The sequence below is a fragment of the Caldimonas sp. genome (assembly GCF_046291045.1).
GTDB lineage: Bacteria > Pseudomonadota > Gammaproteobacteria > Burkholderiales > Burkholderiaceae_C > Caldimonas.
Window position 1 is genome coordinate 55,487 of sequence record NZ_JBKBSL010000008.1, and the last position, 44,934, is coordinate 100,420.

Here is a 44,934-nt window from a genome sequence, read left to right on the forward strand (position 1 = left end):
TCCAGGCCTCGGGCGAAGTGGAAAGCCTGGCCGACACCGTGCCCGACTCCGGCGGCGTGATGTTCGTGCCCGCCTTCACCGGCCTGGGCGCCCCCTACTGGAAACCCAAGGCCACCGGCGCGATCGTCGGCCTCACCCGCGGCAGCACCGCCGCCCACATCGCCCGCGCCGCATTGGAATCGATCGCCTTCCAGAGTGCCGCACTCCTCCAGGCCATGAGCCGGGACCTGTCTGCCCCTCGTCCGGCGGGTACGCCGGACGGTCCCCCGGGGGGACGCGGGCCGGCTTCGGAGCGGCCGGGCGCTCGGCCCGCTGCGCTAACGGCCAGCCTCTCGCAAGTCACCGAGTTGCGCGTAGACGGCGGCGCCTGCGTCAACAACCTGCTCATGCAGTTCCAGGCCGACCTGCTGGGCATCCCCGTCGTGCGCCCCAAGGTCATCGAAACCACCGCCTTGGGCGCGGCCTACCTGGCCGGCCTGCAATGCGGCGTGTACAAGAACCTCGACGAACTCGCCGCCCTCTGGCAAGTGGACCGCCGCTTCCTCCCCACCATGCCGCGCAGCCGCGCCGAAGAGCTCATGGCGCGCTGGGAGCATGCGGTGAGGCAGGCGACGTTGGAGTGAGCGCGGCACCCACAGGCACCAGCCGTCGCGGGGGCACTCAGGCACTCAGAATCCCACTTCCTTCTGGTGCCGCACAGCGAGGATCGTGACGGCCTCCGGGCCAATGCGGTAGCGGGCCACGTAGCCGCTGTCGCCGAAATCGATGACCCAGTCGCGGAACTCGTCGGGCAGGTCTTCGATGGGGCGGCCGATCTGAGGCTGCAGGCCGAGCACCTGCACGGCATGGAGGATGGCCTCACCCGCGCGCTGGGCAGCGACGGGATTTTTGGGCCGGAGAAATTCTCGCAGGCGCTCCAGGTCTCGGATGGCGGCCGGCGCAAACCTCACTTGCGGCAACTCGGGGCAGGCAACTCGTTGTCGGTGCCCCAGCTCGCCAGCCAGGCCTCGACCTCTTCAGCCGTCGCATGCAGCCCGGTGGTGCGGTACTCTTCCCAGGCCTGGAGCGTGTCCTGGCGGAAGGCCTCACGCCGCTCCTCTCGTTCGACGTATTGGGTGATCGCCTCGCGCATCAGCCAGTGCGACGTGCGATGGCGAGCCTCGGCGAGGCGCTTCACGCGGGCCTTGGTGTTCTCGTCGAGCTTGATGGCCACGGGGCGGACGGCAGCAGCAGGCATGGCAGGCTTCCAGCTAAGTATCTTTAGGTATTACCTTAACATACCGCTATCGTGATCCAGCCCCATCTTGTCGCGTTGGTCCACCGCCGTGAGCCTGCACCTTCTGGACGAGCATGAAGCGCGGATGCAGGCCTATTCTGCTTTACAGAATCTCAGGGAAAGCGATCACGCATTCGGGCTGATGTGCCATTGAAGCCCCGTCGGCTGCTTCGCAGAATCGGGTGACGCGCTCGCGTTCCGATATCGACGATATCGTTCCGCAGAGCGGTTCCCCTACCCGATCTTGAGGAGACTTGCCGATGCTTCGCCGCCGCCAGTTCGTCCACTCCCTTGGCGCCGCCGCCACGGCCCTGGCTGTCCCCGCGTGGGCGCAGAGCGCCTGGCCCAGCCGGCCCATCCGGTTGATCGTGCCTTACCCGCCCGGTGGCTTCACCGATGTGACGGCGCGCCTGGTCGCCCAGGGGCTGCAGGCCCGGCTGGGCCAGCCGGTGATGGTGGACAACAAGCCCGGCGCCAACAGCATCATCGGTGTGGACCTGCTGGCCAAGTCGCCTGCCGACGGCTACACCTTCGCGATGGTGATCGCGGCCTACGCGGCCAACACCACGCTCTACCCCAAGCTGCCCTACGACCCGCGCAAGGATCTGACAGGCGTGAGCCTCGTGGGCTTGTCGCCGCTGGTGGCCGCGGTGAGCAACGACGCCCCCTACAAGACGGCCGCCGAACTGGTGGCTTACGCCAAAGCAAACCCTGGCAAGATCAGCTTCGGTTCCTCGGGCAACGGCTCGGCCGCGCACCTCACCACCGAACTGCTGAAGGCGCAGACGGGGACCTACATGGTGCACATCCCCTACCGCGGCGCAGCGGCGGCGCTCACCGACCTGATCGGTGGGCAGATCCAGCTCTTCTTCGATGCGGCGTCCGGCCTCATCCAGCCCGGCCGCTCGGGCCGCGTGCGGCTCATCGGCGTGGCCAGCGACCAGCGCCTGCCCACCCTGCCGGACGTGCCCACCTTCATCGAACAGGGCCTGCCGAAGTTCACTGGCAGCACCTGGGCCGGCGTGCTGGCGCCGGCGGGCACACCGCGCGACATCGTGCAACGCGTGTCCACCGAGATCGCCTCGCTGGTGAAGACCGACGAACTGCGCCAGCGCTTCGAGGGCATGGGCACCATCCCGGTGGGCAGCACGCCGGAGGCTTTCGAGCGGTTCATCGCAGAGGAAACCGCCAAATGGGGTGAGGTGATCCGGCGTGCCAAGGTGACGCCGGATTGACCCGGGATCCGGCTGTCAAGAGCCCCCAGGGCCGGACAGCCGAACGCGGGGTTCCAGCGCAGGTGTTCGCGGGCCTGCGTGAGTGAGGCCCGCAAGGCCTCGTACCGCGCGTCGGCCGTGGTGTCATCCTGCTCGCGCAGAAAGGTGTGGATGGGCATGTCGGTTCAGTCCTTCGCGACAGGGGCGGATGGGGGCGCGGCCAGGGCTTGATCCAGCGCCGCTTCGTCCAGCACGCGGCCGGCAGCGAGGTCTTCCAGACCCTCGAGGGCCGCCTGGACCAGCACCAGGCCGGCGTGCTCGGCCTCCAGCGCCGCGTCCACGCCAGCCCAACCCGCTCACCTCACCGCCACCGGCAACGGCTTTTCCCACTGATCGGCCCCACGCGCGCGGGCGATCTGGGTGCTCAGGGCCGTGGCGAAGCGGCGCAGCCATTGGGTTTCGGCAGCCGTCCAGGTGCGGGTGTGGCCCATCTGTTCGCAGCAGATCACCCCATAGACGTGGCCGTTGACGGCAAAGCTCACATCCAGCAGGGCGCGCACGTCGCGCTCGACGAGGCTGTCGCGGAAACCTGCCAGGCGTGGATCGGCCCAGGCGTCGTCGGAGCGCACGATGCGGGTGCGCGAGATCTCTTCGAAGTACTGGCTGAACTGGGCTTCGAGCAGTGCGTCGTAAGGCCGACGGTGCCAGCCCTCGGCCCGGCTGTTGGCCGCGACGCACACCAGGCGGCGCTGGCCCACTGGGCCGGTGAAGTGCCAGATGCTGACCTCACTGCAGCGGATGTGGGACAGGACATGCCCGGTCACGGCTTCGCGGAAGCCCGCCGGGCTGAGCCGGCCGCTCACCAGGTCGTCGCGCCAGCCTCGCAACAGACTGTCGGTGGCAGTTTGCACGATGCGCCTCCCCCCATTCTCCTGGCACCCACCTGTGCAATATCGGCACAGGGTTCGCGCGGCCCGAGCTGGGGGCAACCCGCAGCCTCAGCCCAAAGGTTGAATCAGATGCTGGCGCTTACTCAACGCAGATCACTGGCCGGCATGTAAATCACCCGCCCGCCGCTGGTGCGCTGCTCGGCCTCGATGCGGCGGCAGTCGCCAGGCGCGGGCTGCTGCCCGTCGGGGCGGCCGGGCAGCCACAGGCGGCAGCGCCCCGGCGGGGGCAACATCCCGGGCGGCACGCCGTGGAGGCGATGGTTGCCGTAGCGCACATAGGCCACTTCGCCGCTGCGCCGTGCCGCGGCCGTTTCGGCCCAGATGACCACGCCCCCCCAGGTCTCGGCATCGGCGTGAGCCTTGTTGCACGACATGGGCGGCGGCTGGTGGGCCGGGGGGAGGCCGGGGTACCAGATGGCGCACTGCCCCACCGGCGGCACGTTGCCCGGCGGGACACGGAAGGTGGACACGCCGCGAATGTCGGGCGCGGCGCAGCCGGCCAGCAAGGTGGCCCAGGCCAGCGCTGCCGACCAGCGCGACGATGGGGGCAGGTTCGGGAACATGGGCATGGCCCTCCACTCTAGCCGCTCGGGGCAGCGACAGCGTAAGGGAATCTTTCGGAATCTTTCACGGGCCGCCAGGCCGGCCACCTGCGCCTTGCTGCCACCACGTTGTCAGGAGCCTGGGCGCAGCATGCGGACTTCATGCAGCACGAGGAGGAATGATGGAGAACACGCTGCCCCCCACCCCTTTGCACTGGTTCGAGATCCCGGTGCGCGACATGGCCCGGGCCCAAGCCTTCTACGAAGCCGTTTACCAAGCCCCGCTGCGACGCGAACGCCTGGGCGCCTACGAACTGGCGATCTTCCCGCATGCTGAAGGCCAGGTCGGCGGCTGGCTGATCCAGGGCGGAGAGGCCCCTGCGCCGGCCAATGTCGGCACCGTGGTCTACCTGGCCGCACGGCCGACGGTGGATGCGGCCCTGGCGCGAGCCCGGCGTGCGGGTGGCCAGGTGGCCGCGCCGCGCGTGACCCTGCCCGGCGAGCGCGGCTGTATTGCCCAGGTGTTCGACCCGGAAGGCAACCGGGTCGGTTTGCACGCACCGGCGTAGGATCGACCCATGCGACGTGCCGATCGTCTGTTCGAGCTGGTGCAACTGATCCGCGGCCGCCGCCTGTCCACGGCGGCGTGGCTGGCGCAGCGCCTGGAGGTGTCCGAGCGCACCATCTATCGCGACGTGGCCGACCTGCAGGCCCAGGGCGTGCCCATCGAGGGCGAGGCCGGCGTGGGCTACCGCCTGGGCTCAGGCTTCGACCTGCCCCCGCTGATGTTCACCGCCACCGAGGCCCAGGCCTTGGTGGCGTCGGTGCGCATGGCCCAGGGCTGGATGGGGCCGCAGCTGGCGCGCGGCGCCGAGGGCGCCCTGAGCAAGATCCTGGCGGTGCTGCCCGGGCTGGAGCGGGCCGCCGCCGAGAGCGTGCCGCTCTATGCCCCCGAGGTGGCCATCGACGCCACCACGCGCGCGCATCTCGAATCGGCCCAGCATGCGGCCGAGCAGCGCCACAAGCTGCACATCCGCTACCGCGACCTGAAGGATCAGACGAGCGAACGCGTGGTGCGCCCGCTGGCCTGCACCTACTGGGGCCGGCTGTGGACGCTCACGGCCTGGTGCGAGTCGCGGGAGGACTTCCGCACCTTCCGCGTGGACCGCATCGAGCACCTGGAGCCCCTGAACGAACGCTTCCGCGACGAGCCCGGCAAGACCCTGGCCGACCTGCTGCGCCGCATCGAGGCCGAGATGAGCGAGCGCGGCGCCGCGGTGGATGCCTAGGGCCGTGCCCTGTTCAGGCCGGGCAACTCGTCGAGGCTGTCCAGCCCCAGGGTGATCTGCTGGCGAAACTGCGAGAAGGAGCGGCAACGCCGCCCCGGCTCGCCGAACAGCGCGGGCGGCACCCGCAGCCGCCAGGGCACGCCGCCCAGGTGAGGATCGGCCCAGCCGTCCACCCGTCGGGCCCCGGCCAGTGCCCGGGCCAGTTCGGCCGCGTCCGTCCACCACACGGCCTGGCAGGCCGCACGCAGGCGCTCGCCGACGAAGCGCCAGCGCCGCTCGCGCCAGGGCCAGCGGGCATGGAACGAGGCCGGCCACCAGCCCAGGCACAGTGTGTCGGACGGCAGGTCGTCGGGCACCGGCCCCAGGGCTCAGGGATGCATGAGCCACACCGAGCGGCCTTGCGCGCGCGCGGGGTCGAGGGGGTCGAACAAAGCGTCGGGTGGCTGGATCCGACAGGGTGGCTCCACCACGCCTTCACCGTCGGAGGCGGGAACCGGCTCCATCCGGCGGGCCAGCCGGTCCAGGGCTTCGTAGCCCGTGCCGATGACGCTGCCCGGGCTGAGCCAGGGCGAGCCCGGTGGGGCATACCGGGCCACGTTCTCGGCGTTGAAGAGGTAGGGCTTGTGGCTGCCGGTGCCCGCCACCCATTGCCAGCTCAGGTGGTTGCTGGCGAGATCGTCGTCGATCAGGTGGGCGTACGGCATGCGCACCGCCGTGTCGATCACCGGCACGCCCGTGGCACCCTCGCGGATGTCGCGCGGCAGCACCGGGGCATGGGCGGCCTCGGGCAGCACGCCGTCATGCAGGCTGGTCAGGATGCGGTCGCCTTCGTGGTGCCACACGTGATGGAAATAGGCTCGCCAGCCCAGTTCCTGCACAAGCTTGTGATTCAGGTCGAGCCGATGGCGCACGGCAACGGCCGCGACCACCTCGGGCAGGCGCAGGAAGCCGTGGGTGATGTAGGGCGACAGCCGGATCACGGCGCCGCCGAGGTGGTTGCAGGTGCGGGCGTACTCGACCGGACGCATGGCCGCCAGCCGCGCGCGCGCAGTTCGCGCCTGAATCCGACGAGGTCGGTCATGCACGCATTGTGGGAAGGGTCGTGAGCCCCCAGAGCCTGCGCCTGCGATGCACCCTGGAGGCCCAGGGTCAAGCGTCCTAGGACAAGCCCTTCCGCGGGTTTTGCCCGGTGGAAGCGAGCCGACGTCCTTTCTATAGTCGTGCACCAATAAACGAACGGCCGTTCGTTTTTCTTCCCCAACCGTTTTTGCGCTCCCACGCTTGAAAGAACCGTCATGACCCTCAAGAGACCTCTGGGCGCCCTGGCGGCGACCTGCCTTTTGTTCCTGGCTGCCTGCGGAGGTGGTGATGCTCCGCGAGGCACCGTGGTGTCGGCCGCCGTCGTCGGCAGTTTGAGCACGGCGCAAATCGATGCCGCCACGCAGGCATCCGGCCTGCAGCCCTTGTCCGGCGAAGCCCGGTGTGGCGTGGTCTCGCATCAGGTGCGTTACGTCACACGCGACCCGCGCGGCCGTGAAGCCGAGGCCACCACCGGCGTGCTGGTGCCCAGCGGCGCCTCGGCAGCCTGCTCCGGCGCGCGTCCGGTGGTGCTGTATGCGCACGGCACCAGCACCGACCGGAACAAAAACATGGCCAATCTCAACGACCCCGAAACCCAGCTCGTGCTGGCGATGTTCGCGGCCCAGGGTTACATCGTGGTGGCGCCCAACTACCTGGGCTACGCCGGCTCCAGCCTGGACTGGCACCCCTACCTGAACGCCGAGGCCCAGGCGGTGGACATGATCGACGGCCTGCGGGCCGCACGCCGTGCGCTGCAGGCGGCCGGCGGGCCTCAAGCGACTGGGGCGCTGTTCATCACGGGCTACTCGCAAGGTGGGCACGTGGCCATGGCCACGCACCGCACGCTGCAGCGCGACCACGCCGGCGAATTCACCGTGGCGGCCTCGGGCCCGATGGCTGGCCCGTACAACCTGGCCGAGTTCGGGCGCTTGATCAATGAGGCCCAGCAGATCAACGCCGGCGCCGTGCTCTTCACGCCGCTGCTGCTCACCAGCTACCAGCGCTCCTACGGCGACGTCTACACCAGCACCGCCCAGGCCTACAACGCGGCTTACGCATCCACCATCGAATCACTCCTGCCCAGCACGTCCAGCGTCAACGAGCTGATCGGCCTGGGCCGGCTGCCGGCGGACCCGACATTGACGGTCAAGCTCTTCCAGAACAGCGCCCACCCCGATGGGCTGATCCTCGACAGCTACCGCCTCGACTACGTGAACAACCCCAACAACGGCTTCCGCCGCGCGATGGAGCGCAACACGCTGCTGGGCTGGACGCCCACCAGCCCCGTGGCGATGTGCTCTGGCGCCCAAGACCCGACTGTGTTCTTCCACATCAACCAGCCGGTGATGCAGGCCGACCTGAACAGCCGCCTGCCCGCGCAGATGCAGGCCCTCGGCTTCGACCTGGAAGACCGCGACACCCTGCCCGCCGGTGCCGTCGGCGATGCCATCTACGCCGGTTTCCAGAACGCCAAGACAAACGCCGGCGGCAATGTGGTGGCGCAATACCACGGCGAGTTGGTCCCACCCTTCTGCACCGCCCTGATCCGCGGTTTCTTCCAGCAAGTGCAGGCCTTGCAGTGAACCTCGGCGGCTCCTTCGCATCACAATGCGCACGACGCTTTCGCGAAGGACCCGCCCATGCTGCACCTGCACTACTACCCCAGCACCGCCGCGATGGCGCCCCACATCCTCCTGGAGGAGCTGGAGGTGCCCTACGAACTGGTGCTGGTGGACCGCACGAAAAACGCGCACAAGTCGCCCGAATACCTGAAGCTCAATCCCAACGGGCTGATCCCGGTGCTGGTCGATGGCGATCTGGTGCTGTACGAAACCGCCGCCATCTGCCTGCACCTGTGCGACACCCACCCGCAGGCCGGCCTGGCACCCGCGCTGGGCACGCCCGAGCGGGCACACTTCTACAAGTGGCTGGTGTGGCTGACCAACACGCTGCAGGCCACGCTCATCGTCTATTTCTACCCCGAGCGCTGGGCCAGCACGCCGGGTGCGGTGGCCGAGGTGAAGCTGGCGGCCGAGGTCAAGGTGGGCACGCTGATCGATCAGTTGGATGCCGAGCTGGCACGGCACGGAAAGCCCTGGCTGCTGGGTGACACCTACACCGCCGTGGATGCCTATGCGCTGATGCTGTGCCGCTGGACGCGCAACTTCAAGCGCCCGGCACGCACGCTGCCGCATCTGGCGCCCTATCTGCAGCGAGGCCTCGCGCGGCCGGCGATTCAAAGGGTGTTCGAGCAGCAGGCCTTGCCCCAGCCCTGGGTCTAACCCCACCGAGAGCGCCAATACGCCACTTGCGGCGTGGTGCCCTTGGCCAGCACCCGTTCGTTCAGCAGCGCACGGCCAAGCGTGCGGTGGGCGCCGCGTGCGCAAGCGCTCATCAGCGTGAGGTCGATGAGATCGCGCTGCGCGTGGCTGCCGCCCAAGCGATGGGCCACGGCACGCAGGGGTGCAAGATGCGTCACCGCCGCATCCCAGTCTTGCCGAGCAAAGGCGATCAGCCCGCGCATCAGCGGCAGGCCCACCTCCTGGGCCATGGTGCGGTTGAGCCCCGGCTGGGTCTGGGCCTGGTCGATCGCCCGCGCCAGCAGGGCTTCGGCACCGCCCACGTTCCCGGCGCCGAGGCCGGCCATGAGGGCATGCGCATCGTTGAAGGCGTAGTGCCCGATGGCCTCGGTTTCCCGCGCCCAGCGTGCGGCGAGCACCTGCCATCGAGGGCCCACATCCGCTCCCAGCAGTTGCAGACGCCACAACAGGGCCGCCGCGTCCAGGCGCTGCAGCGTGAGGCCCTCTTCGATCAGCGGCGCCACTTCGCTATCGTAGACCCGCAGCGCACCGTCCAGATCCATCGCTTCCAGATGGAACAGCGCGAGGTGCCAGGCGTTGTGGCCGCGCAAACCGTTGTTGTCTTCCGACCAGTTGCGCCGCTGCGACTGCAGCCAGGCCCGGCCCTCGTCGTGGCGGCCCTGCATCTCCATCACATGGGTCACGGCATGCACGGCCCAGGGCACGCGGGCCCCGCCGTCCAGGGCCTCGCGGCCCACGGCCTCGGCCTGCGGGTAGAGATGGTTCTCCTCCAGGCCGAAGGCGTACATCCCCAGCACATAGGGGTAGAGCGCATCGTCGCGCGGCCACTGCGGCAGCACGCGGGCCACACGCAGGCGCAGCTCGCGGGCATCGCCGCGATAGAAGTCGAAGAGATGGGCGAGTTGCAGCGCGAGGGCGTCGCAGGGGTGGTCGAGCAGCAGGCGTTCCCAGAGGTCGCAGGCCCCCTGCCAGTCGCCGGTCAGCGCCCGCTGCGCGGCGGCCAGGTGGGCCTGCTCGCGTTCATTGCCTTGGCAACGTGCCGCCGCGTCCAGCGCCTCGGCCGCGGCCGCCAGCAAGTGGCGTTCAGTGAGCGTGAGCAGGAAGCCCGCCCGCATCACCTGCGGCAGCATCCAGCCGGGGTCGGCCGCGCTGGCGGCGTCCAGGTCGCCCAGCGGGTCGCCGTAGAAGGACGACAGGCGCCACAACGCCTGCTCGAGGTGATCCAGCGCCGCGTTGCTGGCGGTGCTCACTGGGCAGCTGCGGCGGTCCTGCATGGCCTCAAGCCGGCGGCGCAGGCCAGGGCCGCTGGGCCGGGCGCAAGCGTTCCCAGGCGCGGGCCATTCTCAGCACCCCCAAGTCGTCGAAGCGGCGGCCGGCGATCTGCAGGCCGATGGGCAGGCCGTCGGCGGTGTAGCCGGCGTTGATCGAGACGGCCGGCTGCTCGCTCATGTTGTAGGCCAGCGTGAAGGCGATGTGGTCGAAGGGCCGCGTCACATCGTTCGTCGGGCAGGGCAGTTCGGCATCGAAGGCCACCATGGGCGCCGTGGGCGAGAGCACGTAGTCGTAGGGCTGGGTGGCGTCGACCGTGGCCTTGCGGATGGCCAGGGTCTGGCTGTAGGCCTCGAAGAGGTCTTCGCCGCTCCAGCCCGCCCCGCCCTCGGCCCAGGCGCGGATGAAGGGCAGGATGCGCCCGCGGCGTTCGGCGCTCAGCTTGCGCAACTCGACCCAGAAGCGTGTGCGCCAGAAGCGGTCCACGCCTTCGATCATGGCGCGATCACACCAGGGAGCCAGCGGTTCGACGATGGCCCCGGCGGCCTCGAAAGCCCGCGCGGCGGCTTCGATGGCCTCGCGCACCTCGGGCGCCACGGGTGTGCCCCAGCCGGCGTCCAGGTGCAGACCGATGCGCAGGCCCTTCAGGTCGCAGTCGAGGTCGCGCCAGGCGATGTCCTGCCAGGGCAGGCTCATGTGGTCGCGCGCATCGGGGCGGCTCAGCGGACCCATCATCAGCGCCGCATCGGCCACGGTGCGGGTCATGGGCCCCGCCACGCGCGCGGGGTACGGCGGGTCGATGGGGATGCGCCCCAGGCTGGGCTTGAGTGCGACGATGCCGCACCAGCTCGCGGGCAGGCGCACCGAGCCGCCGATGTCAGTGCCCAGGTGCAGCGGGCCGTAGCCGGCGGCCACGCCGGCCCCCGCGCCGGCGCTGGAGCCGCCGGGGTTCTTGCGCAGGTTCCAGGGGTTGCGGGTGAGCGGGTGGAAGCTCGACAGGCCCGAGGACAGCATGCCGTAGTCGGGCATGGTGGTCTTGCCCAGGAAGACCGCGCCGGCCTCGCGCAGCCGCGCGGCGGGTGGGCTGTCCTCCTCGGCCGGCACCAGCTCGGTGGCCGCCGTGCCCAGGGGCGTGGGCACGCCGCGCGTGGCAATGTTCTCTTTGATCATCACCGGCACACCGTCGAGCGCCAGGGCCTCGCCACGGCGCCAGCGCGCCTGCGAGGCCCGCGCCATCGCCAGCGCCCCGTCGGGATCGAAGGCGTAAGTGGCCTTCAGGTGCGGCTCCCAGCGCTCGATGTGGGCGATGATGGCGCGGGTCACCTCGACGGGCGAGAGCGTGCCGCGGGCATACTGGGCCAGCAGCTCGGTGGCCGAAAGCTCGTGCAGGGCCGTAGGGGTGTCGGACTTCATTGCCAGCGCACCGCTCCCATGTCGTTGGCGAAGATGGGCGAACTGCTCCAGATGCCCTGCAGGCCGCGGCGGCTCACCGCGATGTGGGGCAACTGGAAGAGGAAGGCGTTCACCGCATCGGTGGCCAGCAGGCGCTGCATCTCGCCGAGCACGGCCAGGCGGCCGGCCTCGCTGACGGTTTCGTTGAACTTGGCCAGCAGATCGCGGAAGGCCTTGGAGTCGTAGCCGAAGTAGTACTCGGGGTTGGCGTAGATGGCGATATCCAGCGGCTCGACGTGGCTGACGATGGTGAGGTCGAAGTTGCCTTTGAAGGCGCCTGAGAGCCACTGCGCCCACTCGACGTTCTCGATCTTGGCGTTGATGCCCACCTGGGCGAGCTGGGCCGCGATGATCTCGCCGCCGCGCCGCGCATAGGCCGGCGGCGGCAGCGTGAGCGTGACGTTGATCGGCCCGGTCACGCCGGCTTCCTTGAGCAGCGCACGCGCGCGCTCGGGGTTGTAGGGGTACATGCCGGTGAGGTCCACATAGCCGGCATCGCTGGGCACCATGTGGCTGCCGATGGGCGTGCCGAAACCGTCCATCGCGCCGGTGATCAGCGCCTTGCGGTCGATGGCATGGGCCACGGCGCGGCGCACACGCACGTCGTCGAAGGGCTTGCGGCGGTTGTTGATGCTCAGGAGGGTCTTGCCCTCGGTGCCGCCCACCTCCACATTGAAGCGCTTGTCGTTGCGGAACTGGCCCACACTCTGCGTGGCCTGGAAGCGCGGGATGGCATCCACATCGCCGGCCAGCAGCGCGGCCACCTGGGCAGCGGGGTCGTTGATGAAACGGAAGGTCACGCGGTTCAGACGCACATTGGCCGCATCGCGGTAGCCCGGCCACTTGCTCATCGTGACGGCCGAGCCCTTGGCCCAGGTGTCGAACTTGAAGGGGCCGGTGCCGATGGGGCGGGTGCTGGTGGTGGCTGCGCTCTTGGGGTCGAGGATCACCGCGGTGTTCTCGCCCAGGCGGAAAAGCATCGTGCCATCGGCCTTGTCCAGCGTGAGGATGACGGTGTGGGCATCGGGGGTGTCGATGCGCGTGATGTTGTCGAACACCGCCTTCTTGGCCTTGTTGGTGCTGCCCTCGGCCTTGGCGCGCTCGAAGCTGAATTTCACGTCCGAGGCGTCGAAGTCCTCGCCATCGTGGAACTTCACGCCGCGCCGCAGCTTGAAGACATAGCTGCGCCCGTCGGGCGAGATCGTCCAGCTCTCGGCCAGCAGCGGGCCCACGCTGCCGTCCATGCGCACCTTGGTGAGGCCTTCGAGGATGTTGTAGTGGACGATCTCGCCGATGGCCGCGGCCGGCGCGGTCGTGGGGTCCAGGCCCGGCGGTTCCAGCGTCATGCCGATCACGACGCTGTCCTTGCGCGACTGCGCAGCGGCGCCCAGCGCCAGGGCACTCAGGGCCAGGGCGGCCACGAGGCGAAGATGCCACTTCATGGAGACACTCCTCGAACGACGGGGAAGGAAAAGCAGCGCTGCCATTCCACCATGAATGGTGCGGCCGGGCAATCGCCAGCGCACCTCACAGCGTCGGCACCGCCGCCAGCAGCGTGCGGGTGTAGGCCGCCTGCGGCGCATGGAAGACGGCGGCCGTGTCGCCCCGCTCCACGATGCGGCCGTGCTGCATCACCACCACATCGTCACAGAGGTACTCCACCACCGCGAGGTCGTGGCTGATGAAGAGGTAGGTGACGCCGAAGTCGCGCTGCAGATCGCGCATCAGATTGAGCACCTGGGCCTGCACCGACACGTCCAGCGCGCTGACCGGCTCGTCGGCCACGATGAGCTGGGGCCGCGTCACCAGGGCGCGGGCAATGGCGATGCGCTGGCGTTGCCCCCCCGAGAACTCGTGCGGGTACTTGGCCATGTCGCCCGCGCGCAGGCCCACGGCCTCCAACGACTGCGCCACCCGTGCGCGGCGCTCGTCGGCGCCCACCTCGTCCATCACCGACAGCGGCTCGGCCACGATGCGGCCCACCGTCTGGCGCGGGTCGAGCGAGCCGTAAGGATCCTGAAACACCATCTGGAAGTCGCGCCGCGCCCGGCGCAGTTCGGCAGGGGGCAGGCGGTGCAGATCCCGCCCCAGCAGGGTCACCGTGCCCGCCGTGGGACGCTCCAAGGCCATCACCAGCCGCGCCAGCGTGGACTTGCCCGAGCCCGATTCGCCCACCACCCCCAGGCTGCGGCCCGCCTCGATGCGCAGGCTCACGTCGTCGAGCGCCCGCACCTCCTCGGCCGGCTGCCACAGCGAATGGCGCGGCAGGCGGTAGCGCTGGGTGAGGTGGGCGACGTCAAGCAGGGGCATGGGCATCCTCACGAGCTCAGGTCGGCCCAGCGTACGCAGGCCACCCCGTGTTGCGCGGACACGGTCCGGTCGGTGGGAGGCGCCTCGCAGACGGCCTCGCGATGCGCACAGCGGTCGGCGAAGGGGCAGCCGCGCGGCAGATCCACCAGTTCGGGCACCCGGCCGGGGATGGTCTGCAGGCGTTCGCCGCGCGCCGCGCCCAGTCTCGGGCGGGCGGCGAGCAGGCCGCGGGTGTAGGGATGCATCGGGCGCTGCAGAACCTCGCCCACCGGGCCCTGCTCCACGCCCAGGCCGCCGTACATCACCATCACGCGGCGCACGTTGCGGGCGATCACGGCCAGGTCGTGCGAGATCAGCATCAGGGCCATGTGGCGCTCGGCCACGAGGTCGGCGATGAGTTGCAGGATCTCCCGCTGCAGCGTCACGTCCAGTGCGGTGGTGGGTTCGTCGGCGATCAGCAGGTCGGGCTGGCAGGCCAGGGCCATGGCGATCACCACACGCTGGCGCTGGCCCCCCGAAAGCTGGTGGGGGTAGGCGTCGAGCCGGCGCGCGGCCTGGGGCAGTCGCACCTGCTCCAGCAGGCGCTGCGCCTCGGCGCGAGCGGCTGCCGCGTCCAGGCCGCGGTGCAGGCGCAGCGGCTCGGCCACCTGGCGGCCGATCGTGTGCAGGGGATTGAGCGCCGTCATGGGCTCCTGGAAGACCATCGCGATGCGGTCGCCGCGCAGCCGGCACCAGGCGGCTTCGTCCTGCGCCAGCAGCTCGCGGCCCTCGAAGCGCAATGAACCCGACACCCGGGCGCCGTCGGGCAGGAGGCCCATCAGCGTGAGCGCCAGCAGGCTCTTGCCGCAGCCCGACTCACCGACCACCCCCAGCGTTTCGCCGCGGTCGAGCGAAAAGCTCAGGCCCCGCAGGGCATCGGCCGGCCCGCGTGAGGTGTTGAGCGTCACGCGCAGGTCGCGCACTTCCAGCAGGACGGCGCTCATCGTTGCCTCGCCAGGCGGGGATCGAGCAGGTCGCGCAGCCCGTCACCCAGCAGGTTCAACCCCAGCACCGACAGCGCGATGGCGATGCCGGGGTACAGCGCGAGCTGCGGCGCCTGGAACATCTGCGTCTGCGCCTCGTTGAGCATGCGCCCCCACGAGGGCTGCGGCGGCTGGGTGCCCAGGCCCAGGTAGGACAGCGCCGCCTCGGCCAGGATGGCGGTGGCGAACTGGATGGTGGCCTGCACGATGATCACCGAGGCGATGTTGGGCAGCACGTGTTCGAGCGTGATGCGCACCGCCCCCTTGCCGCAGGCGCGCGCGGCCAGGATGAAGTCGCGCGCCCACACGGCGTTGGCCGCGGCCCGCGTGAGCCGCGCAAACACCGGGATGTTGAAGATGCCGATCGCGACGATGGAGGTGAAGAGCCCAGGGCCATACACCGCGGTGAGCATGATGGCCGTGAGCAGCGCGGGGAAGGCGAAGGTGAAGTCGGACAGGCGCATCACGAACTCTTCCACCCCCCCGCGCCGCGCCGAGGCCAGCAGCCCCAGGCCCACACCCAGCACCAGGCCCATGCCCACCGCCACCACCCCCACGAGGATGGAGTTCTGCGCGCCCACCAGCAGCAGGGTGGCGATGTCGCGGCCCAGGCTGTCGGTGCCCAGCCAGTGCGCGGCCGAGGGCGGCTGGAAGCGGTGGGGCACGTCGATGGCGTGGGGTGGGTGGGGCGTCCACACCAGCGACAGCCCGGCGGCGAGCAGCAGGGCCAGCGAGAGCATGGCGCCGAGCACAAAGCTCCTGTGTCTGAGGGCGGCCCTCATGCATCGCCCCCTTTCAGCCGCGGATCGATCCAGGCATACAGCAGGTCCACGATGAAATTGATGAGGATGACCGCGCCGGCCAGCAGCATGATGACGTCACGCACCACGGCAAGGTCGCGGTTGGCGATGGCCTGGAACACCAGGCGGCCGATGCCCGGCAGCACGAAGACGTTTTCCACCACGATGGCGCTGGTGAGCAGATTGCCGAACTGCAGGCCCATGATGGTGATGACCGGGATCATCGCGTTGCGCAGCACATGGCGCCACAGCGTGGCGCGCCGGCTCAGGCCCTTGGCGCGGGCCGTGCGCACATAGTCTTCGCGCAGGGTGTCGAGCACGGCCGAACGCGTGAAGCGCGCGAGGATGGCCGCCTGCACCGCCGCCAGCGCCACGGCCGGCAGCACCAGGGCCTGCAGGCCGTCCCACAGGCCACCGCCCTCGTCTTCGTTCCAGCCCGGAAAGCCGCCGGCCGGGAACCACTGCAGGTGCACCGCAAAGACCAGGATCAGCACGATGGCCAGCCAGAAGTTGGGGATGGCCAGGCCCAGCTGGCTGAGCGTCATCACGCCCACGTCGCCCAGGCGGTTGTGGCGTGCCGCGGCATACACGCCCAGGCTCAGCGCCACGACGACCGTCAGCCCCATGGCCAGCAGCGCCAGCGGCAGGCTCACCCGCAAGCGCTCGGCGATGAGGCTCCACACCGGCGTGTCGTAGGCGACGCTCACGCCCAGGTCGCCGCGCAGGTAGCCGCCCACCCACTCGATGTAGCGGGTGAAAGCCGGGCGGTCGAGCCCCAGCTGGGCCGACAGGGCGGCCACCTGCTCCGGCGTGGCCGTGGGCCCCAGGCGCACTTCGGCGGCGTTGCCGGGCAGAATCTCCAACACGGCGAACACCACCACCGACGCCGCCAGCAAGGTGGCAACGAAACTGACGAAGCGCTTGAGCAGGAAGACGCTCAAGGCCGTGGCATCACTGCGCGAGCACGGCGGCCATGGCTTGGGCCACGGCGTCGACGTTGTGCTGGTTCAGCCCCGCCACGCACATGCGGCCGGTGCGCACGAGGTAGACGCCATGCTCGTCCTTGAGCCGGTCCACCTGCTCGGGGCTCAGGCCCGTGTAGCTGAACATGCCGCGCTGGGTGATGAAGTAGTCCACATTGCGCCCCGGCAGCTTGGCCGACAGCACGGCGTGCAGGCGACGGCGCATCTCCTGGATGCGTGCGCGCATGGCGTCGAGTTCGTCGGCCCAGGCCTGACGCAGCGCCGGAGTCTGCAGCACACGCGCGACGATCTGGCCGCCATGGGTGGGCGGGCTGGAGTAGTTGCGCCGGATGGTGGCCTTGAGCTGGCCCAGCACCAGTGCGGCTTCGTCGGCCGTGGGGCAGACCACGCTGAGTGCGCCGCAGCGCTCGCCATAGAGCGAAAAGCTCTTCGAGAACGAGCTGGCGCAGAAGAAGCTCACGCCCGCATCGGCCAGCGCGCGGATGGCAAAGGCGTCTTCCTCGATGCCGTCGCCGAAGCCCTGGTAGGCGATGTCCACATAGGGGATGAGCCGGCGCGACTGAATCACCGGGATGAGCTGCGCCCACTGTTCGCGCGTGAGGTCCACGCCCGTGGGGTTGTGGCAGCAGGCGTGCAGCAGCACGATGCTGCGCTCGGGCATGTCGCGCAAGGCCGCCAGCATGGCCTCGAAGCGCAGGCCGCCGGTGGCCGCGTCGTAGTAGGGGTAGGTGTGGACAGTGAAGCCCGCACCTTCGAACATCGCGCGGTGGTTGTCCCAGGTAGGGTCGCTCACCCACACCTCGGACTGCGGAAAGTAGCGCTTGAGGAAGTCACCCCCCACCTTCAGGCCGCCCGAGCCGCCCAGGGTCTGGATGGTGGCGATGCGAGCGCTCTTCACCGCTTCGTGGTCGGCACCGAAGATCAGGTGCTGCACGGCCTGGCGGTAGTTGGCCGCCCCTTCCATCGGCTGGTAGGGCCGCGGCCCGATGGTTTGCAGCAGGGCCGACTCGGCCTGCCGCACCGCGCTCATCACCGGCAGGCGACCGGCGTCGTCGAAGTACACCCCGATGCTCAGGTTGATCTTGCCCGGCCGGGGATCCTTCTGGAAGTTCTCGTTCAGGGTGAGGATGGGGTCGCCAGCGTAGGGGTCGACGTGCTGGAACATGGAGTCTCCTTCGATGCGGGATCCCCGGATTATCGGCGCCCCTGTCAGTGCGCCGCCAGCGCGGCCTCGATGTCGCGCTCGAGGGCCTCGGGCCGGTCGGTGGGAGCGTAGCGCTTGAGCACCTTGCCGTGGCGGTCGACGAGGAACTTGGTGAAATTCCACTTGATCGCCTTGGTGCCCAGCAGACCCGGAGCCTCGGCGGTGAGCCACTGGTACAGCGGATGGGCATCCGCTCCGTTGACCTTGATTTTGCTCATCATGGGGAAGCTCACGCCGTAGTTCACCTGGCAGAAGCTGGCGATCTCCTCGTTGCTGCCCGGATCCTGGCCGCCGAACTCGTTGCTCGGGAACCCGAGCACCACCAGACCCCGGGCCGCGTGCTTGCGCCACAGCGTCTCCAGCCCGGCGAACTGGGGGGTGAAGCCGCACTGGCTGGCGGTGTTGACGATGAGCAAGACCTTGCCGCGGTAGTCGGCCAGCTTCACCGGCCGGCCGTCGATGGATCGGGCGTCGAAGTCGTAGAGGGTGCGTTCGTCGTGTCGGGCGTTCATGGCTGGCCATGCATGCGGGCAAGAAGGCCATGGTAGCCCGCCGCCGCGCCGCCCGGAAGGTCGTCGCCTTTGTCCACCGATGGCGCCCCCCTTTCTCGGGCTTGACGCCCGGGCAGGCCGGGCCCGAACATAGGCGCACCGCTTTGCTGGGCCCGGCGCACCGACGGTCGGCGTCCGTTCCCGGCCGCAGGAGCCTTCCCCCCATGAGCATGCGTTACCGGGTGGCCGTCCAGGGTTTCAGCGCCTTCGAACGCTCGACCTTCCAGTCCTTCTTCCGCTTGGCGGCTCGGCGCCAGCCCGCCTACGACCTCGTCGAGGATTTGCGCAGCGCCGATCTGGTGATCGCCGACGCCGACCACGCCGCGGCCGTGTCGGCCGTGCGCGAGGCGGGCCGGCTGCAGCGCTGCCTGTTCATCGGCGCGCAAGACGTGGGCGCCGGGCTGGGCCGGCTGCCGCGCCCGATCAACCTGATGAACGTGCTGCGCCTGCTCGACGAGATGAGCCAGCCCAGCGCCGCCGCTCAGCGCTCAGCCTCCCCGGGCCTGTCCGCCCTACCGCCGCGCCCGGCCCCGGCGCCGAGTCTGGCCTTGGAGTCCATGCCGGCCGCCGCCTCGGGCCGCCGCCTCGCGACGGCGACGCCCCACGCCGAACCGTCCGGCAGCAGCGACTTTTCCAACTCCGTCACCGTCGACGGCGACGAACGCTTCGATCACATCCTCGTGGTCGACGACTCCGACATCGCGCTGCGCTTCATGCAGACACGCCTGAAGCGTTTCGGCTTCAAGGTGCACCTAGCGCGCAGCGGCGAGGAGGCGCTCGAACGCATCGCGCACCAGCAGTTCGAGTTCGTTTTTCTCGACGTGATGATGGTCGGCATGGACGGCTACCAGACCTGCAAGGCCATCAAGCGCAAGGCCCCGCCGCCGGGCCGCCGGGTGCCGGTGGTGGTGATGCTCACCAGCCGGGCCGGGCCGGTCGACCGCATCCGCGGCACCCTGGCCGGCTGCGACGCCTACTTGACCAAACCCCTGTCGGAGGACGAGTTGGTGCGCGTCATCAGCACCTACGATGCCGCCTTCCAGCGTGGCTTCGAGAACACCGCCGCCAACTGATCCGGTTCGGGCCGCCGCCGGCGGGCTTCCTGGAGCCACCCGAGGGCCCCTACACTGTGGCGCTGATTGCCCCGACTGCCCGACCCGTCCGACGTGAGCCTGCCCCCCGACGCCCCACCCCTCAGCGCGGCCGCGCCCCCCCAGGCCCAGGGCCTGCGCTGCGGCCCTTGGGCGTTGGCCTTCCCGTTCACCTGGGCGCGCAACCTGGTCGAAGACGTGGAGCTGTCGGACGTGCCCCACGCGCCGGCTTGGCTGTTGGGAGCGGCCAACGTGAACGGCACGGTCGTTGCGGTGTTCGACCTGCTGCGCTGGCTGGATCCGACGCAGGGCACGCCGCCGGGTCCAGGCAGCCATGTCCTGATCGGCGGCGACGGCGACCAGGCCGCCGGCCTGATCTTCCGCGGCTTGCCCACGCGGGTGCGCCCGGTGGGTGGTGCCGCCCCCGGGGTGCCGCCGGCCTTGGCCGAGTTCGTGCGTGGTGCGGCCGTCGATGCCCAGGGCCACCCCTGGGCCCTGATCGACGCTGCGGCCCTGCTCGAAGCCTGGGCCGCCGAACTGAGCCTGGCCTGAACCACCATGCCTGCGACCGTCCCCTCCAGGAGCCCCGCATGAACCTGAGCCAGAAGCTGCTGCTGGGCGGGGCCGGGGCTGCGGTGCTCGGCGGGGTGTCGGCCCTGGCGGCCCTGCGCTGGGCGCCGGCCGCAGCCGAGCAGGCCGTGCCCTGGCCCGCCGTGGCCGCCATCGGGCTGGCCATGGTGCTGGGCGCGCTGGTGCTGGCGCACCTGGGCCGACGCTGGCAAGCCCCGCTGCACCAGTTGCGCGACACCCTGGAGCGTGCCGCCCGGGGCGACACCCAGGTTCGCGCTCGCCTCGAACGCCGCGACGAGTGGGGCGCACTGGGCGCCGCGCTCGACCGCGTGCTCGACGAACGCGGCCAACGCCTGGAACGTATCGCGCACGAGAACGAAAGCCTCAACCGCTCGGTCGTGGGCCTGCTGCACACGGTGTTCCAGATGTCGAACAAGGATCTCACCGCACGCGCGGAGGTGACCGAGGACATCATCGGCACGCTGTCGGCCTCGATCAACCAGCTCGGCGAAGAGACCAGCCGCACCTTGCACGAGGTGCAGGACATCGCCGACCAGGTGCGCAGCGCCTGCGAATTCGTGGGCGAGCAGGCGTTGCGCGTGGACGAGACCGCGCAGGAGGAGCGCGCCGCATTGGAGGGCATGGCCGCCCACCTCGGCCAGGCCACCTACCAGCTCGCCCAGATGGCCGCGCTGTCTACCAACTCCAGCGAGGCCGCCGAGCTGGCCAGCGCCGCCACCGACGCCGCCTTGCGCGCCGTGGACGCCACGGTGCGCGGCATGGAGGCGCTGCGCGGCACCATCGCCGAGACCGAGAAGCGCTTCAAGCGCCTGGGCGAGCGCAGCCAGGAGATCTCCACCGTCGTCAACCTCATCAACGCGATCGCCGAGCGCACCCACGTGCTCTCGCTCAATGCCTCGATGCAGGCGAGCAACGCCGGCGAGGCCGGACGCAGCTTCGTGGTGGTGGCCGAGGAGGTGCAGCGCCTGTCCGAATCCGCGCGGGCGGCCACCGCGCAGATCGCCCAGCTCGTGCAGAGCATCCAGGTGGAGACCGGCGACACCCTGCTGACGATGAACCGCCTCATCGTCGAGGTGGTGCGGCAGTCCGAACAGGCCCGCCAGGCCGGCGCGCAGATGGCCGAGACCCGCGACACCACGGCCCAGCTCGTGAGTCTGGTGCAGCAGATCGCCGCCTTCTCGCAGGCCCAGAGCACGCTGGCGCACGAGCTGCGCCTGTCGGTCGAGCAGCTCAACCGCGGATCGGCCCAGACCATTCTGGCCATCGAGCAGCAGACCGAATCCACCGCCACCCTGGTCGACTATGCCCGTCGCCTGTCCGAGGCCGTCGGGCAGTTCCGTCTGCCTGCGCAGCAGGTGCAGTGAGTCAGGCATGAAGGTCGAGGCCCTGCTCCAGGTGCTGCGCGAGGAGTTCACGCTGACCGTGCCCGAGGTCGACGGCGCGCTGATGCAGTGGCTCAGCAGTCCCGACGACCCGACCCCGGCTGCCGAGGCGGCCACGCTCTTCGACCGCCTGGGCCAGGCCTGCCGCGTCGTCGGCCTGGACGGCCTGGGCCTCGTGCTGGACCTGCTGCGCGACGGCATCAGCGTCCTCGCGACCTTCGAGGCCCCCGACCGCCAAGCGGCCCTGGGCTGGCTGGCGCAGTGGCAGCCACCGGTGCAGGCCTACCTCGACGACCCCGCCTCGGCGGCGGCCACGCAGGCGCTGACCGACTTCCTGCGCAGCGGCCCGCTGGCTCCGCCCCCCGGGTCGCTGCAGGTCCTGTGCGAGCGGCTGCGCCAACCGCCCGCGGCGTCCGACACCCTGGCGGCCGACACCCCGGCCGCGGCGCACGGCGCGGCCGCCGCCGACGTCTCGCTCGACGTGCCCGAGGACGTGGACGCCGCGCTCTACGAGGTCTTCCTCGACGACGCCCCAGGCCAGGTGGCCACGCTGGCCGAGGCCGTGCGCGCGCTGGCGGCCGGCCGCGCCGACGCGCCGGCGCTGCACGAGGCGCGCCGCGTGGCCCACACGCTCAAGGGCAGCGGCCACATCATCGGCATCCGCGGCATCGGGCGGCTGGCCCACCGCATCGAGGACGTGCTGGACCATGCCGTCGAGCGCGAAGGCCGCCTGCCGAGCGCCCTGGCGCGCGACCTCGAGCAGGCCGTGGCCTGCCTGGACCAGATGATCTATGCGTTGCGCGGCGAGGAGGACGCCCCGCGCGACGCCCAGGCCTGGCTGGACCGGTTGGAGCGGTGGGTGCAGGCCATCCACGACGGCCGTGTCGAGGCCCTGGCGCTGGAGACCGTGCCCGCGGCCCTGGAGGCCACCCCCTCCTCGCGCGAGGACACTGCGGCCGCGAGCTCCATGCCGTCTGCGCCCGACGAGACGGCGCGCGCCACGCTGCGCATCGCCGTCGAACGGCTGGACCGCCTGGTGCGGCGCGCCGGCCAGGCTCTCGTGCATCAGGGCCGAGCCGAAGAAATGGTGCGCCAGGTCGAGGATCGGCTGGCGCAGATCGAGCGGGCCCAGCGTTCGCTGCAAGACCGCCTGCGCGACCTCGAACTGGCCATCGATCGCCAAGGCCATGCGCTGACGCCCTCAGCGCCGGCCGATGGCGCCCTCTTCGACAGCCTGGAGCTCGACCGCTACAACGAACTCCAATCGCTCGTGCGCTTCACCGCCGAGACACTGGCCGACGAGGCCGAACACATCCGTGCCGCACGCGCCCAGGTGCAGGTGGCCGTGCAGGCCCTGCGCAAGCAGGGGCAGGAGCTCGTCGAGCAGCACCGCGAGCTGATCGGCGCTCGTTTGGTGAGCGTGCGCCAAATCGTCCCGCGCCTGAAGCGCAACGTGGCGCAGACCGCGCGGGCCACGGGCAAGGAGGTCGAGCTGCACATCGAGGGCGAACACATGCCGCTGGACACCGAGGTGCTGGACCGGCTGACCGAGCCCCTGCTGCACCTGCTGCGCAATGCGGTGGACCACGGCATCGAGCCGCCGGCCGAGCGTGCCGCCGCCGGCAAGCCGCCGCGCGGCAGGGTGGTGCTGCGCTTCGCCCGCGACAGCCGCACCGTCACCGTCGAATGCAGCGACGACGGGCGCGGCCTGGACCTGGCGGCCGTCCATGCCCGCGCGCTGGAGCTGGAACTGCTGCAGCGCGACGACCCCATCACCGAGGCCGAGCTGGCCCGGCTGATCCTGCTGCCGGGGTTTTCCACGCGCAGCCAAGTCAGCGAGATCTCCGGCCGCGGCGTGGGTCTGGACGTCGTGGCCGACCGTCTGCGCGCGATGAAGGGCCGCATCGACATCGACAGCCGCGCCGGGGCGGGCAGCCGCTTCGTGCTCACGGTGCCGGCCACCACGGGCCTGCAGCATGCGCTGATGGTCGAGGTCGGCGGCCAAATCTACGCCCTGCCCAGCGAGGGCCTCACGCTGGCGCTGGCCCCCGGGCAGGGCCAGCTCGTCCTCGGCCCACAGGGGACGCAGTTCCGCCACGCCGAGCGGCTGTACCCCTACCAGCGGCTCGGCGCCTGGCTGGGCCTGCCACCCCCCGCCTCGGCGGCTGCGGCCCGCGCAGTGGTGCTGGCGCGCGTGGGAGGCCGCGAGATCGCGCTCGAAGTCGACCGCATCGTCGACTCGCGCGAGCTCATCCTGCAAGACATCGGGCGCTACCTGCGCCGCCTGCGCGGCGTGGCCGGCGGCGCCTTCCGGGCCGACGGCCGGCTCGTGTTCCTGCTCGACCTCGAGGCTCTGGAGCAGGCCTACGCTTCGCCGGTGCGCCGCCAGGCCGCCGAGCGGCTGCGCCGGCGCATGCAGGTCGAGCGCAAGCACGTGCTGGTGGTCGACGACGCCATCTCGGTGCGCAAGACGCTCGCCCAACTCCTGGGCGACGCCGGCTACGACGTCACCACCGCGAGCGACGGCTTCGATGCGCTGGATGCGCTGATCCGCCGCAAGGCCGACGTCGTGCTCACCGACCTGGAGATGCCCAACCTCAACGGCCTGGAGCTCACCCGGCGCCTGCGCGAATCGCGGCTGTGGAAGGAGCTGCCAGTGGTCATGCTCACCTCGCGGGCCACCCACAAGCACCTGCGCAGCGCCGAGGAGGCCGGCGTGGACGTCTTCCTCACCAAGCCCTACGAGGAAGCCGAGCTGCTGGCCGAGGTGCGCCGGCTGGCCTTCGCCGAAGGCTGAACGCCAGGGCCGCTGCGCGAAGGCACGATCGCCGCCAGCAGCGCCGCCGCGACGATCAGCCCGCCGCCCAGCAGGGTGCGCCCCGACAACTCCTCCCCGGCGATCACCACCGACGACACAGCGGCGAACGCCACCTCGGTGAGCATCACCACCGCCGTGACGTTGGCCGGCAGCCGCGAGGCGCCGTGCTGGTAGGCCAGGTTGCCGGCCAGGAAGGCCAGGGCCGTGAGCACGAGCACGGCCCCCCAGTCCGCCTGGGCAGGCGGGGGCCAGGGCACCAAGTCCGCGCCGGTGGCCGGCCCCAGCCCGAGCGCCAGCGCCAGCGACACCCCCACGCAGCCCATCAGCATCGCCAGGGCACGACCTTCGTCGCGCGTGACCGCCGCATGACGCCGCACCAGCACGCTGTTGCAGGCAAAAGCCATGCCGCCCAGCAGCCCCAGCGCGTCGGCCAGGCTGCGCGGCAGCGGCCAGGCCAGGCCCTCGGGTTGGAGCACGAGCGCCGCCCCGCCCAGAGCCAGCCCCACCCGCAACACCCCGCCGGGCCCCAGGCGCTCGCCCAGCCACAGCCGTGCCAGCAGCGCCGTCCACACCGGCATCAGGTAGAACAGCAGCACCACGCGCACCACCTCGCCAATGCTCACACCCCAGTTGAAGGCCGCGTTGACCACCCCCGAGGCCACCGCCATGGCCCACAGCACCGGCGTGCCCAGCACCTGCCCCAGGGCCTGCGGCCGCCAGGCCAGCAGCACGGCACAGCCGATCAGGAACAGCCCGACGTTGGTCCACAGCGGATGCAGGCCCAAGCCCTGCAGGTGGCGCATTGGCCACCACGACAGGCCCCAGACGGCGGCGTTGAACAGCAGGGCCAGCACGGGCCCGGGGGAGGAACGTGGCAAAGTCATCGGACGATTGTCTCCGAGCCCGTCTATCATCGCGACACAGTCACAAGCGCCGCGTCGTCCCGGCGTGCGAGCGGCGCCGAAGGCGGCCCCGGCCAGGCTGCCCTGCCGAGGGAGAGATGTTCGATGGCCTTCAGCGAATCCAAGGTGACGCTCAGGCGTGCTCTCGTGCTGGCCAACCTGCTCGTGCTGGCTCTGCTGGCCGCCCTGATCACCCTGCAGGCCCGCACCGACCGGGCCCGGGTGATCGAGATGGCCTACCGGGACGCCGAGAACTTGGCCGATGCGCTGGCCGAGCACACCCGCCAGACCCTGGCCGCGCTGGATCTCGGACTGACCTCCGCCATCGAGGCCATGAGCTCCTTGCCACCGAACCACCGCGCCCGCCTGCACGAGATGCTGGCAGACCGCCAGGCCGGATCGGCCGGTACCTACGCCTATTTCGTGCTCGACGCGCAAGGCCGACTGGTGGCCAGTTCGCGCACCCCGCAACCCGAGCCCACCGATCTCTCGGACACGCCCGAATTCCGCGTTCACCGCGAACGGCGGGAGGCCGCACTGTACCTCGGTCCGCCGCGCCTGGGCCGCGTCGGGTATGCCCAGGGCCGATGGATCGTCAATGCCTCGCGGCGCATCGAGACGCCCGACGGACAGTTCGCCGGCGTGGTGGCCGCCGTCGTTTCGCTGGAGCATCTGCGGCGCTTCTACGACAAGCTGCGGCTGGGCGAGCAAGGCGCCGTCGGACTCTTCAGCGCCGAAGGCGTGCTCATCGCGCGCAGCCCCTGGGTCGAGCGTTTCCTCGGCCAGGACTTCAGCAACCAAGCCGTGTACCGCGAGCACCCAGGGTTCAGGGGCGCCTGGCCGGCGCCTACGTGACCGATGGCGTGGAGCGCTTGTCCGCCTTCCGCCGGGTCGACGACTCCGCCGCCACCGTCTACGTGGGCCTGGGCCTCGACGAGGTTCTCGCCCCGTGGCGCGAGCGGCTGGTCTTCCAGGTGGCGATCGGCGCCCTGGCGATGTCCGTGTTCTTCGGGGCCTCGGTGCTGGTGCTGAACCATGTCGCTCGACGCGAACAGTGGCACCGCCAACGCTCCCAGCGGCTGCGCGACATCGCCGAAGCCTCCGCCCGGCTGGTGCGCGCCCCCACGGTCGAGGCGCTGCTCCAGCAGGCCGGCGAGGTGGCGCGCCGGCTGTTCGGGGCCCCTGCGGCCCGGGCCAGCCTCGCCGCCCGCGAGAGCGCCGGCATCAGCCCGCTGAGCGTCGTGAGCGGTTCACAGGCCTGCGCCGAACAGGCCGGTGCGTCGGACCCGCCCGCCGGCCTGGCCGTGCCCCTGGTGGGACAGGACGGCCACCCCCTCGGCCGGCTCGAACTGGCCGACAAGCCCGACGGCGCGTTCACGGCGGACGACCACAACGAACTGATGCAACTGGCCAGCGTGGCCGGTGCGGCGCTGGAGAACCTGCTGTCGTCCCGGGAGCGCGAGGCCGCGATGGCGCAGACCCAGGCGGCGCAGGCGCGCATCGAAACCATCCTGTCCTCGATCTCCGACGCCGTCTATGCGCTCGATCCCGACTGGCGCTTCGTCTACCTGAACGACGAGGCGCAGCGGCTGCTGCAGCGCCGCCGCGAGGATCTGCTCGGCCGCAACGTCTGGGAGGCCTTTCCCGAGGCGCGCGAGACCGTGCTGCACACCGAATACCAGCGCGCGCGCGCCCACAAAGTGTCGGTGAGCTTCGAGTTCTTCTATCCCCCGCTGGAGACCTGGTTCTCGGTGCGCGCCTTCCCCCATGACGAAGGACTGACCGTGTACTTCCAGGACATCACCCAGCGCGTCGAGACCGAAGCCCGGCTGCGCCAGGCCCAGAAGATGGACGCCCTGGGCCAGCTCACCGGCGGTGTGGCCCACGACTTCAACAACCTGCTCACCGTCATCCTCGGGGCCGTCGATGCCCTGGACGAACAGCTCGCCGCCGGCCCCGACAGCATGCGCCCCCACGTCGCGATGATCCGCCAGGCCGGCGAACGCGCCGCCGCCCTCACCCACCGGCTGCTGGCCTTTGCGCGCAAACAGCCGCTCGATCCGCGGCAGACCCAGATCAACGAGCTGCTGGCCGACTTCGAGCCGCTGCTGCGGCGCACGCTGGGCGAGCACATCGACATCGAGTTCGTGCGCGGCAGCGGGCTGTGGAAGGCCCTGGTCGATCCCAACGAACTGCAGAACGCCATCCTCAACCTCGCGATCAATGCCCGCGACGCCATGCCTGGCGGCGGCCGGCTGACCATCGAGACGGCCAACATGTCCGTCGCTCGCGACTATGCCGAGATCCACGGCATCCAGCCGGGCCAGTACGTGCTCGTGGCCGTCTCCGACACCGGCCCGGGCATGCCGCCCGAGGTCGTGGCGCGGGCCTTCGACCCCTTCTTCACCACCAAGCCGGCCGGCCAGGGCTCGGGCCTGGGGTTGTCGATGGTCTATGGCTTCGCACGCCAGTCCGGTGGCCATGTGAAGATCTACAGCGAGCCCGGCCACGGCACCACGGTCAAGCTCTACCTGCCGCGCGCCGATGCCGCCACCGAGGCCGACTACCGGCGCGTCGAACGCGCCGCGCTGGCCCCGGGTCACGAACACGTGCTGCTCGTGGAAGACGACGACCTGGTGCGCCTGGTGGCCGTCGCCAGCCTGGAAAAGCTCGGCTACCGCGCCACCGTGTGCAGCAACGGCCACGAAGCGATCGAGCAACTGCGGCATGGCCCGCACTTCGACCTGTTGCTCACCGACGTGGTCCTGGCCGGTGGCCTCTCGGGCAAGGAGGTGGCCGCCGTCGCCGCGCAACTGCGCCCCGGCCTGAAGGTGTTGTACATGTCGGGCTACACCGAGAACGCCATCGTGCACCACGGCCGGCTCGATCGCGGCGTGCACCTGCTGAGCAAGCCCTTTCGCATCGACGAACTCGGTCGCAAGCTGCGCGAGGTGCTCGACGGCTGAGCTCCCTGCTCAGTGCCGGTCGCTGCGCGCGATCTCCAGCAGGTGCTCGACCTCCCCGGCATGGTGGCGCAGGTTGTGGGCATGCCAGCGCCCGATCAACCACATCGTGCCGGCCACCACCAGACCGAAGGCCGTGATCGCGCCGAAGGCCGACAGGCCCACCTTGGTCATCACGGTGTAGAAGGCCCCCAGGCCCAGGATGCAGGCCTGCTCGTTGAAGTTCTGCACGGCGATCGAGCGGCCCGCGCCCATCAGGTTGTGGCCGCGGTGCTGCAACAGCGCATTCATCGGCACCACCAGGAAGCCTCCCAGTCCGCCCAACAGAACGAGGAAGGGTGCGGCCACCCAGACGTTGTCGATGAAGTTCATGCCGATCACCAGCACCCCCATCGCGATGCCCAGCGGGATGACCCGCGTGGCCAGATCCAGGCGCATCCAGACCGACGCCACCACCGCGCCCGCGGCCGTGCCCACCGCCACCACCCCCACCAATGACGAGGCCTGGGTCGTGGTGTAGCCCAGCGCCGCCGCCGCCCAGGCCAGCACGATGTAGCGCAGATTGCCCGAGACGCCCCAGAACAGCGTGGTGGTGGACAGCGAAATCTGGCCCAGCCGGTCGCGCCATAGCCGCCGGTTGCAGGTGCGGAAGTCGCGCAGCATCTCCATCGGCGAGGCCGGCAGGGGCTGCAGCGTCGCGCTGGTGCGCGGGATGAAGAGATTGAACACCGCCGCCACCACGTAGATCCAGATGATGGTGGCGATGGCCGCGTCCGGCGCGCTGGCGATGCCCGTGTCGAACCCGGGCACGTCGATCGACAGCAGCCAGGGCCCCAGCACCGGCCCGACGAGCTGGCCGCCCAACAGCACCCCCAGGATGATGGAGGCGATCGTCAGGCCTTCGATCCAGCCGTTGGCCTTGACCAGTTGCGACGGCGGCAGCAATTCAGTGAGGATGCCATATTTGGCCGGCGAGTAGGCGGCCGCGCCCAGCCCCACGATGGCATAAGCCCACAGCGGGTGGGTGCCGAACAGCATCATCAGGCAACCCACCACCTTGATGCTGTTGGAGACGAACATCACCTTGCCCTTGGGCAGGAAGTCGGCAAACGCCCCCACGAAGGGCGCCAGCACCACATAAAACAGCGCGAACATCGGCACCAAGGCCGCGCGCTGCCATTCACCGGCGCCCGACAGCAGCAGGAGTTCCACCGCCGCGACGAACAAGGCGTTGTCGGCCAGCGAGCTGAAGAACTGCGCCGACATGATGGTGTAGAAGCCTTTTTTCATTCGCTGGGCTCGCTGGGCGCCGGCTTCCGGGCTGCGTGAAATCCTTGAGACTGCGGGCAACGGACGCTTCCTCGGGGCCGGAAGCGCCCGGGTTTATAGCATGCGGTGACGACCCTGCCGTGGCCGGAAAACCCGTGAAAGCTTCGACCGGGACGGCCAAGCATCGCATCCGATGCGACGGTGCGGCTGGCAGAATCGTCCGATCGCCCCCGGAACCCGCGGCCATGCCCCGTCCCATCGAAGCCCTGATCCACCCCGACGCCCTCGCCCGCAACCTGCAGCGCGCCCGTGCCGCTGCCCCTGACGCCAAGGTCTGGGCCATCGTCAAGGCCAATGCCTACGGCCACGGCATCGAACGCGCCTATGCCGGACTGCAAGGTGCCGACGGCTTCGCGCTGCTCGACATCGCCGAGGCCGAGCGCGTGCGCGCCCTGGGCTGGCGCGGCCCCATCCTGCTGCTGGAAGGCTGCTTCGAGGCCCGCGACCTGGAAGCCTGCTCGCGCCTGAACCTGTGGCACGTGGTGCACACCGAGCAGCAAATCGACTGGCTGGCCACACACAAGACCACCTGGCCGCACCGGGTCTTCCTCAAGTTCAACTCCGGCATGAACCGGCTGGGCTTCCAGCGAGACGCCTTCCGCACCGCCTGGATGCGCCTGAGCGGCCTGACCCAGGTGGACGAGATTTCCCTGATGACGCATTTCGCCGACGCCGACGGCGACCGCGGCATCGCTCACCAGGTGGCCGCCTTCCAGGCCGCCACCGCCGACCTGCCGGGCGAGCGCTCGCTCAGCAACAGCGCCGCCACCCTGCGCTATGCCGGCGACCATCCCGAGGTGCGCGCCGACTGGGTGCGCCCGGGCATCATGGTCTACGGCTCGGCCCCCGACTTCCCCGCCCACACCGCCCGTCACTGGGGCCTGCTGCCCACCATGACCCTGCGATCCCGCCTGATCGCCACCCAGTCCCTGCAGGCCGGTGATACCGTCGGTTACGGCAGCACCTTCACCGCCCCCCAGCCGATGCGCATTGGCGTGGTCGCTTGCGGCTATGCCGACGGCTATCCGCGCCACTGCGGCACCGGCACCCCGGTGCTGGTGGACGGCGTGCTCACCCGGGTGGTGGGCCGCGTGTCCATGGACATGCTCACCGTGGACCTCACCCCCGTGGAACAGGCCGGCCGCCACGCCGGCCTCGGCGCCGAGGTCACCCTCTGGGGCCAGGGCCCGCACGGCAGCCTGCTGCCCATCGACGAGGTGGCCCTGGCGGCCAACACCGTGGCCTATGAATTGATGTGTGCGCTTGCACCGCGTGTGCCCGTGACGGTGCGCGACCTGTGGCCCCCGGCGGGCTGATCCGGCGCTACACGCCGTCGCCCATCCACAACATCAGCGCATACACCGCCGTGCCCAGCAGCGTGGGGGCGGCCACCCCCGCGCGCAGGCGCTGGATCAGGATCACGGCCCCCAGGGCCACGGCAACCGGCAGGGCGCGGCCGGTGCCGCCGGCGCCCCCCAGCAGGGACGCCAGCGAGGCGGCCAGCAGGGCCGCAATGGCCGCCGGGCCGATGGCCGAGGACCATCGGCCGATCCGAGGCGAGCCAGCGCTGCTGCGCCGCAGCCCCCACCAGAACGGCAAGGCACGCAACAGGAAGGTGCCCAGCCCGCAGGCCAGCACCGTCAACAGCAGCATCCCCCCGGCCTCACGCATCGCCGGGCTCCGCCTGCAACCACTGGAAGGCCGCGCCGGCCAGCATGCCGGCCGGGATGGCCACATGGGCCGGGCCCAGGGCCAGGCCCAGCAGCGTGACGCCGGCCGCCCCCCACAGCGCGACCGAGCGTCCGCGCACTCCCATCTGCAGCAGCAGCGACAGGAACAGCGCCGGCAGCACGAAGGCCAGGGCCTCGCGCAGCAGCGGCACCCGGTCGACCAGTTCAGCGCCCGTGGCCGCCCCCAGCCAGGTGCCGGCAATCCAAGCGCCGTAGGCCCCCGCCTGCAGGCCGGCCAGCCAGCCGGCACGCTGCGGCGGGTCCAGGCCGGGCAGACGCGCCGCCGCGCAGGCGAAGACCTCGTCGGTCAGGCCGAAGGCCAGCGTCGGGGGAACCCGGGTCGGACGGGCTTGTGCGAGCTGCTCGGCCACCACCCGGCCGTAGAGCAGGTGGCGGGCGTTGAGCAGCCAGATCGTGGGCACCACCGCCAGCGGGCCGCCCCCGGAAGCCACCAGGGACACCAGCACGAACTGGCTGGCCCCGGCGAACACGATGGCCGAGATGGCCACCGCCCACGAGGCGTCCAGGCCCATCTGCACGGCCGCCAGCCCGAAGGAAAAGGCCACGGGCCCGTAGCCGGCCGCGATCGCCAGGCTGTCGCCCAGACCGCGCAGCACGCCCCCCTTCATGCCCCACCCGGTTTGGTGAAGGTGAACACATGGGTGCCCCCGCCCCATTCGTCGTGCCCGTCGGTCGCGAACACCCGCCGGTGGCGCACGAGCTCCAAGCCGGCCAGGGCGGCCAGTCCGGCGAAGCGCCGCGCGAAGGTCTTGCGCTCGACCTCGTAGTCGAAACCCGCGACCATGGCCTGCAGCTCCAGCCAGTAAAAACGCACGAAGGCCCCCAGCTCGTGCTCGGGCTGCTCACGCACACCCGAGTCGCACAGCCGCGCATACAACTGTCGGCACAGGCTCACCGCCTGGCCGCAGTGGCCCTCGGTGGCCGCCACCCAGGCCATCAGGAGGGTGCGCCGGAAGTCCCGGTACCGCCAAGTGTCACCCCCGGCCTGCGCCCCCGAAGGCTCGCCCACCCAGGCCATGCTGGCCAACAGGTAGGCGCCGTGGTGGCGCACCAAGGCGCGGTGACGCTCCTCGACGCTGCTGAACTCGGGCAGGAACTCGTCGGCCACCACCAGCAGCCCGCCGGGCTGCAGCAGGGCCGCCGCCTTCTGCAGCATGAAAGCGGTGTTGAAGTGGTGCGAGGCCCCGAAGGAGGTGATCAGCGGCGTCTCCTCGGGCGGCAGCTCCAGTTCCAAGAAACCGCCGTGATGCGGCTCGATGCCCTCGACGCCCTGCGTGTTGCGGCGCAGACAGGCGTAGGCCGCCTCGTCGGGCTCGACGGCCAGAAAGCGGCCCTGCGGGTGCAGCTCGCGCAGCATCAGCAAAGGCAGGCCGGGGCCACTGCCCACATCCACGGCCTGCCACCGCGGCAGCGGCGGCGCGAAGCTGGCGATGTCCTGCGCCGCGGCCACCACCTGACGGGCGTAGGCCGGATGCAGCAGCTCGAAGGCGTCGTAGTGTTCGACGTCGATGCGACTGGAAAACGGCCCCGACCCGCCGGACGGGCGCCGCGGCGTCGCCGCACGCGCCTGACGCAAGGGGCGCGGCAAGGCCCGGTGTCCGCGCTGCAGCAGCACCTCGGTCGCCAGGCCGCTGAGCACCCAGCTCGGGCCGTCCAGGTGGCCTGCGACTTCGGCCTGCTCCTCTTGGGTCAAGGGGGTGAAGGGCGATTCGGCCAACCGGGCCAGCCGCGTGCAGGCCTGTGCCAGCGGCTGGCGCGACCAGGGGGCCGGGGCATGGGTGTGTGCAAAAGCCCCCGGCAGGGGCATGGGCACGATGCCGGCAAACGGCCCCTGGGCATCCTCCTCCACCAACCAAAGCACCGGCCAGCGCCAGGGGCCGGCGGCCCTCTCGCGCAGCAGGCCCGCCAGCGTCTGAACACCGTCGCGACCGGGCAGCGGCTCGCCGCGCAGGCGCAGCAATCGCGCCCCCAGGCCGTTGGACACCTCCAGCAAAGCCCGCTCCAGTGCGCCGCGCACCCCGTCCCAGCCCGCGGCATCCCGCGGCCATTCCAGGTAGAGCGTCGAGGCGCTGCCCGTGTAGGCCTTGGGCGGGTATTCGATCACCACCAGCGCCCGGCCGCCCTGCTCGGTGGCCGCATAGACATGGGGCACGTCGGCATCAAAGGCATGGGTGTCGCCCGAGCGCACCATGCGCGGCCGGTCGGCCGGGCCCACCAGCAACGCCCCCGCGAGCACCGTGACGCGCTCCTTGACCCCTTCGGGATGGGGGGCAGACTCCTTGCGGCACCCCGGCAGCAGCTCGATGGCATAGACCTCGATTTCGGGATCGTCGCGGGATTGTTCGATCAATCGAACGGTCACCCCCGGTCCCGACACCTCGGCGCCCTCGCTGGAGGGCGCCTCGACCAGCAGCCCGAAGGGCACCCCCAGAGCGTTGGCGATGGCCCACAGCGTCTCGATCGTGGGGTTGCCCTCCCCGTTTTCGAGCTGGGACAGCGTGGACTTGGCCACGCCGCTGCGTTCGGACAGGCCGGCCAGCGTGAGCCCGCGCTGGTCTCGGTACCGCTGCAGGTTGCGACCGATCGCCGAGACGGTGCCCATGGAGATCCTCCCTGAGAGGTGTCGGTGTGGCGTTCATTATATCGAACAAAGCGGCACACACCCTCGCGCGCTCCCCGCCTCCGTTCTCGCAGCCCGAGCGCTTCATGGCACGATGACGCCCGGCAAAGGAGGTGTGCATGTCCATCGTCTTGTTCCTCGCCGGGCTGGTGGCCCTCGTGGTCGGCGCCGAAGCCCTGGTGCGCGGCGCCTCGCGCCTGTCGCTGTCCTGGGGCGTCTCGCCGCTGGTGGTGGGGCTGACCGTCGTGGCCTTCGGCACCAGCGCCCCCGAGATGGCCGTCTCGGTCGGCGCGGCCGCCAGCGGCGCCACTGACATGGCCGTGGGCAATGCACTGGGCAGCAACATCTTCAACGTGCTGTTCATCCTGGGGGCCGCCGCCCTGATCACGCCGCTGGCCGTGCATGTGCAGGTCATTCGCCAGGAGGTGCCGATGATGCTGGCCGCCGGCCTGATGCTGGTGGTGATGGCCCTGGACGGCGCCGTCTCCCGGCCCGAGGCGGCCTTGCTGCTGGCGCTGATGGTGGGCTACACGGTCTTCCTGATCGTGCAGGCGCGCCGCGCGCCGGCGCAGGACCAAGGCGAGTTCGCCGCCGAGGCTCCCGCCAGCCACTGGGACCGGCATTGGAGCGTGCAGACGCTGCTGGTGCTGGGCGGCTTGGCCCTGCTGGTACTGGGCTCGCGCTGGCTCGTGCAGGCAGCCACCGCCTTTGCCACGGCCCTGGGCGTGAGCGACGTGATCATCGGCCTGACCATCGTGGCGGCCGGCACCTCGCTGCCGGAGGTGGCGGCCTCGATCACCGCCTCGCTGCGCGGCCAGCGCGACATCGCCGTGGGCAATGTCGTGGGCAGCAACCTCTTCAACATCCTGGGCTGCCTGGGCCTGGCGGGCGTCGTGGCCGAGGGCGGCCTGCCCATCCCCGAGGCCGTGCTGAACTTCGACCTGTGGGTGATGATGGCCGCGATGCTGGCGTGCCTGCCGATTTTCATGACCGGCCGCGAGATCGCGCGCTGGGAGGGCGGCATCCTGCTGGCCTACTATGGAGCCTACACGGCCTACCTCATCCTGGCAGCCCAGCACCATGCCGCCCTGGCCGCCTATTCCACCGTCATGATGAGCTTCGTGCTCCCGCTGACCATCGTCACCCTGGCGGTGATGGTGGTGCAGCGCAAACCCCACTGACCGCCCCCACCCGCCGCATGGACCTGCCCAGCCACCAACTGTCGATGACCGTGCTGATGACGCCGGACATGGCCAACTTCTCCGGCAATGTCCACGGTGGCACCATCCTCAAGCTGCTCGACCAGGTGGCCTACGCCTGCGCCAGCCGCTACGCCGGGCGCTACGTGGTCACGCTCTCGGTGGACCAGGTGATGTTCCGGCAGCCCATCCACGTGGGCGAGCTCGTCACCTTCCTCGCCTCGGTGAATCACACGGGGAACTCCTCGATGGAGATCGGCATCAAGGTGGTGACGGAGAACATCCGCACCCAGGTCGTGCGCCACGCCAACAGCTGCTTCTTCACGATGGTGGCGGTGGACGACGAGGGCCGGCCCACGCCGGTGCCCCCGTTCACCCCGACCACGCCCGACGAGAAGCGTCGCTTCGAGGCCGCCTTGCTGCGCAAGCAGTTGCGCCGGGAGCTGGAGCAGCGCCACCTGGGCATCAAGAACGCCTGACCGGAGCTTGCGATGGCCTTTCCCTGGATCGCCGCCTTCAAGATCATCCCCTGGAAGGATGTGATCGAAGCCACGCCGGCCGTCGTGCGCGGAGCCCGGCAGCTGTGGAACAAGGTGCGCCAGGATGAATCCGCGCAACAGGCGGCCACGGCCGGCCCGGCGGCCGACGCGGGTTCGCCCGAGGCCCGCCTCGCCCAGCTCGAACAGCGCGTGGCCGAAATGGGGCGCGAGGCCGTGGCTTCCAGCGAGCTGATCCAGGCCCTGGCCCAGCACAACGAACGCCTGGTGGCGGCAGTCGAGACCCTGCGAGTGCGCACCCGGGTGCTGATGTGGGTGAGCGCGCTGCTGGCCGGCGCGGTGCTGGCCCTGTTCGTGCTGAACTGAGCGCCGGGGGCCACAATCGCCCCCCATGGCCAAGGACAAGACGATCTACACCTGCCGCGAGTGCGGCGGCAGCACCCCGAAATGGCTGGGCAAGTGCCCCCACTGCGGCGCCTGGAACACACTGGAGGAGACCGTCGCGGCCAGCGCCTCGACCTCGAAGAACCGCTTCCAGTCCTGGGCCCAGGCTGCGCCGGTCACCACTTTGGCCGAGATCGAGGCCAGCGATGTGGAGCGCACGCCCACCGGCCTGGAGGAACTCGACCGCGTGCTGGGCGGCGGTATCGTCGAAGGCGGGGTGGTGCTGATCGGCGGCGACCCGGGCATCGGTAAATCGACCCTGCTGCTGCAGGCGCTCGATGCCCTGTCTCGGACGCTGCCCACGTTGTATGTGACCGGCGAGGAAAGCGGTGCCCAGGTGGCCCTGCGCGCCCGACGCCTGGGGCTCGATGCCTCGAAGGTGCGCGTGCAGGCCGAAACCCAGCTCGAGAAGATCCTCGCCACGCTGGCGGCCGAGCAACCCGCCATCGCGGTGATCGACTCCATCCAGACGCTGTACTCCGAGCAGCTCAGCTCGGCGCCCGGCTCGGTGGCGCAGGTGCGTGAATGCGCCGCCCACCTCACCCGCACCGCCAAGGCCAGCGGCACGGCCATCGTGCTGGTGGGCCATGTCACCAAGGAAGGGGCCCTGGCCGGCCCGCGCGTGCTCGAGCACATGGTGGACACCGTGCTGTACTTCGAGGGCGACACCCATTCCAGCTTCCGCCTCGTGCGCGCCATCAAGAACCGCTTTGGCGCCGTCAACGAGATCGGCGTGTTTGCGATGACCGAGCGTGGCCTCAAGGGGGTGGCCAACCCCAGCGCCATCTTCCTATCCACCCACAGCGCGCCGGTGGCGGGCTCGTGCGTGCTGGTCACCCTCGAAGGCACGCGCCCCATGCTGGTGGAGGTGCAGGCCCTGGTCGACAGCTCGCCCATTCCCAGCCCACGGCGGCTGTCGGTGGGCCTGGAGCCCAACCGCCTGGCCATGCTGCTGGCGGTGATGCACCGCCACGCCGGCATCGCCTGCTTCGATCAGGACGTCTTCGTCAACGCCGTGGGCGGCGTGCGCATCACCGAGCCGGCAGCCGACCTGGCCGTGATGCTGGCCATCCAGAGTTCCTTGCGCGGCAAGGCGCTGCCGCGCGGCTTCCTCACCTTCGGCGAGGTGGGCCTGGCCGGCGAGGTGCGCCCGGCGCCACGCGGGCAGGAACGGCTGAAGGAAGCCGCCAAGCTCGGGTTTTCCGTGGCCATCGTGCCCAAGGCCAATGCGCCCAAGAAGCCCATCGAGGGGCTGACCCTCCACCCGGTCGAACGCGTCGAGCAGGCCATCGACCTGGTGCGCACCATCGTCTGAGCTGCCGTGCTGAAGACATGACGTATCTGAACCCGTCCGCCGGGCCGATAGACTCTCAGCCATGAACCCCTGGATCGGCTGGGGCCTGGCGGCCCTGTTCACCCTGCTCGCATGGCAGCAGTACGGCTGGCAAGGCCTGCTCTTTGCCTTTTCGGCCATCACCTTCTGGCTGCTGCTGCAGTTCAACAAGGCCGTGCGCGTGATGCGCCAGGCCGGCCATGCCCCCATCGGCCATATCGACAGCGCCGTGATGCTCAACGCCAGGCTGCAGCCGGGCCTGCCCATGCTGAAGATCGTGATGCTGACGCGCAGCCTGGGCGAGAAAGTGGGCGACGACCCGGAAGCCTACCGCTGGACCGACCCGGGCGGCTCGCATGTCACGCTGGAGCTGCGCGGCGGCAAGCTCGTGCGCTGGACGCTGTGGCGCCCCGAAGTGGCCGGGCAGGACGCGCCGCCGGCCCCGTAAAATCGCCGCTTTACCCCGTTTCCCCAAGGAGCCTTGCATGGGCATGGAAGACCGCGACGGCAAGATCTGGATGGATGGCCGGCTGGTGGACTGGCGCGACGCCAAGATCCATGTACTGACCCACACGCTGCATTACGGCTGCGGCGCCTTCGAGGGCGTGCGCGCCTACAACACGGACAAGGGCACGGCCATCTTCCGCCTGCGCGAGCACACCGAGCGCCTGTTCAACAGCGCGAAGATCCTGCGCATGAAGATCCCCTACACCGTCGAGCAGGTGATGGAGGCACACAAAGAGGTCGTGCGCGCCAACCAGCTCGAGAGCTGCTACATCCGCCCGCTGACCTGGATCGGCTCGGAAAAGCTGGGCGTGAGCCCCAAGGGCAATACCATCCACCTGATGATCGCCGCTTGGGCCTGGGGCGCCTACCTCGGCGAGGAAGGCTTGAAGCGCGGCATCCGCGTCAAGACCAGCAGCTACACCCGCCACCACGTCAACATCACGATGACGCAGGCCAAGACGGTGAGCAACTACACCAACTCGATCCTGGCCAATATGGAGGCCACCGACGACGGCTACGACGAGGCCCTGCTGCTCGACTCGGCCGGCTTCGTCTCCGAGGGTGCAGGCGAGAACCTGTTCATCGTCAAGAACGGGGTGCTGTACACCCCCGACCTGTCGGCCGGCGCCCTCAACGGCATCACGCGCAACACCATCTTCGCGATCTGCCAGGATCTGGGCCTGAAGCTCATCGAAAAACGCATCACCCGCGACGAGGTCTACATCGCCGACGAGGCCTTCTTCACCGGCACGGCCGCCGAGGTGACGCCCATCCGCGAGCTCGACCGCATCGAGATCGGCGCAGGCTCGCGCGGGCCCATCACCGAGAAGATCCAGTCGGCCTTCTTCGACATCGTCAATGGCCGCAACCCCAAGTACGCCGAATGGCTGACCCTGGTCTGAGGACACCGGCGATGAGCAGCAAACCCATCGACGTCGTCGAGCTGTCGGCCCGGGATCTTCAGGGTCACGGTGTGGCGTTCTGCCCCAACCCGAAGATGCCCTTGTGGAGCGCCCATCCCAAGGTCTACATCGACGTGGCTACCACCGGCGAGGGCAAGTGCCCCTATTGCGGCACGGTCTACCGGCTCCAAGCCGGCGAGAAGGTTCACGGCCACTGAACCGCTCGGTGCGTGGCGCACACCCGCCCGCACAGGAACCCGACACCTGGGGCGGCGTCGCCTCGGCCTGCCGCCGCCGCACCGCTCGGTGCGGCCAGCTCAGCCTAGACCCGGCAGTTGGGCGCGAACTTCCGCAACGACAAGCCGCGCTGCACGCGGCAGGCGAGCGGTCAACTGTCGGATCCAGGCTCAGATTTTGAGGGTGTCGAGCTCGGCATAGACGTGGTTCATCCACAGCTTCAGGCGCTGGCGCTCCATCAGGCCCAGGCTGCTGCCATCGCCGCCGCTGGTGTTGCGCGCGGCCCAGAAACTCATGTTGGCTGCGTCGATCTTCTGAGCCACCGAATCGTGCAGCCGGCGGATGGTGATGTGCCGCGCCCCCAGGGCGATCGCGCGCTCCAGCTCGCCCGAGCTTTCGAGTTGACTGAAGTCGTCGCCGCGCAACTGATTGAGCACCAGCACGTACTGCAGCCGGCGGCCGAAGCGGTCGAGCAGCCGCTTGAGCAGGTCCACCGAGTCCTTGCCGGCATCCATGACGTGCCAGTAATGAAGCGCCAGGTCAGAGACGTCGGCCAAGTCCAGCACGCCGGACTCGTCCATCCACTTCACCAACGGCGCATGCGTCTGCGCGGCCAGATCGACCAGCACGCGCCGGCCGGGGTGATCGATGGCCGATTCGATGATGGCGTCCAGTGCCTCGTAGCGCTCGACCGTCATCGGCGAGGCATAGCCGGCGTAAAAGCGCATGAAGGTGCCATGCGAGCGGTCGGTGTCGAAGCCGACGAAGGGCAGGTTGTGGTCGATGAAGTACTGGGCCAGCAGGCGCGAGACGAGGGACTTGCCCACGCCGCCTTTCTCGCCACCCACGAGGTGGATGATGGATTTGGGAGCAACCTCCAGGGTCGGGATCTGCGTCATGCGGTCGATCTCCTTGCGGTCAGTACCGGGCTCGGCCAGGGCCGGGCCACTGGCCGATTGTGCCTGCCGTTCAGGGACGGATCATGCCAGCACGACGCGCCCGCCTACTGGCGGTAGAAGACGTAGTCAGCCTGGTAGGGCACTTGGCGCCGTTCGCCCTGGTTGGCCGCCGCGCACGGGGCCGAGGGGGCCACGCCGCCGCGGGTGTTCAAGCGCTGGATGTGGGAGGTGCCCTGCATCACGCCCATGCCCATCGCGGGATCGGCCTTGACGAGCTGCAGCGGGATGTCGCCCGGGCCCGCTGGAGCCACGGCAAGCTGTTTGCCCGTCACCTTCGAGCCGTCGTTGGCCTCCCAGGTCGGGCCGCCGTAGTACTTGCCCACCACCTTGCGCTGCATGTCGTAGAGCGTGGCCACGGGGGTCACGAAGACCCATTCGAACTGGCCAGCCGCACCAGCCTTGGCCCGGCATTCGTAGGTGATCTCGCCAATGCCCACGGTGTGCATCGTCTGCTGCGCGCCCGCGGGCACGCGGATCTCGGGCGGCAGGCTCATGTTGTCGACCCGCGTGCTCGTCATGGGCGCGGGGGTCATCGATCCGCAGGCAGCCAGGCTGAGCGAGGCCAGGGACAGCAGGACAGTCTTGTGCATGGAAGGCTCCGATCGGTAAGACAGACGGGAAAAAGGCCGCGCATGGACGCCGCCATGTCGGCTTGCGTCCTATACGCAAGCGACGGCCTTTCGGATGCAAGGCCCCCGAGCGGGCCGCGCGGGGCGACGCCCCCTCAAAGCGACAGGCGACCGGTGTAGAGAATGGGCCCGGTGGGTGCGCCGGTGGGCGAGCCGCCCGGCGGCTCCAGGCTGACCGCCAGCGCCGCGGTGGCCGGCAGCTCCAGCCGACGCTGCAACACCGTGGGCCGGTCGGACTGAATCAGCCCCAGCGAGCGCGGCGCCCCTTGACCAGGCACGGCCCACAGTTCCAACACACGCCCGGCATCGACCTGCACAGCCGCCAGCGGCCGCACGACCAGACTGCGGCCATCGGCGCTGAGGCTGGCGACGAAGGTGTTGACCCCTTCCGGAGCAGCCAGCACCACCACCACCGGCGGCGGCATCGGCGTGGGCTGCACGAGCAGCACGGCCATCACCACGGCCGCCGCGGTGGCCAGCACCGACCAGCCGCGCCAGAAGGCCAGCGCGCCCCACGGGCTGCGCCGCGCCGGGGCGGCCGCCGCCGTACCGTCCAGCCGGGCCTCGATGGCGCGCCAGACCCGCTCGGACGGGGCCACCGGCGGCACCACCTCAGACAGGGGCTGCAGCCGGTCCTGCCAGCGCGCCACCGCCTCGCGCAGCATCGGGTGGGCCCCCATCAGCGTCTCGAAGCGCCGGCGTGCCCCGCCGCGCAGCGTGCCCAGCACGTACTCGGCCGCCAGCCGGTCGGCCACCTCGGGGCGCAGCGCGATCATGCGAGCCCTCCCGGTGCCAGACGCTCCAGGCAGACCTTGAGCGACTGCAGCGCCCGGCGGATCCAGGACTTCACCGAGCCCAGCGGCTGGCCCATCTGCTCGGCCACCTCGCTGTGCGACAGCCCCTGGTAGTAGGCCAGTGCCAGGCTGTGCTGCTGCTCGGGCGACAGCCCCCCGAGACAGCGCTGCAGCAGCCGCGCCTCGACGGCGCGCTGCAGCAGCTCGGCCGGGCCGGGGTGGGGATCGGGATGCTCGTCGTACACGTCGCGGTGGTCCTGCTCGTCGTCGGAGGCACCCTCATCGCTGAAGCGGGGGCGGGCCTGGGCCCGCCGCAAGCTGTCGATGGCACGGTGGCGGGCAATGCTGGTCAGCCACGTCAGCGGCTGGCTGCGCGCGGCATCGAAGCTGCCCGCCGCCTTCCAGACGGCCAGGTAGACCTCCTGCAGCACGTCCTCGGCCTGGGTGCGTTCCCCGGTGATACGCAGGATCACGCCCAACAGATGCGACGCGGTGAGCCGGTACAACTGCGCAAAGGCGGCCCGGCGGCCCAGCGCGGTCTCGGCCAGCAGGCGGCCCAGCTCCTGGCTGCGCTCACTCCAGTGGGAATCCGGCGGGGCGGTCATGGCGGCGCATTGTGCCGCGGCAGGCCGCCGGCGTACAGCCTCCGTACAATCGGCGGGGTCCGAAAGCCAACATGAACACTTCCCAGGAATTCATCCTCACCCTGTCCTGCCAGGACACCAAGGGCGTGGTCTACGCGGTCTCGGGCCTGCTCTACCAGGCCGGCTGCAACATCCTCGACTCCCAGCAGTTCGGCGACGTGCAAAGCCCCGACGGCACGGGCCTGTTCTTCATGCGGGTGCATTTCGAGGCGCCTGAGCACTTGGCCGACGTGGCCACGCTGACCAAGCTCTTCGCGCATGTGCGCCAGCAGTTCGGCATGCAGGCGTCCTTCCACGCCCTGTCGCGCAGGCCGCGCGTGCTGATCATGGTCAGCCGGCACGGCCACTGCCTGAACGACCTGCTGTTTCGCCGCCAGTCGGGCCAGCTCAACATCGACGTGCCCGCCATCGTGTCCAACCACCCCGATTTCGCGGAGTTGGCCGCCAGCTACGGCGTTCCCTTCCACCATCTGCCCCTGCCCACCGGCGCCTCGGCCGAGGCCAAGCGTGCGCAGGAGCGCCAGGTGGAGCGGCTCGTCACCGAGCATGACGTCGACCTGGTCGTGCTGGCGCGATACATGCAGATCCTCAGCCCCGAGTTCTGCGAGTTCCTCAAGGGCCGCGCCATCAACATCCACCACAGCTTCCTGCCCAGCTTCAAGGGTGCCAAGCCTTACTACCAGGCCCACGACCGTGGCGTGAAGCTGATCGGCGCGACCGCCCACTACGTCACCGCCGACCTCGACGAAGGCCCCATCATCGAGCAGGACGTGGAGCGTGTGGACCACACGCTCAGCCCCGAGGATTTCACCGCCGTGGGCCGCGACGTCGAATGCGTGGTGCTGGCCCGTGCGGTGCGCTGGCATGTGGAGCACCGCGTGCTGCTCAACGGCCACAAGACCATCGTCTTCAAGTAAGCCAGGACAGCCTCCATGCCCCGCCCGCTCGCGCCCCTGGCCTCCCCCGACGACACCGAGGCCCAGTTCTACGAGGCCCTGCAGCAAGGCGACATCGACAAGCTGATGGCCGTGTGGGCCGATGATGACGAGGTTGTGTGCATCCATCCCGGCGGGCCGCGGCTGGTGGGGCTGGGCGCCATCCGTGCCCAGTTCGAGGCCATGTTCGCCCATGGCAGCATCCAGGCCCAACCCGAGCGCGTGCGGCGCGTGCACACGCACGACAGCGCGGTGCACAGCGTGGTCGAGCAGGTGCGCGTGATGACCGAGGACGGCCCGCGCTCGGCCCATGTGATCGCCACCAACGTCTACGTGAAGACGGCCCAGGGCTGGCGCATGGTCTGCCACCATGCGAGCCCCGGCACGCCGCGCGAGCCCGCCGAGGTCTCCGAGGCGCCCACCACGCTGCACTAGGGCCTGTTGACGCGATTGGGAGCCTCACGTGATCGAGTACCGTGCTCCGCGCTGGCTGGCCGGCCCGGGCCCGGTCGGCGGCAACGTCCAGACGATCTGGCCTGCGCTGTTCTCGCGCCGCTTCCTTGGGCCACGGCCCGTCTATACGCGCGAACGCTGGACCACGCCGGACGCCGACTTCATCGATGTCGACCGCCTGGCCTGGGCGGCCGAGGCCCCGTCCGCCGACGCGCCCCTGCTCGTGCTCTTCCACGGCCTGGAAGGCTCCTCGCGCAGCCACTATGCCGAGGCCTTTGCCCACCGCGCCCGGCAACTGCGCTGGCACTACGCAGTGCCGCACTTCCGCGGCTGCTCGGGCGAACTCAACCTGGCCCCGCGGGCCTACCACTCGGGCGACCATGAGGAGGTGGGCTGGATCCTGCAGCGCCTGCGCGCCGCCCACCGCGGCCCGATGCTGGCCGTGGGCATCTCGCTGGGCGGCAATGCCCTGCTGCGCTGGGCCGAGGAGGCCGGCGAGACGGCGGCACGGACCGTGCGCGCCGTGTGCGCCATCAGCTCGCCGCTGGACCTGGCCGCCGGCGGAGCGGCCATCGGCCGCGGCTTCAACCGGCTCGTCTACACGCGCATGTTCCTGCGCACGATGAAGCCCAAGGCCCTGCGCAAGCTCGCCCAGCACCCCGGGCTCTTCGACCGCGAGCGCCTGCTGGCTGCGCGCGACCTCTACGAGTTCGACAACGTCTTCACCGCACCGCTGCACGGCTTTCGCAACACCGAGGACTACTGGTCGCGCGCCTCGTCCAAGCCCCATCTGCACCGCATCCGCGTGAGCGCCCTGGTGCTCAATGCCCGCAACGACCCGTTCGTGCCGGCCGCCAGCCTGCCCCGGCCCCACGAGGTGGGGGCCTTCGTGACGCTGTGGCAGCCGCTGCATGGTGGCCACGTCGGCTTCCCGGCCGGGATGCTGCCCGGCCACGTGATGACCCTGCCGCAGGCGGTGACGGGCTGGCTGCGCGAGCAGCTTTGAACGATCATGGCGCCATGGACGAGATCGTCAAGGCCGCGCTGAAGAAATGGCCCAACGTGCCCGCCTGCCGCGGCTGGCTGGCGCTGGACGCCCGTGGCCAGTGGTACATGCGCGACGAGCGCATCCAGGCCGCCGGCCCCTTCCCGCAGGTCAAGGGCAGCCGCATCACACACGACAAGCTGCGCGAGTTCATCCACCGCAACTACGAGGCCGACGAGCGGGGTCAGTGGTATTTTCAGAACGGGCCCCAGCGGGTCTATGTGGAACTCGAGTCCACGCCCTGGGTGTGGCGAGTGCGCAGCCGCGGCCCGGGCCAGCCGCCCGCGGTGAGCAGCCACACGGGGCGGGACGTGGCCGAGGTGCGCGAAAGCCTCCTCGACGAGGCCGGCCGGCTCTACCTCGTCACCGACCTGGGCCCGGGCCTGGTGCACAGCCAGGACATGCACGATGCCGCCCAGGCGATCGAGGAGGGCTGGTGGCAGCCGCAGGACGTGCGCGCCGCCGACCTGCCCGGCCGCTACGGCTACGTGCTCAGCCCCCAGGCCGCCGAAGCCTCCTTGCGGGCATCGGGATAGGGGCCGATCATCGCTGATCGGGCCCCTCCCACACCACCCGGCATGCGGGGCCGCACCGGGCGGTTCGAGAAGTTGAGGTCAGGAGAATCGTGGGACTCCCAGGCGGTCGA

The 44,934-nt window shown here is 70.2% G+C and carries 49 protein-coding genes; 24 read left to right on the forward strand and 25 right to left on the reverse strand.

Annotated elements, in window-relative coordinates; translation table 11 throughout:
• Positions 1-623, forward strand: a 623-nt coding sequence (locus ACK4ZD_RS04490) for an FGGY-family carbohydrate kinase (RefSeq protein WP_409659208.1), incomplete at its 5' end; no start/stop codon positions are given.
• Between the two features lie 45 nt (positions 624-668).
• On the opposite strand, the gene ACK4ZD_RS04495 is transcribed toward ACK4ZD_RS04490, so the two are convergent.
• Together ACK4ZD_RS04495 and ACK4ZD_RS04500 are read right to left on the reverse strand one after the other, a co-directional pair.
• Positions 669-950 (reverse strand): type II toxin-antitoxin system RelE/ParE family toxin, encoded by a 282-nt coding sequence (locus ACK4ZD_RS04495; protein ID WP_409659210.1) that lies wholly within the window; start codon positions 948-950, stop codon positions 669-671.
• On the reverse strand, positions 947-1,237 hold the full coding sequence (locus ACK4ZD_RS04500) for a CopG family ribbon-helix-helix protein (RefSeq protein ID WP_409659212.1): 291 nt from the start codon (positions 1,235-1,237) through the stop codon (positions 947-949). The genes ACK4ZD_RS04495 and ACK4ZD_RS04500 overlap by 4 nt, the downstream gene beginning before the upstream one ends.
• Positions 1,238-1,530: 293 nt before the next feature.
• Here ACK4ZD_RS04500 and ACK4ZD_RS04505 point away from each other — a divergent pair, with 293 nt between their 5' ends.
• Positions 1,531-2,511, forward strand: a complete 981-nt coding sequence (locus ACK4ZD_RS04505; protein ID WP_409659214.1) for a tripartite tricarboxylate transporter substrate binding protein — start codon at positions 1,531-1,533, stop codon at positions 2,509-2,511.
• A gap of 164 nt (positions 2,512-2,675) precedes the next feature.
• Here ACK4ZD_RS04505 and ACK4ZD_RS04510 read toward each other — a convergent pair whose 3' ends face one another.
• From ACK4ZD_RS04510 to ACK4ZD_RS04520, 3 genes are all read right to left on the reverse strand, one after another.
• A complete protein-coding gene (locus tag ACK4ZD_RS04510) occupies positions 2,676-2,831 on the reverse strand; it encodes a hypothetical protein (protein WP_409659215.1) in 156 nt (51 codons plus the stop codon).
• 15 nt (positions 2,832-2,846) lie between these two features.
• A complete protein-coding gene (locus tag ACK4ZD_RS04515) occupies positions 2,847-3,401 on the reverse strand; it encodes a GAF domain-containing protein (protein ID WP_409659217.1) in 555 nt (184 codons plus the stop codon).
• A gap of 122 nt (positions 3,402-3,523) precedes the next feature.
• A complete protein-coding gene (locus ACK4ZD_RS04520) occupies positions 3,524-4,009 on the reverse strand; it encodes a hypothetical protein (protein ID WP_409659219.1) in 486 nt (161 codons plus the stop codon).
• Between the two features lie 152 nt (positions 4,010-4,161).
• Between ACK4ZD_RS04520 and ACK4ZD_RS04525 the strand changes: the two genes are divergently transcribed.
• Positions 4,162-4,551, forward strand: a complete 390-nt coding sequence (locus ACK4ZD_RS04525; RefSeq protein ID WP_409659221.1) for a VOC family protein — start codon at positions 4,162-4,164, stop codon at positions 4,549-4,551.
• A gap of 9 nt (positions 4,552-4,560) precedes the next feature.
• A complete protein-coding gene (locus tag ACK4ZD_RS04530) occupies positions 4,561-5,271 on the forward strand; it encodes a helix-turn-helix transcriptional regulator (RefSeq protein ID WP_409659223.1) in 711 nt (236 codons plus the stop codon).
• Here the strand turns inward: ACK4ZD_RS04530 and ACK4ZD_RS04535 are convergent.
• Both ACK4ZD_RS04535 and ACK4ZD_RS04540 read right to left on the reverse strand, forming a co-directional pair.
• Positions 5,268-5,627 (reverse strand): hypothetical protein, encoded by a 360-nt coding sequence (locus ACK4ZD_RS04535; protein ID WP_409659225.1) that lies wholly within the window; start codon positions 5,625-5,627, stop codon positions 5,268-5,270. The genes ACK4ZD_RS04530 and ACK4ZD_RS04535 overlap by 4 nt on opposite strands.
• A 12-nt stretch (positions 5,628-5,639) precedes the next feature.
• Positions 5,640-6,299: a hypothetical protein gene (locus ACK4ZD_RS04540; protein ID WP_409659227.1), complete on the reverse strand. Its 660-nt coding sequence runs from the start codon at positions 6,297-6,299 to the stop codon at positions 5,640-5,642.
• Positions 6,300-6,566: 267 nt separating this feature from the next.
• On the opposite strand from ACK4ZD_RS04540, the gene ACK4ZD_RS04545 reads away from it, so the two are divergent.
• On the forward strand, positions 6,567-7,934 hold the full coding sequence (locus tag ACK4ZD_RS04545; protein WP_409659229.1) for an alpha/beta hydrolase family protein: 1,368 nt from the start codon (positions 6,567-6,569) through the stop codon (positions 7,932-7,934).
• A gap of 57 nt (positions 7,935-7,991) precedes the next feature.
• Entirely contained in the window at positions 7,992-8,633 is a 642-nt protein-coding gene (locus ACK4ZD_RS04550; RefSeq protein ID WP_409659231.1) for a glutathione S-transferase family protein, read from the forward strand.
• Here the strand turns inward: ACK4ZD_RS04550 and ACK4ZD_RS04555 are convergent.
• From ACK4ZD_RS04555 to ACK4ZD_RS04595, 9 genes are all read right to left on the reverse strand, one after another.
• Positions 8,630-9,946 (reverse strand): tetratricopeptide repeat protein, encoded by a 1,317-nt coding sequence (locus tag ACK4ZD_RS04555; RefSeq protein ID WP_409659233.1) that lies wholly within the window; start codon positions 9,944-9,946, stop codon positions 8,630-8,632. The genes ACK4ZD_RS04550 and ACK4ZD_RS04555 overlap by 4 nt on opposite strands.
• 4 nt (positions 9,947-9,950) lie before the next feature.
• Positions 9,951-11,354 carry an amidase gene (locus ACK4ZD_RS04560; protein WP_409659235.1) on the reverse strand — a complete coding sequence of 468 codons (1,404 nt, stop codon included), beginning with the start codon at positions 11,352-11,354 and terminating at the stop codon, positions 9,951-9,953.
• The gene (locus tag ACK4ZD_RS04565; RefSeq protein ID WP_409659237.1) at positions 11,351-12,835 is read right to left on the reverse strand and encodes an ABC transporter substrate-binding protein; all 1,485 of its coding nucleotides are present in this window, start codon (positions 12,833-12,835) and stop codon (positions 11,351-11,353) included. Before ACK4ZD_RS04565 ends, ACK4ZD_RS04560 begins: the two co-directional genes overlap by 4 nt.
• 85 nt (positions 12,836-12,920) lie before the next feature.
• Positions 12,921-13,709 (reverse strand): ATP-binding cassette domain-containing protein, encoded by a 789-nt coding sequence (locus tag ACK4ZD_RS04570; RefSeq protein ID WP_409659239.1) that lies wholly within the window; start codon positions 13,707-13,709, stop codon positions 12,921-12,923.
• A 2-nt stretch (positions 13,710-13,711) separates the two neighbouring features.
• Positions 13,712-14,686: an ABC transporter ATP-binding protein gene (locus ACK4ZD_RS04575; protein WP_409659240.1), complete on the reverse strand. Its 975-nt coding sequence runs from the start codon at positions 14,684-14,686 to the stop codon at positions 13,712-13,714.
• Positions 14,683-15,507, reverse strand: coding sequence for an ABC transporter permease (locus ACK4ZD_RS04580; protein WP_409659242.1), 825 nt, complete (start codon positions 15,505-15,507; stop codon positions 14,683-14,685). Before ACK4ZD_RS04580 ends, ACK4ZD_RS04575 begins: the two co-directional genes overlap by 4 nt.
• The gene (locus ACK4ZD_RS04585) at positions 15,504-16,466 is read right to left on the reverse strand and encodes an ABC transporter permease (protein WP_409659244.1); all 963 of its coding nucleotides are present in this window, start codon (positions 16,464-16,466) and stop codon (positions 15,504-15,506) included. Before ACK4ZD_RS04585 ends, ACK4ZD_RS04580 begins: the two co-directional genes overlap by 4 nt.
• A gap of 10 nt (positions 16,467-16,476) precedes the next feature.
• Positions 16,477-17,673 carry an aromatic amino acid transaminase gene (locus ACK4ZD_RS04590; protein ID WP_409659246.1) on the reverse strand — a complete coding sequence of 399 codons (1,197 nt, stop codon included), beginning with the start codon at positions 17,671-17,673 and terminating at the stop codon, positions 16,477-16,479.
• A gap of 44 nt (positions 17,674-17,717) precedes the next feature.
• Complete coding sequence (locus ACK4ZD_RS04595) at positions 17,718-18,224, reverse strand: glutathione peroxidase (RefSeq protein ID WP_409659248.1); 507 nt, start codon at positions 18,222-18,224, stop codon at positions 17,718-17,720.
• Positions 18,225-18,427: 203 nt separating this feature from the next.
• Here ACK4ZD_RS04595 and ACK4ZD_RS04600 point away from each other — a divergent pair, with 203 nt between their 5' ends.
• The 4 genes from ACK4ZD_RS04600 (at position 18,428) to ACK4ZD_RS04615 (ending at position 24,124) form a co-directional block, all read left to right on the forward strand.
• Positions 18,428-19,336 carry a response regulator gene (locus tag ACK4ZD_RS04600; protein ID WP_409659250.1) on the forward strand — a complete coding sequence of 303 codons (909 nt, stop codon included), beginning with the start codon at positions 18,428-18,430 and terminating at the stop codon, positions 19,334-19,336.
• Between the two features lie 66 nt (positions 19,337-19,402).
• Positions 19,403-19,906 (forward strand): chemotaxis protein CheW, encoded by a 504-nt coding sequence (locus tag ACK4ZD_RS04605; RefSeq protein ID WP_409659251.1) that lies wholly within the window; start codon positions 19,403-19,405, stop codon positions 19,904-19,906.
• Between the two features lie 38 nt (positions 19,907-19,944).
• Positions 19,945-21,309, forward strand: a complete 1,365-nt coding sequence (locus ACK4ZD_RS04610) for a methyl-accepting chemotaxis protein (RefSeq protein ID WP_409659253.1) — start codon at positions 19,945-19,947, stop codon at positions 21,307-21,309.
• A 7-nt stretch (positions 21,310-21,316) separates the two neighbouring features.
• Positions 21,317-24,124, forward strand: a complete 2,808-nt coding sequence (locus ACK4ZD_RS04615) for a response regulator (RefSeq protein ID WP_409659255.1) — start codon at positions 21,317-21,319, stop codon at positions 24,122-24,124.
• Here the strand turns inward: ACK4ZD_RS04615 and ACK4ZD_RS04620 are convergent.
• A complete protein-coding gene (locus ACK4ZD_RS04620) occupies positions 24,067-25,029 on the reverse strand; it encodes a DMT family transporter (protein ID WP_409659257.1) in 963 nt (320 codons plus the stop codon). The two genes, ACK4ZD_RS04615 and ACK4ZD_RS04620, sit on opposite strands and share 58 nt — an antisense overlap.
• A gap of 123 nt (positions 25,030-25,152) precedes the next feature.
• On the opposite strand from ACK4ZD_RS04620, the gene ACK4ZD_RS04625 reads away from it, so the two are divergent.
• Positions 25,153-25,902, forward strand: a complete 750-nt coding sequence (locus ACK4ZD_RS04625) for a cache domain-containing protein (protein ID WP_409659259.1) — start codon at positions 25,153-25,155, stop codon at positions 25,900-25,902.
• 17 nt (positions 25,903-25,919) lie between these two features.
• Entirely contained in the window at positions 25,920-28,013 is a 2,094-nt protein-coding gene (locus tag ACK4ZD_RS04630) for an ATP-binding protein (protein WP_409659261.1), read from the forward strand.
• A 9-nt stretch (positions 28,014-28,022) separates the two neighbouring features.
• On the opposite strand, the gene lplT is transcribed toward ACK4ZD_RS04630, so the two are convergent.
• Positions 28,023-29,300 (reverse strand): lysophospholipid transporter LplT, encoded by a 1,278-nt coding sequence (gene lplT / locus ACK4ZD_RS04635; RefSeq protein WP_409659263.1) that lies wholly within the window; start codon positions 29,298-29,300, stop codon positions 28,023-28,025.
• A gap of 224 nt (positions 29,301-29,524) precedes the next feature.
• Here lplT and alr point away from each other — a divergent pair, with 224 nt between their 5' ends.
• The gene (gene alr, locus ACK4ZD_RS04640) at positions 29,525-30,655 is read left to right on the forward strand and encodes an alanine racemase (protein ID WP_409659265.1); all 1,131 of its coding nucleotides are present in this window, start codon (positions 29,525-29,527) and stop codon (positions 30,653-30,655) included.
• Between the two features lie 7 nt (positions 30,656-30,662).
• On the opposite strand, the gene ACK4ZD_RS04645 is transcribed toward alr, so the two are convergent.
• Genes ACK4ZD_RS04645 through ACK4ZD_RS04655 form a run of 3 tightly spaced genes read right to left on the reverse strand, consistent with a single transcriptional unit; the run spans position 30,663 to position 33,692 of the window.
• Positions 30,663-30,992 carry an AzlD domain-containing protein gene (locus ACK4ZD_RS04645; RefSeq protein WP_409659266.1) on the reverse strand — a complete coding sequence of 110 codons (330 nt, stop codon included), beginning with the start codon at positions 30,990-30,992 and terminating at the stop codon, positions 30,663-30,665.
• Positions 30,993-31,002: 10 nt separating this feature from the next.
• Positions 31,003-31,698: an AzlC family ABC transporter permease gene (locus ACK4ZD_RS04650; protein WP_409659268.1), complete on the reverse strand. Its 696-nt coding sequence runs from the start codon at positions 31,696-31,698 to the stop codon at positions 31,003-31,005.
• Positions 31,695-33,692: a helix-turn-helix domain-containing protein gene (locus ACK4ZD_RS04655; RefSeq protein ID WP_409659270.1), complete on the reverse strand. Its 1,998-nt coding sequence runs from the start codon at positions 33,690-33,692 to the stop codon at positions 31,695-31,697. The genes ACK4ZD_RS04650 and ACK4ZD_RS04655 overlap by 4 nt, the downstream gene beginning before the upstream one ends.
• 137 nt (positions 33,693-33,829) lie before the next feature.
• On the opposite strand from ACK4ZD_RS04655, the gene ACK4ZD_RS04660 reads away from it, so the two are divergent.
• The 7 genes from ACK4ZD_RS04660 to ACK4ZD_RS04690 all read left to right on the forward strand — a co-directional run bounded on the left by ACK4ZD_RS04660 (position 33,830) and on the right by ACK4ZD_RS04690 (position 38,810).
• Positions 33,830-34,891: a calcium/sodium antiporter gene (locus tag ACK4ZD_RS04660; RefSeq protein WP_409659272.1), complete on the forward strand. Its 1,062-nt coding sequence runs from the start codon at positions 33,830-33,832 to the stop codon at positions 34,889-34,891.
• Positions 34,892-34,908: 17 nt separating this feature from the next.
• A complete protein-coding gene (locus ACK4ZD_RS04665; protein ID WP_409659274.1) occupies positions 34,909-35,388 on the forward strand; it encodes an acyl-CoA thioesterase in 480 nt (159 codons plus the stop codon).
• Positions 35,389-35,400: 12 nt separating this feature from the next.
• Entirely contained in the window at positions 35,401-35,772 is a 372-nt protein-coding gene (locus tag ACK4ZD_RS04670) for a hypothetical protein (protein WP_409659276.1), read from the forward strand.
• A 25-nt stretch (positions 35,773-35,797) separates the two neighbouring features.
• Positions 35,798-37,165 carry a DNA repair protein RadA gene (gene radA, locus ACK4ZD_RS04675; RefSeq protein WP_409659278.1) on the forward strand — a complete coding sequence of 456 codons (1,368 nt, stop codon included), beginning with the start codon at positions 35,798-35,800 and terminating at the stop codon, positions 37,163-37,165.
• 61 nt (positions 37,166-37,226) lie between these two features.
• Positions 37,227-37,631: a hypothetical protein gene (locus tag ACK4ZD_RS04680; RefSeq protein WP_409659280.1), complete on the forward strand. Its 405-nt coding sequence runs from the start codon at positions 37,227-37,229 to the stop codon at positions 37,629-37,631.
• A 37-nt stretch (positions 37,632-37,668) separates the two neighbouring features.
• On the forward strand, positions 37,669-38,592 hold the full coding sequence (locus ACK4ZD_RS04685; protein WP_409659282.1) for a branched-chain amino acid transaminase: 924 nt from the start codon (positions 37,669-37,671) through the stop codon (positions 38,590-38,592).
• 11 nt (positions 38,593-38,603) lie between these two features.
• The gene (locus ACK4ZD_RS04690) at positions 38,604-38,810 is read left to right on the forward strand and encodes a zinc-finger domain-containing protein (RefSeq protein ID WP_409659284.1); all 207 of its coding nucleotides are present in this window, start codon (positions 38,604-38,606) and stop codon (positions 38,808-38,810) included.
• A gap of 189 nt (positions 38,811-38,999) precedes the next feature.
• Here the strand turns inward: ACK4ZD_RS04690 and ACK4ZD_RS04695 are convergent, their stop codons facing one another.
• The 4 genes from ACK4ZD_RS04695 to ACK4ZD_RS04710 form a co-directional block, all read right to left on the reverse strand.
• On the reverse strand, positions 39,000-39,728 hold the full coding sequence (locus ACK4ZD_RS04695; RefSeq protein WP_409659285.1) for a mobilization protein: 729 nt from the start codon (positions 39,726-39,728) through the stop codon (positions 39,000-39,002).
• A gap of 104 nt (positions 39,729-39,832) precedes the next feature.
• Positions 39,833-40,378: a DUF3455 domain-containing protein gene (locus ACK4ZD_RS04700; RefSeq protein ID WP_409659287.1), complete on the reverse strand. Its 546-nt coding sequence runs from the start codon at positions 40,376-40,378 to the stop codon at positions 39,833-39,835.
• Positions 40,379-40,512: 134 nt separating this feature from the next.
• Positions 40,513-41,193, reverse strand: a complete 681-nt coding sequence (locus ACK4ZD_RS04705; protein WP_409659289.1) for an anti-sigma factor domain-containing protein — start codon at positions 41,191-41,193, stop codon at positions 40,513-40,515.
• On the reverse strand, positions 41,190-41,816 hold the full coding sequence (locus ACK4ZD_RS04710; protein WP_409659291.1) for a sigma-70 family RNA polymerase sigma factor: 627 nt from the start codon (positions 41,814-41,816) through the stop codon (positions 41,190-41,192). The genes ACK4ZD_RS04705 and ACK4ZD_RS04710 overlap by 4 nt, the downstream gene beginning before the upstream one ends.
• Positions 41,817-41,887: 71 nt before the next feature.
• On the opposite strand from ACK4ZD_RS04710, the gene purU reads away from it, so the two are divergent.
• Genes purU through ACK4ZD_RS04730 form a run of 4 tightly spaced genes read left to right on the forward strand, consistent with a single transcriptional unit; the run spans position 41,888 to position 44,824 of the window.
• On the forward strand, positions 41,888-42,772 hold the full coding sequence (purU, locus tag ACK4ZD_RS04715) for a formyltetrahydrofolate deformylase (RefSeq protein WP_409659293.1): 885 nt from the start codon (positions 41,888-41,890) through the stop codon (positions 42,770-42,772).
• A gap of 15 nt (positions 42,773-42,787) precedes the next feature.
• Positions 42,788-43,225 (forward strand): YybH family protein, encoded by a 438-nt coding sequence (locus ACK4ZD_RS04720; RefSeq protein ID WP_409659295.1) that lies wholly within the window; start codon positions 42,788-42,790, stop codon positions 43,223-43,225.
• Positions 43,226-43,253: 28 nt separating this feature from the next.
• On the forward strand, positions 43,254-44,249 hold the full coding sequence (locus ACK4ZD_RS04725) for a YheT family hydrolase (protein ID WP_409659297.1): 996 nt from the start codon (positions 43,254-43,256) through the stop codon (positions 44,247-44,249).
• A 14-nt stretch (positions 44,250-44,263) separates the two neighbouring features.
• Entirely contained in the window at positions 44,264-44,824 is a 561-nt protein-coding gene (locus tag ACK4ZD_RS04730) for a DUF2946 family protein (protein WP_409659299.1), read from the forward strand.
• Positions 44,825-44,934 lie beyond the last annotated feature (110 nt).

Bases quoted from the DNA above. Each gene is read 5' to 3' on its own strand.
- ACK4ZD_RS04555 (WP_409659233.1), bottom strand. From the start codon at position 9,946: ATGCAGGACCGCCGCAGCTGCCCAGTGAGCACCGCCAGCAACGCGGCG.
- ACK4ZD_RS04550 (WP_409659231.1), top strand. From the start codon at position 7,992: ATGCTGCACCTGCACTACTACCCCAGCACCGCCGCGATGGCGCCCCAC.
- ACK4ZD_RS04705 (WP_409659289.1), bottom strand. From the start codon at position 41,193: ATGATCGCGCTGCGCCCCGAGGTGGCCGACCGGCTGGCGGCCGAGTAC.
- ACK4ZD_RS04560 (WP_409659235.1), bottom strand. From the start codon at position 11,354: ATGAAGTCCGACACCCCTACGGCCCTGCACGAGCTTTCGGCCACCGAG.
- ACK4ZD_RS04575 (WP_409659240.1), bottom strand. From the start codon at position 14,686: ATGAGCGCCGTCCTGCTGGAAGTGCGCGACCTGCGCGTGACGCTCAAC.
- ACK4ZD_RS04590 (WP_409659246.1), bottom strand. From the start codon at position 17,673: ATGTTCCAGCACGTCGACCCCTACGCTGGCGACCCCATCCTCACCCTG.
- ACK4ZD_RS04730 (WP_409659299.1), top strand. From the start codon at position 44,264: ATGGACGAGATCGTCAAGGCCGCGCTGAAGAAATGGCCCAACGTGCCC.
- ACK4ZD_RS04545 (WP_409659229.1), top strand. From the start codon at position 6,567: ATGACCCTCAAGAGACCTCTGGGCGCCCTGGCGGCGACCTGCCTTTTG.
- ACK4ZD_RS04520 (WP_409659219.1), bottom strand. From the start codon at position 4,009: ATGCCCATGTTCCCGAACCTGCCCCCATCGTCGCGCTGGTCGGCAGCG.
- ACK4ZD_RS04610 (WP_409659253.1), top strand. From the start codon at position 19,945: ATGAACCTGAGCCAGAAGCTGCTGCTGGGCGGGGCCGGGGCTGCGGTG.
- ACK4ZD_RS04580 (WP_409659242.1), bottom strand. From the start codon at position 15,507: ATGAGGGCCGCCCTCAGACACAGGAGCTTTGTGCTCGGCGCCATGCTC.
- ACK4ZD_RS04530 (WP_409659223.1), top strand. From the start codon at position 4,561: ATGCGACGTGCCGATCGTCTGTTCGAGCTGGTGCAACTGATCCGCGGC.
- ACK4ZD_RS04695 (WP_409659285.1), bottom strand. From the start codon at position 39,728: ATGACGCAGATCCCGACCCTGGAGGTTGCTCCCAAATCCATCATCCAC.
- ACK4ZD_RS04570 (WP_409659239.1), bottom strand. From the start codon at position 13,709: ATGCCCATGCCCCTGCTTGACGTCGCCCACCTCACCCAGCGCTACCGC.
- ACK4ZD_RS04645 (WP_409659266.1), bottom strand. From the start codon at position 30,992: ATGCTGCTGTTGACGGTGCTGGCCTGCGGGCTGGGCACCTTCCTGTTG.
- lplT (WP_409659263.1), bottom strand. From the start codon at position 29,300: ATGAAAAAAGGCTTCTACACCATCATGTCGGCGCAGTTCTTCAGCTCG.
- ACK4ZD_RS04655 (WP_409659270.1), bottom strand. From the start codon at position 33,692: ATGGGCACCGTCTCGGCGATCGGTCGCAACCTGCAGCGGTACCGAGAC.
- ACK4ZD_RS04525 (WP_409659221.1), top strand. From the start codon at position 4,162: ATGATGGAGAACACGCTGCCCCCCACCCCTTTGCACTGGTTCGAGATC.
- ACK4ZD_RS04565 (WP_409659237.1), bottom strand. From the start codon at position 12,835: ATGAAGTGGCATCTTCGCCTCGTGGCCGCCCTGGCCCTGAGTGCCCTG.
- ACK4ZD_RS04500 (WP_409659212.1), bottom strand. From the start codon at position 1,237: ATGCCTGCTGCTGCCGTCCGCCCCGTGGCCATCAAGCTCGACGAGAAC.
- ACK4ZD_RS04600 (WP_409659250.1), top strand. From the start codon at position 18,428: ATGAGCATGCGTTACCGGGTGGCCGTCCAGGGTTTCAGCGCCTTCGAA.
- ACK4ZD_RS04615 (WP_409659255.1), top strand. From the start codon at position 21,317: ATGAAGGTCGAGGCCCTGCTCCAGGTGCTGCGCGAGGAGTTCACGCTG.
- ACK4ZD_RS04540 (WP_409659227.1), bottom strand. From the start codon at position 6,299: ATGCGTCCGGTCGAGTACGCCCGCACCTGCAACCACCTCGGCGGCGCC.
- ACK4ZD_RS04680 (WP_409659280.1), top strand. From the start codon at position 37,227: ATGAACCCCTGGATCGGCTGGGGCCTGGCGGCCCTGTTCACCCTGCTC.
- ACK4ZD_RS04620 (WP_409659257.1), bottom strand. From the start codon at position 25,029: ATGACTTTGCCACGTTCCTCCCCCGGGCCCGTGCTGGCCCTGCTGTTC.
- ACK4ZD_RS04700 (WP_409659287.1), bottom strand. From the start codon at position 40,378: ATGCACAAGACTGTCCTGCTGTCCCTGGCCTCGCTCAGCCTGGCTGCC.
- alr (WP_409659265.1), top strand. From the start codon at position 29,525: ATGCCCCGTCCCATCGAAGCCCTGATCCACCCCGACGCCCTCGCCCGC.
- radA (WP_409659278.1), top strand. From the start codon at position 35,798: ATGGCCAAGGACAAGACGATCTACACCTGCCGCGAGTGCGGCGGCAGC.
- ACK4ZD_RS04670 (WP_409659276.1), top strand. From the start codon at position 35,401: ATGGCCTTTCCCTGGATCGCCGCCTTCAAGATCATCCCCTGGAAGGAT.
- ACK4ZD_RS04685 (WP_409659282.1), top strand. From the start codon at position 37,669: ATGGGCATGGAAGACCGCGACGGCAAGATCTGGATGGATGGCCGGCTG.
- ACK4ZD_RS04710 (WP_409659291.1), bottom strand. From the start codon at position 41,816: ATGACCGCCCCGCCGGATTCCCACTGGAGTGAGCGCAGCCAGGAGCTG.
- ACK4ZD_RS04625 (WP_409659259.1), top strand. From the start codon at position 25,153: ATGGCCTTCAGCGAATCCAAGGTGACGCTCAGGCGTGCTCTCGTGCTG.
- ACK4ZD_RS04660 (WP_409659272.1), top strand. From the start codon at position 33,830: ATGTCCATCGTCTTGTTCCTCGCCGGGCTGGTGGCCCTCGTGGTCGGC.
- ACK4ZD_RS04665 (WP_409659274.1), top strand. From the start codon at position 34,909: ATGGACCTGCCCAGCCACCAACTGTCGATGACCGTGCTGATGACGCCG.
- ACK4ZD_RS04690 (WP_409659284.1), top strand. From the start codon at position 38,604: ATGAGCAGCAAACCCATCGACGTCGTCGAGCTGTCGGCCCGGGATCTT.
- ACK4ZD_RS04650 (WP_409659268.1), bottom strand. From the start codon at position 31,698: ATGAAGGGGGGCGTGCTGCGCGGTCTGGGCGACAGCCTGGCGATCGCG.
- ACK4ZD_RS04720 (WP_409659295.1), top strand. From the start codon at position 42,788: ATGCCCCGCCCGCTCGCGCCCCTGGCCTCCCCCGACGACACCGAGGCC.
- ACK4ZD_RS04595 (WP_409659248.1), bottom strand. From the start codon at position 18,224: ATGAACGCCCGACACGACGAACGCACCCTCTACGACTTCGACGCCCGA.
- purU (WP_409659293.1), top strand. From the start codon at position 41,888: ATGAACACTTCCCAGGAATTCATCCTCACCCTGTCCTGCCAGGACACC.